At 54.7% G+C, this 57,671-nt stretch carries 50 protein-coding genes and 1 tRNA gene (1 of these 51 running past the window's edge); 27 read left to right on the plus strand and 24 right to left on the minus strand.

From position 1 onward, the window contains the following. Nucleotides 1-169 precede the first annotated feature (169 nt). Genes AAC019_RS09185 through AAC019_RS09195 form a run of 3 tightly spaced genes read right to left on the minus strand, consistent with a single transcriptional unit; the run spans nt 170 to nt 3,260 of the window. Nucleotides 170-1,390, minus strand: a complete 1,221-nt coding sequence (locus tag AAC019_RS09185; RefSeq protein ID WP_339898463.1) for a glycosyl transferase — start codon at nt 1,388-1,390, stop codon at nt 170-172. Then, on the minus strand, nt 1,390-2,262 hold the full coding sequence (locus AAC019_RS09190; protein ID WP_339898465.1) for an HAD-IIB family hydrolase: 873 nt from the start codon (nt 2,260-2,262) through the stop codon (nt 1,390-1,392). The genes AAC019_RS09185 and AAC019_RS09190 overlap by 1 nt, the downstream gene beginning before the upstream one ends. Before the next feature lie 29 nt (nt 2,263-2,291). Beyond that, nucleotides 2,292-3,260 carry a phosphoribulokinase gene (locus tag AAC019_RS09195; RefSeq protein WP_339898466.1) on the minus strand — a complete coding sequence of 323 codons (969 nt, stop codon included), beginning with the start codon at nt 3,258-3,260 and terminating at the stop codon, nt 2,292-2,294. Nucleotides 3,261-3,638: 378 nt separating this feature from the next. On the opposite strand from AAC019_RS09195, the gene AAC019_RS09200 reads away from it, so the two are divergent. Continuing rightward, nucleotides 3,639-3,842, plus strand: a complete 204-nt coding sequence (locus tag AAC019_RS09200) for a hypothetical protein (RefSeq protein WP_339898468.1) — start codon at nt 3,639-3,641, stop codon at nt 3,840-3,842. Then, nucleotides 3,839-4,015, plus strand: a complete 177-nt coding sequence (locus AAC019_RS09205) for a hypothetical protein (protein ID WP_339898470.1) — start codon at nt 3,839-3,841, stop codon at nt 4,013-4,015. The genes AAC019_RS09200 and AAC019_RS09205 overlap by 4 nt, the downstream gene beginning before the upstream one ends. A 66-nt stretch (nt 4,016-4,081) precedes the next feature. On the opposite strand, the gene proB is transcribed toward AAC019_RS09205, so the two are convergent. From proB to rplU, 4 genes are all read right to left on the minus strand, one after another. Then, nucleotides 4,082-5,203 carry a glutamate 5-kinase gene (gene proB, locus AAC019_RS09210; RefSeq protein WP_339898471.1) on the minus strand — a complete coding sequence of 374 codons (1,122 nt, stop codon included), beginning with the start codon at nt 5,201-5,203 and terminating at the stop codon, nt 4,082-4,084. Between the two features lie 36 nt (nt 5,204-5,239). Beyond that, a complete protein-coding gene (gene cgtA / locus AAC019_RS09215; RefSeq protein WP_339898473.1) occupies nt 5,240-6,457 on the minus strand; it encodes an Obg family GTPase CgtA in 1,218 nt (405 codons plus the stop codon). 162 nt (nt 6,458-6,619) lie between these two features. Further along, nucleotides 6,620-6,877, minus strand: a complete 258-nt coding sequence (gene rpmA / locus AAC019_RS09220) for a 50S ribosomal protein L27 (RefSeq protein WP_041522800.1) — start codon at nt 6,875-6,877, stop codon at nt 6,620-6,622. Nucleotides 6,878-6,892: 15 nt separating this feature from the next. After that, nucleotides 6,893-7,204 (minus strand): 50S ribosomal protein L21, encoded by a 312-nt coding sequence (rplU, locus tag AAC019_RS09225; RefSeq protein ID WP_339898475.1) that lies wholly within the window; start codon nt 7,202-7,204, stop codon nt 6,893-6,895. Between the two features lie 271 nt (nt 7,205-7,475). Here rplU and leuS point away from each other — a divergent pair, with 271 nt between their 5' ends. The 6 genes from leuS to AAC019_RS09255 all read left to right on the plus strand — a co-directional run bounded on the left by leuS (nt 7,476) and on the right by AAC019_RS09255 (nt 14,445). Then, nucleotides 7,476-9,938: a leucine--tRNA ligase gene (gene leuS, locus AAC019_RS09230; RefSeq protein WP_339898476.1), complete on the plus strand. Its 2,463-nt coding sequence runs from the start codon at nt 7,476-7,478 to the stop codon at nt 9,936-9,938. 12 nt (nt 9,939-9,950) lie between these two features. After that, nucleotides 9,951-10,466: an LPS assembly lipoprotein LptE gene (lptE, locus tag AAC019_RS09235; protein ID WP_339898477.1), complete on the plus strand. Its 516-nt coding sequence runs from the start codon at nt 9,951-9,953 to the stop codon at nt 10,464-10,466. Then, the gene (gene holA / locus AAC019_RS09240; RefSeq protein WP_339898479.1) at nt 10,447-11,496 is read left to right on the plus strand and encodes a DNA polymerase III subunit delta; all 1,050 of its coding nucleotides are present in this window, start codon (nt 10,447-10,449) and stop codon (nt 11,494-11,496) included. The genes lptE and holA overlap by 20 nt, the downstream gene beginning before the upstream one ends. A 29-nt stretch (nt 11,497-11,525) precedes the next feature. Continuing rightward, a complete protein-coding gene (locus AAC019_RS09245) occupies nt 11,526-12,275 on the plus strand; it encodes a GDSL-type esterase/lipase family protein (RefSeq protein WP_339898481.1) in 750 nt (249 codons plus the stop codon). Nucleotides 12,276-12,277: 2 nt separating this feature from the next. Further along, nucleotides 12,278-13,369, plus strand: coding sequence for a GDSL-type esterase/lipase family protein (locus tag AAC019_RS09250; RefSeq protein ID WP_339898482.1), 1,092 nt, complete (start codon nt 12,278-12,280; stop codon nt 13,367-13,369). 221 nt (nt 13,370-13,590) lie between these two features. After that, on the plus strand, nt 13,591-14,445 hold the full coding sequence (locus AAC019_RS09255) for a DUF3014 domain-containing protein (RefSeq protein ID WP_339898483.1): 855 nt from the start codon (nt 13,591-13,593) through the stop codon (nt 14,443-14,445). Nucleotides 14,446-14,714: 269 nt separating this feature from the next. On the opposite strand, the gene AAC019_RS09260 is transcribed toward AAC019_RS09255, so the two are convergent. The 7 genes from AAC019_RS09260 to AAC019_RS09290 form a co-directional block, all read right to left on the minus strand. Beyond that, nucleotides 14,715-15,071 (minus strand): hypothetical protein, encoded by a 357-nt coding sequence (locus AAC019_RS09260; RefSeq protein ID WP_339898484.1) that lies wholly within the window; start codon nt 15,069-15,071, stop codon nt 14,715-14,717. A gap of 980 nt (nt 15,072-16,051) precedes the next feature. Continuing rightward, complete coding sequence (locus AAC019_RS09265; protein WP_339898485.1) at nt 16,052-16,888, minus strand: GIY-YIG nuclease family protein; 837 nt, start codon at nt 16,886-16,888, stop codon at nt 16,052-16,054. 18 nt (nt 16,889-16,906) lie between these two features. Continuing rightward, nucleotides 16,907-17,359, minus strand: coding sequence for a hypothetical protein (locus tag AAC019_RS09270; protein WP_339898486.1), 453 nt, complete (start codon nt 17,357-17,359; stop codon nt 16,907-16,909). Nucleotides 17,360-17,390: 31 nt separating this feature from the next. Further along, a complete protein-coding gene (locus AAC019_RS09275) occupies nt 17,391-17,870 on the minus strand; it encodes a hypothetical protein (protein WP_339898488.1) in 480 nt (159 codons plus the stop codon). Nucleotides 17,871-19,703: 1,833 nt separating this feature from the next. After that, on the minus strand, nt 19,704-20,207 hold the full coding sequence (locus AAC019_RS09280) for a hypothetical protein (RefSeq protein WP_339898490.1): 504 nt from the start codon (nt 20,205-20,207) through the stop codon (nt 19,704-19,706). Next, nucleotides 20,204-22,795: an MMPL family transporter gene (locus AAC019_RS09285; RefSeq protein ID WP_339898492.1), complete on the minus strand. Its 2,592-nt coding sequence runs from the start codon at nt 22,793-22,795 to the stop codon at nt 20,204-20,206. Before AAC019_RS09285 ends, AAC019_RS09280 begins: the two co-directional genes overlap by 4 nt. Before the next feature lie 112 nt (nt 22,796-22,907). Then, the gene (locus AAC019_RS09290) at nt 22,908-23,213 is read right to left on the minus strand and encodes a SelT/SelW/SelH family protein (RefSeq protein ID WP_339898493.1); all 306 of its coding nucleotides are present in this window, start codon (nt 23,211-23,213) and stop codon (nt 22,908-22,910) included. Between the two features lie 138 nt (nt 23,214-23,351). Here AAC019_RS09290 and AAC019_RS09295 point away from each other — a divergent pair, with 138 nt between their 5' ends. Both AAC019_RS09295 and ppa read left to right on the plus strand, forming a co-directional pair. Continuing rightward, on the plus strand, nt 23,352-24,182 hold the full coding sequence (locus AAC019_RS09295; protein ID WP_339898494.1) for an FHA domain-containing protein: 831 nt from the start codon (nt 23,352-23,354) through the stop codon (nt 24,180-24,182). An 83-nt stretch (nt 24,183-24,265) separates the two neighbouring features. After that, the gene (gene ppa, locus AAC019_RS09300; RefSeq protein WP_339898495.1) at nt 24,266-24,796 is read left to right on the plus strand and encodes an inorganic diphosphatase; all 531 of its coding nucleotides are present in this window, start codon (nt 24,266-24,268) and stop codon (nt 24,794-24,796) included. A gap of 93 nt (nt 24,797-24,889) precedes the next feature. Here the strand turns inward: ppa and AAC019_RS09305 are convergent, their stop codons facing one another. Beyond that, a complete protein-coding gene (locus tag AAC019_RS09305; protein ID WP_339898496.1) occupies nt 24,890-25,597 on the minus strand; it encodes a hypothetical protein in 708 nt (235 codons plus the stop codon). 291 nt (nt 25,598-25,888) lie between these two features. Between AAC019_RS09305 and AAC019_RS09310 the strand changes: the two genes are divergently transcribed. Further along, on the plus strand, nt 25,889-26,113 hold the full coding sequence (locus AAC019_RS09310; RefSeq protein WP_339898497.1) for a hypothetical protein: 225 nt from the start codon (nt 25,889-25,891) through the stop codon (nt 26,111-26,113). Between the two features lie 9 nt (nt 26,114-26,122). On the opposite strand, the gene cysE is transcribed toward AAC019_RS09310, so the two are convergent. The 4 genes from cysE to AAC019_RS09330 are packed head-to-tail and all read right to left on the minus strand — an operon-like array spanning nt 26,123 to nt 29,855. Then, the gene (gene cysE, locus AAC019_RS09315) at nt 26,123-26,968 is read right to left on the minus strand and encodes a serine O-acetyltransferase (protein ID WP_339898499.1); all 846 of its coding nucleotides are present in this window, start codon (nt 26,966-26,968) and stop codon (nt 26,123-26,125) included. A gap of 59 nt (nt 26,969-27,027) precedes the next feature. Continuing rightward, nucleotides 27,028-27,723: an HAD-IA family hydrolase gene (locus AAC019_RS09320; protein WP_339898501.1), complete on the minus strand. Its 696-nt coding sequence runs from the start codon at nt 27,721-27,723 to the stop codon at nt 27,028-27,030. 54 nt (nt 27,724-27,777) lie between these two features. Continuing rightward, nucleotides 27,778-29,172, minus strand: a complete 1,395-nt coding sequence (locus AAC019_RS09325) for an MFS transporter (RefSeq protein WP_339898503.1) — start codon at nt 29,170-29,172, stop codon at nt 27,778-27,780. 8 nt (nt 29,173-29,180) lie between these two features. Further along, the gene (locus AAC019_RS09330; RefSeq protein ID WP_339898504.1) at nt 29,181-29,855 is read right to left on the minus strand and encodes a M15 family metallopeptidase; all 675 of its coding nucleotides are present in this window, start codon (nt 29,853-29,855) and stop codon (nt 29,181-29,183) included. Nucleotides 29,856-30,181: 326 nt separating this feature from the next. On the opposite strand from AAC019_RS09330, the gene AAC019_RS09335 reads away from it, so the two are divergent. The 5 genes from AAC019_RS09335 (at nt 30,182) to AAC019_RS09355 (ending at nt 34,169) form a co-directional block, all read left to right on the plus strand. Then, nucleotides 30,182-30,460 carry a TfoX/Sxy family protein gene (locus AAC019_RS09335; RefSeq protein WP_339898505.1) on the plus strand — a complete coding sequence of 93 codons (279 nt, stop codon included), beginning with the start codon at nt 30,182-30,184 and terminating at the stop codon, nt 30,458-30,460. Nucleotides 30,461-30,645: 185 nt separating this feature from the next. Then, nucleotides 30,646-31,428, plus strand: coding sequence for a cyclic nucleotide-binding domain-containing protein (locus AAC019_RS09340; protein ID WP_339898506.1), 783 nt, complete (start codon nt 30,646-30,648; stop codon nt 31,426-31,428). A 440-nt stretch (nt 31,429-31,868) separates the two neighbouring features. Then, nucleotides 31,869-32,759: a protease HtpX gene (gene htpX, locus AAC019_RS09345; protein ID WP_339898570.1), complete on the plus strand. Its 891-nt coding sequence runs from the start codon at nt 31,869-31,871 to the stop codon at nt 32,757-32,759. After that, complete coding sequence (locus tag AAC019_RS09350; RefSeq protein ID WP_339898507.1) at nt 32,725-33,828, plus strand: trypsin-like peptidase domain-containing protein; 1,104 nt, start codon at nt 32,725-32,727, stop codon at nt 33,826-33,828. Before htpX ends, AAC019_RS09350 begins: the two co-directional genes overlap by 35 nt. A 5-nt stretch (nt 33,829-33,833) precedes the next feature. Continuing rightward, nucleotides 33,834-34,169 (plus strand): Rieske 2Fe-2S domain-containing protein, encoded by a 336-nt coding sequence (locus AAC019_RS09355; RefSeq protein ID WP_339898508.1) that lies wholly within the window; start codon nt 33,834-33,836, stop codon nt 34,167-34,169. Here the strand turns inward: AAC019_RS09355 and sfsA are convergent. Further along, nucleotides 34,159-34,878 carry a DNA/RNA nuclease SfsA gene (gene sfsA, locus AAC019_RS09360; protein ID WP_339898509.1) on the minus strand — a complete coding sequence of 240 codons (720 nt, stop codon included), beginning with the start codon at nt 34,876-34,878 and terminating at the stop codon, nt 34,159-34,161. The two genes, AAC019_RS09355 and sfsA, sit on opposite strands and share 11 nt — an antisense overlap. A 273-nt stretch (nt 34,879-35,151) precedes the next feature. On the opposite strand from sfsA, the gene dksA reads away from it, so the two are divergent. The 9 genes from dksA to panB all read left to right on the plus strand — a co-directional run bounded on the left by dksA (nt 35,152) and on the right by panB (nt 45,378). Further along, on the plus strand, nt 35,152-35,595 hold the full coding sequence (gene dksA / locus AAC019_RS09365) for an RNA polymerase-binding protein DksA (protein ID WP_041522780.1): 444 nt from the start codon (nt 35,152-35,154) through the stop codon (nt 35,593-35,595). Nucleotides 35,596-35,678: 83 nt separating this feature from the next. Beyond that, nucleotides 35,679-36,578, plus strand: a complete 900-nt coding sequence (gluQRS, locus tag AAC019_RS09370; protein ID WP_339898510.1) for a tRNA glutamyl-Q(34) synthetase GluQRS — start codon at nt 35,679-35,681, stop codon at nt 36,576-36,578. Nucleotides 36,579-36,592: 14 nt separating this feature from the next. Continuing rightward, nucleotides 36,593-36,763 (plus strand): hypothetical protein, encoded by a 171-nt coding sequence (locus AAC019_RS09375; protein WP_339898511.1) that lies wholly within the window; start codon nt 36,593-36,595, stop codon nt 36,761-36,763. After that, entirely contained in the window at nt 36,760-39,795 is a 3,036-nt protein-coding gene (locus AAC019_RS09380; protein ID WP_339898512.1) for an ATP-binding protein, read from the plus strand. Before AAC019_RS09375 ends, AAC019_RS09380 begins: the two co-directional genes overlap by 4 nt. A 7-nt stretch (nt 39,796-39,802) precedes the next feature. Next, nucleotides 39,803-41,209, plus strand: coding sequence for a sigma-54 dependent transcriptional regulator (locus tag AAC019_RS09385; protein ID WP_339898514.1), 1,407 nt, complete (start codon nt 39,803-39,805; stop codon nt 41,207-41,209). A gap of 779 nt (nt 41,210-41,988) precedes the next feature. Then, entirely contained in the window at nt 41,989-43,320 is a 1,332-nt protein-coding gene (pcnB, locus tag AAC019_RS09390) for a polynucleotide adenylyltransferase PcnB (RefSeq protein WP_339898516.1), read from the plus strand. A gap of 4 nt (nt 43,321-43,324) precedes the next feature. Beyond that, nucleotides 43,325-43,828: a 2-amino-4-hydroxy-6-hydroxymethyldihydropteridine diphosphokinase gene (gene folK / locus AAC019_RS09395; RefSeq protein ID WP_339898518.1), complete on the plus strand. Its 504-nt coding sequence runs from the start codon at nt 43,325-43,327 to the stop codon at nt 43,826-43,828. Between the two features lie 31 nt (nt 43,829-43,859). Continuing rightward, nucleotides 43,860-44,546 (plus strand): deoxynucleoside kinase, encoded by a 687-nt coding sequence (locus tag AAC019_RS09400; protein ID WP_339898520.1) that lies wholly within the window; start codon nt 43,860-43,862, stop codon nt 44,544-44,546. Between the two features lie 10 nt (nt 44,547-44,556). Further along, nucleotides 44,557-45,378: a 3-methyl-2-oxobutanoate hydroxymethyltransferase gene (panB, locus tag AAC019_RS09405; protein ID WP_339898521.1), complete on the plus strand. Its 822-nt coding sequence runs from the start codon at nt 44,557-44,559 to the stop codon at nt 45,376-45,378. On the opposite strand, the gene AAC019_RS09410 is transcribed toward panB, so the two are convergent. Both AAC019_RS09410 and AAC019_RS09415 read right to left on the minus strand, forming a co-directional pair. Next, the gene (locus tag AAC019_RS09410; protein WP_339898522.1) at nt 45,375-46,778 is read right to left on the minus strand and encodes a hypothetical protein; all 1,404 of its coding nucleotides are present in this window, start codon (nt 46,776-46,778) and stop codon (nt 45,375-45,377) included. The two genes, panB and AAC019_RS09410, sit on opposite strands and share 4 nt — an antisense overlap. Before the next feature lie 44 nt (nt 46,779-46,822). Continuing rightward, nucleotides 46,823-46,899, minus strand: a tRNA-Pro gene (locus AAC019_RS09415). Nucleotides 46,900-47,798: 899 nt separating this feature from the next. On the opposite strand from AAC019_RS09415, the gene AAC019_RS09420 reads away from it, so the two are divergent. Beyond that, on the plus strand, nt 47,799-51,821 hold the full coding sequence (locus AAC019_RS09420) for a CBM35 domain-containing protein (RefSeq protein WP_339898523.1): 4,023 nt from the start codon (nt 47,799-47,801) through the stop codon (nt 51,819-51,821). Between the two features lie 212 nt (nt 51,822-52,033). On the opposite strand, the gene AAC019_RS09425 is transcribed toward AAC019_RS09420, so the two are convergent. Then, nucleotides 52,034-53,224 (minus strand): endonuclease/exonuclease/phosphatase family protein, encoded by a 1,191-nt coding sequence (locus tag AAC019_RS09425; protein ID WP_339898524.1) that lies wholly within the window; start codon nt 53,222-53,224, stop codon nt 52,034-52,036. A 307-nt stretch (nt 53,225-53,531) separates the two neighbouring features. Between AAC019_RS09425 and AAC019_RS09430 the strand changes: the two genes are divergently transcribed. Then, nucleotides 53,532-56,675 carry a carboxypeptidase regulatory-like domain-containing protein gene (locus AAC019_RS09430; protein ID WP_339898525.1) on the plus strand — a complete coding sequence of 1,048 codons (3,144 nt, stop codon included), beginning with the start codon at nt 53,532-53,534 and terminating at the stop codon, nt 56,673-56,675. A gap of 75 nt (nt 56,676-56,750) precedes the next feature. Here the strand turns inward: AAC019_RS09430 and AAC019_RS09435 are convergent, their stop codons facing one another. Continuing rightward, nucleotides 56,751-57,671, minus strand: the 3' portion of a protein-coding gene (locus tag AAC019_RS09435) for a glycosyl hydrolase family 18 protein (protein ID WP_339898527.1). The gene runs 741 nt beyond the window's last position; the window shows 921 of its 1,662 coding nt (coding positions 742-1,662); its start codon lies beyond the right edge, outside the window; it ends in the stop codon at nt 56,751-56,753.

Raw genomic sequence — 57,671 nt, forward strand, 5'->3', positions numbered from 1 at the left:
TGACGGGTGACGGGTGACGGGTGACGGGTGACGGGTGACGGGTGACGGGTGACGGAATTTTATTCGTCCACCACTCCCCGTCAACCGCTCCTCACTTTCTACTCGCATCCGACATCAGGCGCCCGGCCCAATCAGGTTTCCCATTGTCCATCCACCGTACCCCGCGAGATCAACCAATCTCCTTCGTATCTTTTTCCACCGCCTCCAGCAAACGTGTATAAACGTCAGGCACAGCACTTAACACACGCGACCAATTCGCCATAAACGGTTTTTCGGTTGGATCATTTAAAAACTGCTCGCCGGCGCGCATAATGCACTGGGTAAACTGCTCGACAGTTTCTTCCTCTTTGTTGCGATCAAGCGTCATGCCGTTAATCACCGCATCATTGTGGTAGCGGTCGATTAAATCCAACGCTAAGCGGTAGTAGCTGGCTTTTAAGGTGCGAAACACCTCGGGGGTAAACACTACGCCTTTAATGGCGAGCTTGCGAAAGAACGACTTAGAAATATCGGTGCTCATTTTTGACAGGCCGCCATCCGGATTCTCGGCCGACAAATCCTGATGCTTATGATCGTAAGCATCGGCAATATCCACCTGACACACACGCTCATCGGAGTAACGGCGGTTTACCTCAGACAACACACCAATCTCTAAGCCCCAATCACTGGGAATACGGATCGAGCTGACCACATCCATACTCATCGAGAACTCACCGGCCAGGGCGTAGCGGAAGCTGTCGATAAAATCTAAGTAATCGTTGTGACCACAGACTTTTTGCAAGGCGCGCACCAGCGGCGATACCAGCAAGCGACTCACCCGGCCATTTAACTTGCCGCCGGCGGCGCGGTAGTAATAGCCCTTACAGAACATGTAATTAAAGGTGGGGTGCGCGATGGGGTAAAACAGTTTGGCAACGATGTCGCGTTTGTAAGTAACTATATCGCAATCGTGCAGGGCCACGGCGCGGGCGCGACCTTTGGCCAGCGCATACCCCAGACAATACCAAACGTTACGGCCTTTACCCAACTGTTGAGGGGCCAGGCCCACTTCGTCCAGCACCTTATCGACCGCTTTTAAGCGGGGGCCATCGTTCCACAATATAGAGTGCTTTTGCGGTAAACGGGCAAAGAATTTTTTGGCTTTTTTGTACTGCTCTTCATCGGCGCGATCGAGCCCAATAATAATCTCATCTAAAAATGGCACTTTGGACAACTCATCGACAATGTTTTCCATGGCCGGGCCTTCTAACTCCGAGTACAGGCAAGGCAACACTAGGCACATAGGTTTTTGCTTACTCCACTCAAGCAACTCGGCCTCTAACTCTTCAATGGGACGGTCACCTAAATTGTGCAGTGTTCCGATACGACCATTCTGAAAAAAATCGCTCATTACGCTTCCTCGCCATTACGCAGCTTTTGCAGGGCTGCTTCAACTCCAACGCGCCAACCGCTCGCGCCCTCTTGTGGTGCACGAATCTCGCCCAAGAGCTTATCATCGTGCATGTAGGTTCCATCTTTGTGCGGCATCACCACCGCCTGATCCACCTCTTTGAGCATCACCAGGTCATTAGGGCTATCGCCCAAGGCAATACTCTTTACTTTCGCCCCATAATGGGACTCATAGGTGTTCAGCAAATAACGTACCGCATCCGATTTATCGCAATGGGCCATCACATGATAAAAACGCCCGCCTTTAACAACCCGCAAATCATGCACGCCTAATTGTTGGGCAAACTCGTCAAGGGCCGCACCAGAGTCGTGCCACAGCAGCGGTTCGGTGGCAAAGCGCTGCTTGGCCTGAGCGGCTCCCTCCTCGCTTAAACCGGTGCACTCAATCACCTGGGTAACTGTCATATCGGCAAAGCCGGTAAAATTAAATCTCGGCTTTAAGCCGGCCAGCAGCGCGGTGATTTGTTGTCGATCGGCCCCCTGCACAAATTGCCAGGCACCGTCGCTAAAACTAAAGCCATCGCTAGCCAGTCCCATGTGCTTTACCCATGTATCGGGCAGCACAATCAAGCTGCCATTTTCACAGACGTAAGGGTCGGTAATCGCTAGCTCGCGGCACAGCTGGGCCATCTCGGCCCGGGTTTTACTAGAGACCAAAATCAGCGGGATATTCTGCTCTCGCAGCGTCTTAATAGCTGGCAAGGCCGCCTCATAAGAGTAATCGTCGTGATTTAATAAGGTGCCGTCTAAATCGGTAAAGACTAACGTGCTAACGTTAGCCGGGGCGAATGCGTCTACAACGGGTGAACTCAAAACCATCTCCTAACGCGTCGAGCACGATTTTATGGGCTAATACGAGTGTCGATTTTAGCGATGCTGTGGTCGGCCTGCAGGCTGAGTAAAATATCCGCGCGCGCTGGCATCTCCTGGAGCATCCAGCGGGTTAAACGCTCGTAGTGAGCAATAAACCGCTCGATCTGGGTGGGGTTCATAACCCGCGAGTGTGCAAGCTCATCGGGGCTTAAGGTGTCGCGTAGTTTTTGTTCCTGCAACTGCCTCCACTCAAGCACCTGATCAAACGAGAGCGCCTTTAACATCACCAGCATAGTCAGTTTATCGAACAGCTGTTGATACTCTCGCAGCTGCTGGTTAACAAATTCACGCCACACTCCACTGCTATCGTCTTCGGCCTCTAAGGGGTTGACCGGCTGGGCTAAATCACTGCTACGCTGCGCCCGTGCGCCAACGCACCAGCCTTCAAAAATAATTACCTGGGGGCGCCCCACAACAATATCCCACTGCTCGGGGGGGCAGCGGTCGTCCACCGCTTTGTTAAACCGCGGGATCATGGTTTGGGTGCCCGGTTGCGCACCGGCCAACTGGGCAAACACATCCAATGCCAGCGCTAAATCGTGAGTGCCGGGAACACCTCGGGTCGCCAGCAAAGGGTGTATCTGCTGCGCAAGCTTCTGCCGGCTGGCGTGCGAGAGATACAAATCGTCGATGGATATCTGACACACCGACAGATCAAATTGCTGTTGCAACAAATGTTGCAAAATATGCGCGGCGGTAGACTTACCGGTGCCCTGCGCGCCATTGATACCCACCACCACGGGAGCGTAAGGGCTCGCTTCAACCCTCGCGGCGCAGTAACTCGCCAGAGGTGCGTAACTATGAACCAATTGCTCGGCAACACCAGTTGGCAAGGCAAGTTCTCGCGCAACAAAATCTATCATCGGGTGGTCGCTGCCCGGCACGCGACCTAATTCGAGAAATGATTTGGGCCACAACGACTCAGGATGTTCGGACATAGCACTTCCTTTTTGATTGCCCTCGCGCTTTATGACAAGGGTAACAATGACAAAGCACAAAGCTTGCCAAACAGAATAATCCATCAGCGTGACAGGGGGGTGACCAGGCCAACGTGGGCCCGGTTAAGCGATTAGCGTATTTAGGTTAGCCTTTTAATCACCCATTGGCTGAGCCACGCGCCAATCACCCCAGAGGCGACAATTGGCTATACAGTGTAAATCGGTTAGCGGTAAAAAGGTTTGTTGGGCGCGTGCGGCCGGCGACGTAGCGCTACTACTACGGCGACGACGCCTATCACTTTAAAGAAGACAATTTAGACATTAATACCGTGGGTAACTATGAGCGTTTTTAGACGGACAAGTGAGAGCTGCGCGCGAGTGAATAAAACCGACCGCTACGATCAACCGGTGGGCGAGTGGGAGCTTCATGACTTTTGCACGCAACCTAAACCCGACCCGCACGACTCAGCCAACGCCCGCCTGCCCGGCTCAGAGCAAGATCCGACGGTATTTTTAACCACCGAGCCGAGCTTTATTAAAGATCATGGCGACGTCTTTAACGACAAAGGATCGCCCATATGAATGCTATTGTCTCCTGCACCATATTCCAGCAATCAGGTATCCTGGCGGAGCCCTGCAGCGAGAACAACACTTTCTCGTTTAATAGATGTTTTAAGTTCTATCTGGACAATTTTAACGATCTGAACGCCGATGACGATGAGGCCGAGCAGATGCCTACCCCAAACCGGCTGTAGTGCCCACAAAAAAGCCCGCGAGCGGTTTGCTCACGGGCTTTTTATAACCGGCCGCTGCGGGTGCGGCTAACTCAGTACCATGTTATCGCGGTGGATTAACTCTTCATCCCCTTGATAGCCAAGTAAAGCCGCAATCTGGCTGCTCGGCTCGCCGATAATTTTGCGCGCATCGTCCACCGAATAATTAACCAGACCACGGGCGATTTCGCGCCCGGCACTGTTAACACACACCACCATATCACCGCGGCGGAATTTACCCTGAACACTTTTTACGCCCACCGGTAACAAGCTTCTGCCCTGTCCGGACAATACCTTTACCGCGCCGTCATCCAGCACTAAAGTGCCGCGGGTTTGTAAGTGCCCGGCCAACCAACGCTTGCGCGCCGCTTGCGGCTCTTGGTCGGCCCATAAAAAGGTACCGATGTTATCGCCGGCCGCTAACCGTTTAAGCGCGTTATCTTGCCGGCCACCCACAATCACAGTATCGGCGCCAGAGCGCGCCGCCACGCGAGCCGCGCGCACTTTGGTGATCATGCCGCCACGGCCCAGGCTGCCGCCGTCACCGGCCATTGCATCGAGTGATTGATCGGCTGCGGCCACCTCTGAGATTAATTGTGCCGCAGGGTTACTGCGTGGATCGGCATCAAACATACCGTCCTGATCAGTCAAAATAACCAGCAAGTCGGCGTCAATTAAGTTGGCAACCAGAGCGCCTAAGGTGTCGTTATCACCAAAACGAATTTCATCGGTTACCACCGTATCGTTTTCGTTGACCACCGACACCACGTCTAACTCTAATAAGGTAATTAACGTGGAGCGGGCATTGAGGTAACGCTCGCGCGACGAAAGATCGTCGTGATCGAGCAACACCTGGGCGGTGTGCAAACCAAAGCGGGCAAACTCGGCCTCGTAGTTTTGAATCAGCCCCATCTGGCCCACCGCAGCGGCCGCCTGCAAGCGGTGCAACTCGGTGGGCCGCTCGGTCCAACCCAGGCGGGTCATACCGGCCGCCACCGCACCGGAGGAAACCAGCACCAGCTCGATACCCTGCTTTTTAAGCTCGGCCATTTGCTCGGCCCAGTGGGCGATACCGGCGTAGTTTAAACCTTTACCGTCATTGGTCAGCAGCGCGCTGCCAATTTTAATCACCCAGCGGCGGGCCGTTTTTATTTGATCGCGTCGACTCATGAATCCTTACACTCAACGTTTACAATGCTGCGCCGATCAGGGGACGTACACCACTTCGACGTCATCATCGTCGTCGTCGTAAAAGTCGTCGTCATCGTCACTACTGTTCTCGCCAGCTTTGGCCGCTTTGCGGGCCGCCCGGTGTTGCTCGCGCAAGGTGTCGATACGCTCGCGTACCTCGGCCTGCATGCGATCTTGAAAATCGTACTCGGCTTGCTTCAGCTCCGGGTCGTCGCGCTCGCTTTGCCACTGGGCTTCCAGATGCTTCATCAGCGCCGAGGTTAATGCCTCTGTACCGAGCGAGCTGGCCGCCGCAATTGTATACACCGGCCCCTGCCAATCTAACGCGTTGATAATCTCCTGGCAGCGCTGCTCGCGCTCGTCATCGGGCAGCAAATCAATTTTATTAAGCACCAACCAGCGCTCACGCTGTGCCAGCGACGGGCTAAAGGTGGTAATCTCCCGCGAGATCGCCTGCACATTGGCCACCGGATCAGAGCCATCGGGCGGCAATACATCCACCAAATGCAGCAACACACGGCAGCGGGTTAAATGCTTTAAAAAGCGAATCCCTAAGCCGGCGCCATCGGCGGCGCCCTCAATCACACCTGGAATATCCGCCACCACAAAGCTGCGGTGCGCCTGAACTTTTACCACCCCAAGGTTAGGTACCAGGGTGGTAAAGGGGTAATCGGCCACTTTTGGCGTAGCCGAGCTGACCGAGCGAATAAAGGTACTTTTGCCAGCGTTAGGTAGCCCGAGCAGGCCCACATCGGCCAGTACTTTCATCTCGAGCTTAATTTCGCGAACCTCGCCTTCGCTGCCCGGCGACGTTTGTCGTGGCGCGCGGTTAGTACTGGATTTAAAACGCGCGTTACCCAAACCGTGAAAGCCACCCTGGGCGACTTTAAGCTCCTGGCCTATTTCGGTTAAGTCGCCCAGCGTCTCGCCGGTATCCACATCAATTACCGTGGTACCCACCGGCACCGGCAGGGTTAAATCCTCGCCGCTTTTGCCACGGCAGTCCTTACCCCGGCCCGATTCACCACTCTGGGCCCGAAAGCGCCGCTGGTAGCGGTAGTCAATCAGGGTGTTTAGGTTTTCATCAGCTTTTAAGAAAATGCTGCCGCCATCGCCGCCGTCACCGCCATCGGGGCCGCCTTTCGCGATAAACTTTTCGCGGCGAAAGCTTAGGCATCCGTTTCCGCCCTTACCCGCCTCGACAACAATGGGTGCTTCATCGACAAATTTCACAGCAACTCCCGCGCTATTGGCTTATACGCCCCGTGGCGTAAAACATTATTCTAACAAATAAAGAGATCTAACAAACAAAAAGAGCCCCATCGCGTACGACGGGGCTCTTTTCAGTTCGGCGCCGGGGTAAAACCCCTTAACCGAGTCTCAGGTGCGAACGTTTTAAGCGCTTACAACGCTAACAAAACGACGGTTGTGCTCACCTTTAACGTCAAATTTAATTTGACCGTCTGCCTTGGCAAACAAAGTGTGATCTTTACCGATACCTACGTTGGCGCCGGCGTGGAACTTGGTGCCACGTTGACGAACGATGATGCTACCTGCAGAAACTGTTTGGCCGCCGAAACATTTAACGCCAAGGCGTTTACTTTCCGAATCGCGACCGTTGCGAGTACTACCGCCTGCTTTTTTATGAGCCATGAGTCAACTCCTGGATTAACCTGTGATACCGGTGATTTTTACTTCAGTAAACCACTGACGGTGGCCCTGACGCTTCATAGAGTGCTTACGACGACGGAACTTGATGATTTTCACCTTATCCGCACGGCCGTGGCTGACTACCTCGGCAGTCACTTTGGCACCATCGACAACCGGACCGCCAATTTTGACGTCGTCACCGTTGGCAACCAGATAAACTTTATCGAATTCGATTTTCTCGCCAGTGGCGACTTCGATTTTTTCGAGCTTCAGGGTTTCACCTTCCACTACGCGATGCTGCTTACCACCGCTTTCAAAAATAGCGTACATATATGCTCCAATCGTCTTGGACGGCACGAAGTTACGCAGCTTTGCCACGTATTTAAAGGACTTGCGCCGTATCATCAGCTTTAGGGGCGGCGATTTTAGGCGAAACCGCCCCCCATGGCAAGGCCTATCAACAATTATTTAGTGTATATTATGGGTCTCTGGCGCGTCCGAGCCGCCCCTTGGTGTTATGGCCTGCGAGACCCTATAATGCCGAGTCTTTTATGATCGTATACTTATCATCAACCCACAAACGCAGGGAATTTTGGCCCCAATGCAAGAGCAATATCACCCCTCCGAGGTAGAATCTAACGCCCAACAACACTGGGAAGAACAGCAAAGCTTTGCGGTACGCGAAGACACCAGCCGCGAGAAATTCTACTGCCTGGCCATGTTCCCCTACCCCAGCGGCAAGCTACACATGGGGCATGTGCGCAATTATACCATCTCGGACGTGATCGCCCGCTTCCAGCGTATGCAGGGCAAAAACGTGCTGCATCCCATGGGTTGGGACGCCTTTGGCCTACCGGCGGAAAACGCCGCCATCAAAAACAACACCGCGCCGGCCAAGTGGACTTACTCTAACGTCGATTATATGAAGGGCCAGCTTAAGCAGCTGGGCTTTGGCTTTGACTGGTCCCGCGAGCTGGCCACCTGCCAGAGCGACTATTACCGCTGGGAGCAGTGGTTTTTTACCCGCCTGTACGAAAAAGGCCTGGTGTATAAAAAGAACTCAGCGGTTAACTGGTGCCCCACAGACCAAACCGTGCTGGCCAACGAACAGGTTGAAGACGGCTGCTGCTGGCGCTGCGGCACCACCGTACAGCGCCGTGAGCTGGCCCAGTGGTTTATTAAAATCACCGCCTACGCCGACGAGCTGCTCAAAGACCTCGACAAGCTGCCGCACTGGCCCGAGCAAGTAAAAACCATGCAGCGCAACTGGATTGGTAAAAGTCGCGGCATTGATATGCGCTTTAATCTGGCGCAGCCGGTGGGCGAGCACACCGGCTTTGACGTTTACACCACCCGCCCCGACACCATTATGGGCGTAACCTACGTCAGCCTCGCCGCCGAGCATCCCATTGCCGCCGAGCTTGCCGCCAACAACCCCGCTCTGGCTACTTTTATTGCCGAGTGTAAAGAGCAATCTGTGGCCGAGGCCGATATGGCCGCCATGGACAAAAAAGGCATGGATACCGGCTTAAAAGCCCTGCACCCCATTACCGGCGACCAGGTCTCGGTGTGGGTGGCCAACTATGTGCTGATGGATTACGGCTCGGGTGCAGTGATGGCTGTACCCGCCCACGATCAGCGCGACTATGAGTTTGCCAAAACCTACAACTTACCCATTCAGCAAGTTATTGCGCCCCAAGACGGCAGCGCGATCGACCTAAGCAAAGAGGCCTTTGTCGACAAAGGCGTACTGGTTAACTCGGGCGAATACGACGGGCTGGACTTTAAAGCCGCCTTTGATGCCATTGCCCAAACCCTAAAAGCCGCGCAAAAAGGCCAGGTGCAAACCAACTACCGCCTGCGCGACTGGGGCGTCTCACGCCAGCGTTATTGGGGCACGCCAATCCCAATGCTCAACCTGCCGGACGGCGGCGAAATTCCGGTGCCGGCCAGCAAGCTTCCTGTATTACTGCCTGAAGATGTGGTCATGGACGGCGTACAGTCGCCCATTAAAGCCGACCCCGAGTGGCGCAAAACCGAGATCGACGGCCAGAGCGCCGAGCGCGAAACCGACACCTTTGATACCTTTATGGAGTCGTCCTGGTACTACGCCCGCTACACCTGCCCCAACTACACCGAGGGCATGCTCGACTCAGACGCCGCCAACTACTGGCTGCCGGTCGATCAGTATGTGGGTGGCATCGAGCACGCCATCTTGCACCTTTTATACGCGCGCTTCTTTCACAAGCTGATGCGTGACGAGGGCCTGGTCGACTGCGACGAGCCGTTCGAGAAGTTACTGTGCCAGGGCATGGTGCTTAAAGACGGCACCAAAATGAGTAAATCCAAAGGCAACACCGTCGACCCGGCCGAGCTCATCGAGCAGTACGGCGCCGATACGGTACGCTTGTTCTCGATGTTTGCCGCGCCACCTGAGCAGAGCATGGAGTGGAGCGACTCGGGCGTTGAGGGCGCGCACCGCTTTTTACGCCGCCTGTGGAAGAGCCTGCACGGCCACTTAGCCGCTGGCACACCCGACACCCTGGACGCCGACAACCTAAACGACGCCCAGCGCGATTTGCGCCGTAAAACCCACGAGACCATCAGCAAAGTCAGCGACGACTACGGCCGCCGACAAACCTTTAACACCGCCATCGCCGCGGTGATGGAGCTGATGAACGACGTCAGCAAGCTGGCCGACCGCAGCACGGGCCAGGGCCTAGCGGTAGAGCGCGAGGCCCTGAGCGCCGCTATTTTGCTGCTGGCGCCCATCGTGCCCCATATTAGCCACTCACTGTGGCAAGCGCTGGGCCACAGCGACATTCCGCTGGACGCCCCCTGGCCGAGCGTCGATGAGGCCGCGCTCAAGCGCAGCAGCATCGAAATTGTGGTTCAGGTCAACGGTAAAGTGCGCGATAAAGTGCAAGCTCCGGTGGATGCCGAGCGCGCCGATGTCGAGGCGCTGGCGCTGGCGCAACAAAATGTGCAGCGCTTTATTGAGGGCGCCACGGTGCGCAAGGTAATTGTCGTGCCCAACAAACTCGTCAACATCGTTGCCAATTAAAAGGAATTGCCCATGAAAGCGCTGATTTTAAGCCTGTCACTGCTACTGCTTACCAGTGCCTGCGGCTGGCATTTGCGCGGCAGTTTAAATCCGCCGCTGGATATCGAGCGGATTTACGTGGCCAGCACAGAAGAGCACACCGAGCTGCTGCGTGAGCTGGAGCGCTCGCTTGCCAGCCAGGATATCGCCATCGTTGCCCGCAACGAAAACCCCGAGTACATACTGGCGCTGGGTGACGAAACCACCCGCCGCCGTACCGTGGGTATTGGCGCCGACACGCTTGCCAGCGCTTACTCGCTCACGCTTATGGTGCGCTACCAAATTTTAACCGCCGACAATATCCCGCTGGGCGAACAAGAGCAGGCGCGGGTCACCCGCACCTACGATGCCACCGACTCCACTGGCCTGGAACGTGAAGAAGAAATCCTGAAAGGCGAAATGCGGATAGAGCTGGTGCAACAGATGATGCGCCGCGCTTACATTTTACTGCAGGACAACAACGGCGCCGATGGCGAAACTACGCAGTGAACAACTCAGCCGCGCGCTGAACGGCACGCTGGCCCCGATTTACCTGGTTAGCGGCGACGAGCCGCTACTGGTACAAGAGGCCTGCGATGCCATTCGCCACGCCGCACGCGCTCAGGATTTTACCGAGCGCGAGCTGCACCACGTAGACCCAAGCTTCGACTGGGGGATACTGCACGCCAGCGCCAACAGCTTATCGCTGTTTGCCAGCAAAAAAATCATTGAACTGCGCATCCCCAACGGCAAGCCCGGCGACAAAGGCGCCCGGGCGCTCACCGAATACGCCAGCGCCCCACCGGACGACACCCTGCTGCTGATTGTAACGGGCAAGCTGGACGGCAGCGCGCAGCGCAGTAAGTGGTACAAAGCCCTCGAATCGGCCGGTGCCCACTTAGCTATTTGGCCGGTGGATGCCGCACAGCTGCCGCGCTGGGTGGGCGCGCGCCTACAAAGTGCCGGGCTCAGTGCCGATAGCGGTGCCATCGACCTGCTGGTATCGCGTATCGAGGGTAACCTGTTGGCCGCGGTGCAAGAGATCGAAAAGCTCAAGCTGCTCACCGACGACGGCGTTATCAGCAGCCAGCTGATGGCATCCGTGGTCGCCGACAGCGCCCGCTACGATATTTTTACCCTGGCCGATAAAGCCCTGGCCGGAGACGCGCGCGGCGCCGTTAAAAGCCTGCACGGGCTGCGCTCTGAGGGCACCGAAGCACCCGCCGTACTGTGGGCGCTGACCCGGGACATTCGCCAACTGCTGCAATGCGCGCAGCTGATTGCCCAGGGCCGGCACAAAGACTGGGCCATGAAGCAGGCCGGCGTCTGGGCCAAACGCCAGGCGATTATGGGCACCGCCCTTAATCGCTTAAGCGGCGGCCAACTCCAGTTATTATTGCGTCAGGCCAATGGCGTAGATCGCGCCATTAAAGGCATGCGCAACGCCAACCCGTGGGACGAGCTACTCGACTTAGTCCTGAGCTTTTCCGGTGTGGTAAGCTTAAAACCCGCCAATGTACGCCTTGGCCTAAAACTCTAAAAGCAACTATCCAACAAAGACCTCATGCCATGAAGACATCACTAAAAAGCCTATTAACCGCCGCCCTACTTACCGGTGTAACCGGTTACTCGGCTATTGGTAACGCCCTGCCCGCCACCGAGCCCGTGCCGCGCACCAAACAATTTGAGTGGATGAGCCTATCCACCTGGTACCAAAAGCACGCCGACGACGTCAAAGTCGCCGAGGCCGGAGAAGCGCGCGTGGTTTTTTTGGGCGACTCGATTACCGACAACTGGGACAAAGCCCAGTCGACCTGGGACGCCACTTTTGGTCCCTATCAGGCGGCCAACTTTGGCATCGGCGGCGACCTAACCCAAAACCTTTTGTGGCGTTTGGATCACGGCGCCATAGAGGCGCTCGACCCCGAGGTTGTGGTGATTTTGATCGGGGTAAACAATTTTTTGCACAACAACACCAGCGCCCAGGACACCTTTACCGGCGTACAGGCCGTGATTAACCGCGTATTAAACGGCTACCCCAACGCCCACATCGTATTGCAGGGCATCTTTCCCTACGGCGAAATGCCCGATACACCCGAGCGCCAGCGGGTAAAAGCAACCAACACCCTCATCAAAACCCTGGCCGATAACGACAGAATCGATTACTACGACTTTGGCCCGCTCTTTTTAGAAGCCGACGGGCGAATCAGCGCCGAGATAATGGCCGATCGCCTGCATCCCTCGGTACGGGGCTATGAAATATGGGCCGAGGCGCTTGGCCCGGTAGTGTCTGAATTACTCGAAGACGGGGCCAAGTAACGGTGAAAGCACGTTTTATTTTACTACTGGCCACACTGGCGGGCGCTGGCTGCGCCTCACACGCAGGCCCCGACAACAAAACCCTTAACATCGCGGCGCAGGACCCTCAGGTTCGCTGGAGCGGCCGAACCGCGGCGACCGAAGGCTCTGGCGTACGCTTTGGCTACCCCAGCGTTAGCGCCAACCTCAGCATCAGTGGCGGCACCCTCATGGTGATGGCGCACAGCACCAAGGCCGGAACCCACCTGGGCGTTAGCGTCGATGACCAGCCCCGGCGCCGCTTCGAGCTCGCCACCGAGCCGCGCCTGTACCCGCTGGTCACCGACGACGGCCAGGCCCATAGCGTTCGGCTAAGCCACCTCGGCGAAACCTGGCGCGGCATCGTCACCATCGACCACTTTGAGCTTACCAACGGCCAGTTACTGGCCCCACCCAAGGCCCAGGCGCGCAAACTACTGGTGATTGGCGACTCAGTAACCTGCGGGGAGGGCGTGCACCGCCCCGCCGACAACAACTGCGAAGCTGGCGCCAGCTGGCCCGACCCGGACAACTCCTACGGCATGCTGCTGGGGCGCGAACTCAACGCCGAAACCCAACTGGTGTGCTACGGCGGGCGCGGTTTAACCCGCAGCTGGAACGGCCGCACCGATGAGGCCCAGGCGCCGCAGTTTTTTTACCAGGCCGTCGCCGATAGCGACGCGCCAGCGGCCGACTTAACGGCGTTTGTGCCCGATGTAATTTTAATTTCGCTCGGCACCAACGACTTCAGCCTGGGCATAGGCCCGCTGCCACAGCGCGAGCACTTTGTGTCCACTTACGTCGACTTTACCCAGCGCCTGCTGGCGCTCTACCCAAACGCCGAAATAGCCCTTACAGAGGGCGCCATCGTCAATGATAACGACGACCCCGAGCGCCCGCAAAAAACCGTGCTGCGCGACTATATTGCCACCACCGTACAGCGGCTAGACAACCCCCGTGTGCGGCAAGTACTGTCGCAATACCACCCAGGGGATAAGTGCGATGCCCACCCCACGGGCGCGCAACATCGGGCCATGGCGCGCGAGCTGCAACCTCTTATCGGGCCGCTGTTTTAAGCGGCCCTGATGCACCATTTTTGCGCCATTAGACACTTAGAAACAAAATGCGCCAAAAAGTCGAACCATCACATTAATTCACCTTCTAATACTTGTAATACTGACGCGCGTAACGCAAAGTTAAGTCAGCCTCTTGGTTTTTATCGCGGCATAAGCGGTTGCGCTTTTTGCCTTAAACGATAAAAACCAAACAACAATGTTGTAATAATCAGGTGGGACATATGAGTGAGAGCAAGGCACCCAATAACACAGTCGTGTTAGTGATCGCGGTTATCGTTATAGTGCTGCTGGGCGGCTTTATTTACTGGTACAAAACCTCCGCCCCCGAGCCCGAGCTAACCCCGGCGCCGCCGGTGGCCGCCCCCGAGCCTGTCGCCCCGGCGCCCGAGCCCAAACCGGCGCCCGTGCCCGAGCCGGAACCCGAGCCAGAAGTTGAGCCCGAGCCAGTGGCCGAGGTAGCACCACCAGAGCCCGAAGTCGAACTGCCACCACTGGACAGCAGTGATGAGTTCGTCAACGAGCAACTAACCCCAGAAGTTGAAGCGCCGCTCTTGGGTTTGATCGTTCCCGATGAAGTTGTGCGCAAAACCGTGCGCGCCGTCATCGGCGTAGCCGACAACCGCCTGGTCAACCAGTACCGCCCGGTTATGTCGCCCCTGCCAACCATGAAGGTAATCGAAACCACCAGCGGCCCCGACGCCGAGTACCGCTTAACCGAAGACAACTACCAGCGCTACGAGCGCCACTTAAAACTGATGGAATCCATCGAGCCGGCCACACTCGCCAGCATGTACCAAGAGATGGCCCCCATCTTTAACGAAGCCTACGCCGAGCAAGGCCTTGAAGGCGACTTTAAAGAAGTCGCGCTAAACGCCATCGACAACATGCTCGCCACCCCCGAGGTAAACAAACCGCTAACGCTACAGCGCCCAGCGGTCATGTACACCTTCGCCGACCCCAAACTCGAAGCCCTACCCGACCCGCAAAAACTCATGCTGCGCATGGGGCCCGAGAATCGCAAGCGGGTTAAAGCGTATTTGGAGGAGTTGAAGGTGGAGTTGGAGAAGGTTGATTAATGGGGGACGGAGAATGGTTAACGGGTAACGAAAGGGCCAGATCAGGGTTTTGATCTGGCCCTTTTTTTGTTAGCGCTGGCGACGGTTTTTATACCCAAGCGTGGCGAGCTGACCGTAAATGGTGATTCACATCAAAGATTGTATTGAGCCGTACCTGGGTATTTAAATGTTGATGACATTCGACTGCTGGCCGGTAAACACACCTCGATTTTGGCTAACACAAGTGTATGAACACTACCCAGCCATCAAACTCCCACTTTAAATATCCATCATCTAAATCGCATTGATATTGAATCATCCGCAGAGGGTTCATTAGGGAGAGAGATAATGACCTCCTCGACTCCAGACTCATCACCAGAAATATAGAACGTTATCATTTTATAAGGACTTGAGGTTGGAGTGGCACTAACAGATGTTAGCTTTGCCACTCTAACGTTGCTTATCTCACCGTACTTTTCCTTAACCCGGGAGCTTGAACGCAAAAATTGTTCTGCTTCCTCCACATACTGCTCATTTGCCATCACAATTCTTGCAACTATCTCAAATACTACGGCTGACACTAATAATATCGACACCACTACCAGAAATTTATTAAGCCGTTTTTTACAGTTTACCAATTTGTGCACACCCTATACTCACTCCCACTGATGCGGCATTTCAAGAACACCCTCCAATTTGACAATGCCACAACCCTAAATCCAAGTAAATTTAAGGGGTTGCTGCACCACGCGCTCAAGAAGGAGCCATGACCCAGTCACGTAAGCGCCTGATCTCTCAAGGACATCCTCTTCTACCACTGCGTTTCCCGTTGTGTTAGGCGCGCATTTTTGTGCGGTTCTGGTAAAGGCTATGATTTTGAGCATCGCCGAGGCTAGACCTTCCACCGGCTCAAACAATTGGCGGCGGTTTTCACTAACGATGCAGCTGCCTATTCGGTGATGTCCGACCACTGTCATTTTGGCATTACGCGCTGACCGCGAGCCGGCCAAAGCCTTAACACGGACTGCTATGCATTTGCTCACTTATCATAAAGCGAACCTCCGCAATACCGAAAAACTAACAAGCACCCAGATGGTAAACGCAACGAGCAGCGACAACCTCAAAAGCGAAAACTTCCCCGCATCTGCACATGCAGCGCAGTCGCCGCCTCGCTTTAACGGCGTACCACAAGAAACGCACAAGCCCGAGTTAACCCGACAGTTGCGCCGGAGCATTAAAAATAGCCCGACCGGCAACACCAAAACCCACGGCAAAAGAATTATGTACTGCCAGCTCATATTCATAACCTAGAAAATCACAGTTAATTCAAAAGACTACGTAAAATTCACCACGGCAATATCACACCCCATGGATATGGATGAGCAGTGTTCCTCAAACGGTTAACATTAATGAACAAGAAGTAATTTTCGACAACTCCTCGTCCGGGAAAAGAAATCCTGATTCTTGATAACCCAGACTGTATTCGATTTATTCACACGGAACAAGCCTGACCTAAGTGGCTAATTTTACGAAACATTATCAAAAAAGAGCATCGGGGTTTTGATCTGGTCTCCTAAAATCGCTAACACCGAGCGAGCGCTAGTGTGAGTCCGTGTACTTAGCTTTGTTAAGTTTCATTTGCCTCTTGTTCCTTCAGCGATACACCTTTGCTGTTTCTCCATGCAGTCAGCCCATTCGTAGCACCACCTCTCACTACTGTGGCTGCTGTGCTAGGACTACCAAACTCAATATCTTTAGCAAATACAAAGTGATCATTTTCTTGCAGGAGAAGACCCTTTACGATGAGCTGCTCTCGTTTCTTGCGTGAATTTACAGCCGATGGACGATGTTCCAAAACTGCCTGCGAACCTGAAAAAATAATAAACCCGTTTGCAGTTCTTTTGCCTGTTGCCGTAAACCCCTTAATTTTGCAGTAAAGAAGATCTTTAGATTCACTTACTTGGTCGAGTTTTTCATTAAAATCAGATATACCCAAGACTGGTAGTAGCTGAAGACATTTTTCAAGAAATACATCCATTTCTGCGGCATCGGACTCTGGGAGTCGCGCCCCGCTACCAACCGAATTCATAACTATAGAATTACTATTTGTGTTGGCCTTATCAATTAAAACACCCTCTAGATAGCGTATATGAGCCTTGGTTAAATTTTCATCTTTTGAGACAAATACCGTGACCGCATTCCAGAAATCTTTTGTAGCATGCCCTTTTAATCGAGTTGAAACATTCTCTGCTTCGCCTACATAAATAGTTCCGTCTCCAGATTCTGGATCAACGCCGGTTAATAAATAGAACCCAGGGCTGTTTAGTTCATCTCGTCTTAATAGATCCGACATTTCAGTTCGTGGAGCCGCTATGGCTTTACCTGACCAATTGGACACCTCAGCTGTACGCAAGCCACTTGGACTTCCGTGGACGAGAAATAATTTTATTGTTGCAGCTTGCAATGAAGTCTCCTTTGAAAATTAACGCCTCAAAGCATCGGACACAAAAATGCGATTAGCATTTTTGTGTCCGATGCTTTGACTTGTTAACTGAATTTTTAGTATAAACCACATTAAGTTAGCATTGCATAACGCGAAAAACAGAATTGGTAGAAGATACGTTGTGCCACTGAAGGCTTGACCAAAGGTGAGCATTATTCCTGCAACTAAGGCTGTTGAAAAAACGGCACCTAAATTAAAGCCAAACCAGCTTACTAACCCAATATGCATGAACCACAGATAAATAGGCAAGCCGAAAAGTAAGGTAAAACCATATGAGTACAAGAATGATGCAGAGAACAGTATTGCGGTGCTTTGAAGGAAGCCTAAGATACCATCTTGAAACCCAGTAGCAATGGAAATGAACAACACAAAGAAAAGCACAAGAAGAGGGCTTGCGAGCGGCCCTAAAAGGAAAGCAGTCTTTGTATTCATTCCCATTCCATCCCTAATTAAGCTCACGCTCTTATTCAACCGCGCCCGCTTGCCGGCGTCGGTTGGAATTGATTGTTACGAGGTGTTGATAAACCACATCCAAATCCTCTATAACGAAAGGATCGGGCGATATAGGCGTCCAGCCATGCCCACCATAATAGAAAGAAATACGTGTTTGATACTCTTGGTTAAGCATAAAGCACGTTTCTACTTGATGGCCACCCTCTACTTTGTCCGGCTGTAACTGCGCGAAAGCGATCGGATTACCTGTTTCTCTTTGGACTTGATGTAAAAAGACCTCTGGGATATTCGCATCAGGCTGATCTTCGAGGTGCTCTGGAAGGTCGATAACTAGCCACACGCATTCATAGTCTTCGTGCCCTGAACCCAGTTTAAAAGAAAGCCCCGCCTCTTTAGCCTCTTCAACTGAAAGGGCTTTCGGCATAGGCGTCGAGAAAGCAATGTTTGCCATCAGCATTAAAGCGAGCAGCCATAGGGATTCTCTATTCATCTAGGTATTCTCGTAACAGCTTATTAGTGTGCGAATTGAAAAATCCGCCCGGGCAACCTATCTTTTGTGGAACACCCTTTAGCAGCAAGACACACCCCACTGATTTTAAAATGAAAAAAGCCACCAAGCCGCTTATCTTAAAAGTCAAAGTAAGCCGGCATTATTTGTCGCTGGCAACCTAACTCATTAACAATGAACACCGCACCCGCAACGTAAGCCTTTGTTTTTAATTAAATTAAAAACCAGTGCGAGCTATTTTTGCCATTTAAAAGTAAGCCTGACCGCAATAAACTCGCGGTTGCGCGTTTTGGTGATAAAGGAGAAAGGGATAAAGGAACTTAAAGCAAACTTCCATTTAAACACTGCTCTCCGTCTTAATACTTGCCGATATTATGCAATCATTGTTTTTCACTGATACTAACCGATAATGATTTTTATGCCAAGCCGGGAATACGAACATGACGGTGAAAGCCCAATGGCGACTCAGGGCACACAAGGCAGCAGTCAACCGATGCAGTCGTATAGCACCAAAACACTTCGTAGCTAACAAAGCCACTGGATACCGGCTCAAGGCCGGTATGACGAAGTAGAGCGATAAAGGTAGCCGTTGTCGATCAAGCCATCTACGAAGTACCGCCTTTAGATCCCCTGCAGCCAGCCGAGCGCAGGCCTATTTTAGTGGGTAAGTACGCATGGACGCGTACGCAAGCTATCGTCACGCCATGGACGGCGTGTCGATGCGGCCCGCTAAAATCGGCCGGAGCGAGGGGACCCGTTAGGGCTGAGATGCCGGGGTGGCCTCTTTTGGTTACTTTTCTGGCCAAACAGAAAAGTCACTCGCCCGCCCGGCGACAGAGGGCACATAAGGCAGTAGTCAACCAATGCAGTCGTATAGCACCGAATCACTTCGTAGCTAACAAAGCCTCTGGATACCGGCTCAAGGCCGGCATGACGAAGTAGAGCAGTTGAGGTAGTCATTGTCGATCAAGCCACCTACGAAGTACCGCCTTTAGATCCCCTGCAGCCAGCCGAGCGCAGGCCTATTTTAGTGGGTAAGTACGCATGGACGCGTACGCAAGCTATCGTCACGCCATGGACGGCGTGTCGATGCGGCCCGCTAAAATCGGCCGGAGCGAGGGGACCCGTTAGGGCTGAGATGCCGGGGTGGCCTCTTTTGGTTACTTTTCTGGCCAAACAGAAAAGTCACTCGCCCGCCCGGCGACTGAGGGCACACAAGGCAGTAGTCAACCAATGCAATCGTATAGCACCAAAACACTTCGTAGCTAACAAAGCCACTGGATACCGGCTCAAGGCCGGTATGACGAAGTAGAGCGATAAAGGTAGCCGTTGTCGATCAAGCCATCTACGAAGTACCGCCTTTAGATCCCCTGCAGCCAGCCGAGCGCAGGCCTATTTTAGTGGGTAAGTACGCATGGACGCGTACGCAAGCTATCGTCACGCCATGGACGGCGTGTCGATGCGGCCCGCTAAAATCGGCCGGAGCGAGGGGACCCGTTAGGGCTGAGCTGCCGGGGTGGGCTTTCTTTTCGTTAGTTTGCTTTGCCCAAACAAAGAAAAGTAACTCGCCACGCCCGGCGACACGGGCATACAAAAAAGCCCGCGTTAGCGGCATTAACGTTAACGAACCAAAAAGCGCAGTAAATACGGAGGACGCGGCTCCCAGCCAAAAGTAAATTGACGAAAAATATCGGTGGCGCTTGTTATAAGCTCACAACACCCATGCTTGGCGAGGGAGTTTTCTTTACGTTAAAACCTACAAAACACTAATATTTTTCGACAACTCTGCCTTACTCAAATGCACAAACCAAACTATTAGCGGCCGCACTGTGCCGAAGACACATCGTTTTTGATCCTGCCAGTTTGATGGGAGCTTTCAACAAAATGATTATATGAAATCACAGAATCAACCAATTGTTTATAGTTTGACACAACGTCTTCCGTTATATTTTCTACTACATAAGGACCTTCTTTATGGTACTTAAGGTAAGCTCTAATAGATGATATAAGAGAGACTTCGTCGCCGATCACATTGATCAAAAGCCGATCTTCTGTCTCATCTCTCGATATCGAAGAGCAATTTATAGTTTTATCATTTGCCAAAAGAACTTTCTCCTCTAAAGAAGCTAGTCCATTTATGTCCATTTTCTTTACAGCTTGAGCGCTCAACTGCAAAGCTTCGTAGTATTGTGTAAACTCTGAGGCGCAATCGAGACTCTTTGCCCACTGAGATATTTCACACTCGCTGGCGATCGAAGAAAGCGGTAACAACGTCAGGCTTATAAAAAAAGCCCGCCTTAGCGGCGAAATCACGCTCACCGCCCCCCATCCCCCACTCCCGGCCCAAACGGCTTAGTCAACAAAATCAACTTAGGCAACAAAGTTAACGAGCCGAGAATCGCGGCAAACATGGCGAGCGCGGTTAGCAAGCCAAAGTAAATAGACGGAATGAAATTTGAGAACGCCAATATCGAGAAGCCGACAATAATAATCACCGCGGTGTAATACATCGCCCGGCCAATCGAGGCGTGGGAGCGGTGCATGGCCTCGACATAGTCGCCGCAGCGGCGCAGCTCATCGCGAAAGCGGTATAAATAGTGAATCGCGTGATCGACGCCCACCCCGACGGTAATAGCGGCAATGGTGATTGTCATCATATCCAGCGGTACGCCCCACAAACCCATACCACCCAGCACGACACCGGCGGCCAGTAAGTTTGGCAACAGCGAGATAATGGCGATTGTGAGCGAGCGGAACAGCACCAAAAACATAAACATGATGCCCAAGAACACCGCGCCTAAGGTAACAATTTGCGAGCGAAACAGGCTTTGCAGCATGTTGTTGTACAGCACCAGCATGCCGGTAAAGTGCACTTGCTCGGGCGCAAAGCCTACCTCGTTAATGGCGTAAGCGCGGATTTTTTCTACCAGCTCGACGCGCTTTAAATCTTTGCTGGTTTCTTTTACCCGCAAGGTAATACGGGTTTGCTGATTGGCATCAGAGATATAAGGGTCGACCAAAAAGCCGCGAATATCATCGGACAACATATTGCGCATCACGCCCAGCTCAAAGTTGTTAAGCCGGCCGCCGTTAATGTCTTGTGCGACTTCGTACATGATGGCAAGTGATTGCACTTTGCCCACTTCGGGTAACGATTCCAGGTAGCTGTGCAGCTGTTCAATCGAGTCGAGCGATACGGTGGTAAACCACTCGCTTTGCCCGCTCGCGGCCTCGCCTGCGGAGCCTTCGCCAAAGGGGTCTTCGCCAAACGGGTCATCGCCGTAAGACTCAGCGGCCGGCGCTTCGGCAAACGGATCGCCCTCGCCAAACGGGTCGTCACTGGCTGCGGCCTCGCTGCTGGTCACGGCGCTATCGTTTGCGGCAGGCTCCTTCGCTTTAGGGGCGTCGATAATAATATCCAGGCTGACCGTGCCGCCCAACTGCTGATCGATAACTGACATGCCCTGATAAATTTCGGTATCCGAGTGAAAATAATCGATAAACCGGTTCTCGACTTTTAACAGAGAGATACCATAGCCACTGATGAGCGCGGCCACTAAAGCGATGGCGATTACCCAGCGCCCGTGAAACTCCGCCATACGCGAAAAGCGCATAGTGGTGGCAGCCGTGTTATCGCCACTGTCGCGAGGCTTACCTTTAGCGAGCAGCATAAGGCCAGCCGGTAATAGTAAAAATGCCAGCACCAACGCTAGGCTAAGCCCCATGGTCATCATCCAACCAAAATCGATAACCGGCCGAATATCGCTGACCACCAACGAGACAAACGCAACAATTGTGGTCAGGGCGGTATAGAGGCAGGGCTTAACCATCTGGCACGCTGTGGTGGTGACCAAATCGGCCTGAGACCACTCGGGGTTGGCCGCATGCAACTCCCGGTAGCGCACCACCAAGTGGATGGTGATCGCCAGCGTCATAATCAGCAGCAGCGCGACAAAGTTAGAGGAGATGACCGTAAGCCGCCAGTCTACCCAGCTTAGCAGCCCCAACATAATCACCACGGCCATTAAGCACACCGACAACGGCAGCACCACAAAGCGCAGCTGACGAAAAATAATAGCCAACATCAAAATCACAAACACCACAATGGCGGTGCCAAAAACCACCAAGTCACTGCGGATAAATTCGATCATATCGTTGGTGATCATACTGACGCCGCCGAGGAATACCTCGGCTTTATCGTCGTACCCGCTAAGGATGCCGCGAATCGCTTCGACCCGCGCATGGTCGCGTGCGGTTAACTCGGTGCGATAGGCCAAGAATTCGGCACTGACCTGCTCTAGCCGCTCAGCCTCGGCATCGGTTAAGGCTTGCTCGCGCATTTTAGCCCGCAGCGCATCGCGCTCGCGCACCAGCTCGATGTAGCGGTTATTGACCTTTAAATTAAGCTGGATCGCGGTGGTTGAACTATCGGGCGAGAGCAGCGTATCGCGGTATATGGGGCTGGTTAAAAACTCCTCGCGCGCCTGCTCGCGGTCAACCCCCGGTGTCATCAAGGTTCGGGTGGATTCTTTTTGCTCGGCTAGGCTGCGCACCGGGCTATACAGCAAGGGCACATCCAGAATGGAGTTAATATTTTTAACGCCCTCTACCGCGGCCAACTCATCGCGCAGTGACTGCAGCGTTTGCAACGACTCGTCGGATAACATGGGCGCCTTGGGGCTGTAGGTCACCACCAAAAAGTCGCCGCTTTGATAGCGTTTGTTAATTTCGCGAAAATAATCCAGCGAGTTATCGCTCTCCAGTGTTAATGAATCCGCCGAGGCATCGAGCTTAAAATTAGGCAAACCGAGCGCCGCAAAAATTGTGAGTGCCAACAACGCGACGATAACCAGCAACGGGCGTTGGGTAATAAGATAGCGATAGGCCGCAAAAAGCTTAGCTGACATAATCCCTTGATAACTCCTGTAGGTGCAGCGGTGTATGCCACTGCTAAAAATAATTAAGCGGTTGCCAACAAATCGCGATTACCGCTTTTGATGTCGATTTTTGGCGCGCCGGCTAGCGGTCGGAATGACCCAAATCGCGCTCGGGGCATATTAGGTCCCGCAGGCGCTGCTTAAGCTCTTTGGCCTCGGGGAATCCGCCATCGCGCTGGCGCTCCCACACCAAGGTGTCGCCCAGCCAAATGGCAAACACACCGCCATCGCCCGGGTGCAAACTCACCTCGTCGAGCTCATCGGGAAAGCTGCTGAGCAGCTCTTGCGCGAGCCACGCGGCCCGCAGCATCCAGCGACACAGGTTACAGTAGTGAATAACTACCCGGGTTTGCGCCACCGGGGGCGCACTAAAATCGTCAAACGGCATACTCTTTACCCGTATCGCGTTAAATTCCCCGACACTGCGCACAACCGGCTAAAAATGGTACTATCGCCTGTATCTGCACAGCGTTGGCGCTGACACTTTGTCACCCAACAGCGGACCGAGACACTGTGGTAGGGAATCATGCTGAAATTACAGCGTAAGGACAAGCCCCAAGATCCCATTCTGGTGGTGGAAAAACTCTATAGCATCGGCAGCGCCAATGATAACAACCTGGTGCTCGATGAGCCCGGCATTGATTCAATTCACGCGCGCTTAGTGGCGAGCGATGGTCACGTTACCTTAAAAGACAACACCAGCGCCCGCGGTTGTTTTGTCAACGGCCAGCGCGTTACCCAAAAACTGCTGCAGGCCGGCGATACCTTACGCCTGGCTGACGTGGAGTTTGATGTACACGACTTTGTGGTTGACCCACAGGCACCCGAGAAAACCAACCAGTGCTGGCAACTGGTTGCCGATGGCAGCTGGCTAACCGGGCAGACCTTTATTATCCCCCCCGATACGCGCTGCGTGCTAGGGCGCAGCAGTGAGTGCGACATAACCATTGCCGGCTCGCATTTATCTCGCCGCCATGTCGAGCTAACGGTGGTGGGCAGCTCGCTACGGGTACACGACCTTAACTCTGCCAACGGCACCTATCTTAACGACGAGTGGGTGGAGGATGATCTCGCGCACAATGGCGACCACCTGCGTATTGACGTGTACAGCTTTCGTATCGTCAGCCCCGATAACGATTTAAAGCGCACCCGTATCCGCACGCCGATACCCGACATTGTTAAACCCATAGAGCGCAAAAGCACCCCCAGTACCCCAAAGCGCTGGAAGACCAAACCCACCTCGCCGGGCAATCGCGACGAGCCCGCCCCGGTAAGCGTTACCTCCTGGGGGTTGTGGCTGGGGGTCAGCGCGCTGGTGGTGATACTGGCGATAGCCGGCTACCTCTACCTGAGCTAGGGGAATATGCTAGAATCGCGCACCGAATTATCCGACTCTTTGAGTAGACACCTTATTTAGTAAACTACTGTGGAAACTTGGCTATGAGCTTTGAAAAAGTCCCCGCCGGCAAAAACCTGCCGGACGACATGAATGTCATCATCGAAATCCCCATGAACGGCGAGCCGATCAAATACGAAGTTGATAAAGACAGCGATGCTATCTTTGTCGACCGCGTGCTTAGCACCTCCATGCACTACCCCTGCAACTACGGCTATGTTCCTCACACCCTGTGCGGTGATGGCGACCCGGTTGACGTGCTGGTACTGATGACCCACGCCTTAATGCCAGGCTCGGTCATTCGCTGTCGCCCGGTCGGCGTGTTAAAAATGACCGACGAATCGGGTGAAGACGCCAAAGTACTCGCCGTACCCGTCGACAAAATCACCCCGCTGTACAGCAAGGTTAAAAGAGTCGCCGACGTGCCTGAAATCACCCTTAAGTCGATCGAGCACTTCTTTGAGCGCTACAAAGACCTCGAGCCCAACAAGTGGGTAAAAATCGACGGCTGGGAAGACGTAGAAGCGGCCCGCACCGAGATCAAAGATTCGGTAGAGCGCTACAACAAAGGCTAACATTAGCCTGCGCGGCCGGCCTTTTACCGGCGGCCAATAAAAAAGCCGGCCCCGCAAAGGGCCGGCTTTTTTGTGCCTAAAAGACCGTCGGGGTCAATCGGCCAGGTGCAGTGCGCTGGTATCGGGGCTAAGCGGCCTGCGGGTATCCGGAATTTGCCCAAGCTCACTGCCCACCGGTGCTAAATCGGCCTCCAGATCCGCCACCATCAGCGGCAGGGGCGCCTCGTGCTCGTCCGGTTTTAGCAGGTCATCCCCCACTTCCGACAGCCCCCAATCGGCTACCTCGACCGGGGCGCTGGCGGGTGCTTCGCGCTCGTTGGCGGTTAACACGTCGGCGCCAACCGGCGCTACATCAAACTCGGGCACCGCCACTGGCGCAACGGCGCCCGCGGCCACCTCAGCGTGCTCGACCAATCGCCCACCGGCGGGGCTTACGCTTAGGCCCGAGGTATCAATCTCTACCGGCACAACGGCGGTACGCTCGGTAACGCGCAATAAACTCGCCCCGACCGGCGCCAATGTAAAACCTCGGGTTGGCGCTGCCCGCGGGGTAGCCTGGCTGCCCGCCGGCACCAGGGTGACGTCGGCGCCGGCCTTAGTCAGTACGGCCTGGTACTTTTTTGCCGTGGCGCCATCGAGGTTGCGCTTTAGCGGTACCGGGCGGCCGCTAAATAAGCTGTCTACACGGGCGCTGTCGACTTTAAAAAGTTGCCCCAGGCGCGCCTTTACCTCATCGAGCTTATGGCCTAAAACAATGTCTCCGCGAAAAACAATATCAAACTTTTTCTCGGCTTCAGCCATAACACACCTCCGGTTCTAGAGCCTGTCTTATTCGTCCTTCGCGCATATTAACACAAGCCCACGCTAACGCTTGAAGCGCGAAGCCGCGCCAGTGTTGGCTAAGAATTAAACTACCCGCCGCCACGACGTTTTTGTGAGAAATCGTTATGGAACATAACTGGAGCCACCGCCTCTTAACTCCCATACTGAAGTTTCGTCGCCGCTTCCGGGAGGCACGCCAGCGACTGGCGGCAATGCCCACGTCGCCAGCCCCCTGCGAATCGGCCCCGATAAAGGATACGGGTGATAATAATGCAACGAACTGCCTTAACGAACTTGCCACCTGACTCGGCCAAATTCTCGGTACTGCACCGGGTAGAGACCGATATTGCCAGCCTCAACCGTAAAATTTGTCAATTGCAGCGCGAGCCTCGCGGCAACGATCAGCTGTTGGCGGCCTACCAGTTGATGCTTAAAACCCGCACCGAGGTGCTGGCCTGCTTGCTCGAAACCCTGGAGCGAGATCAGCCCCATTAATCACTGGCGCTAACGCTTAGCCGCGCCCACCGGTGGCTTATCGAGTGCGGCCTCGCCCAGTGGCGAGTCGTCCATGCCATGGGTCATCTCGCGGCCCGGTTCATCGCGGCCGCGCTCACCGATAATCCGGGCGGGCACACCTACCGCCGTTTGATGAGCCGGCACGTCCTCAAGCACCACACTGCCGGCGCCCACTCGCGCGCACTCGCCCACCTGTATATTGCCCAGTATTTTGGCGCCCGCGCTAATGAGCACACAGTTGCCTATTTTAGGGTGTCGGTCACCTTTGGTATTGCCACTGCCCCCCAAAGTGACCGAGTGCAACATAGAGACGTTATCGCCCACCACCGCAGTTTCACCAATCACAACCCCGGTGGCGTGATCGATCATAATACCGCTGCCAATGCGCGCGGCCGGGTGGATATCGACATGAAACGTCTGCGAGATTTGATTTTGCAAATACAGGGCTAACGAGCGGCGCTCCTGGCGCCACAGCCAATTGGCAAAGCGGTAAGCCTGCAAGCCGTGAAAGCCTTTAAAATACAGCAGCGGCATCACAAACTGGTTGCAGGCCGGGTCGCGCTCGCAATAGGCCTCGATATCGCGACACAGCGCACTCTCAATGCTGTCATCAAGTTGCAGCGCCTGTAAAAACACTTCGCGTATCGACATCGCCGGCACAGCCTGACTGTCAAGCAAGGTCGCCAGATGGTAGCTAACCGCATCGGCCAGCGTATCGTGATTTAAAATACTGGCATGGTAAAAGCTGGCCAAGGCGGGCTCTTGAGCCGCCAGCTCAGTGGCCTCGCGGCGAATATGCTGCCAAATATCCTGGGGGGAAAGCGCTGTGCTCAACCAAGCCTCCGTACGCAATAAGCTTTAAGGGCTACAAACCCTGTCGAGCGCTTATGCTCTCACAATAGCTTGGGTAATTCATCCATTTGGCGAAACAAGCGGGCGCCCTCGGCCAGCATTAACGCATCGGTATTGTCACGTGCGAGCAATGGCTCGTAAGGGCAGTAACCCAGCAATGACATACCCGCAAGACGTGCCGCGCGAGCACCGCTGGGAGAATCCTCCACAACAACGGCCGCCGAGGGTTTAGCGCCCATGGCGCGGGCGGCGTGTAAAAATAAATCGGGCGCGGGTTTACCCTGATCGACATCGGTAGCGCTAAAACGATTAGCCCGGGGAAAGTAATCCAGCAGGCCAGTACTGCCCAGGGTCATTTGCATTTTTTCGTGCCGGCCGTTGGAGGCGACACAAAAAGCAATGCCCTCACCGCGCAGCCAATCAAGCACTGTGCGTATACCGGCAATGGGCTTCACACCAGACTCAAATGCCACCAGAGTTTCCTGCTGTACTTTGCCCCAAAACTCTTCGGCAAATGCCTCGCGCTCGGCCACCGGCCAGCTTTGATAGGGCTCGCTGTCGGCCAGTAATGCGGCCACTTGCTCGGCGCAAACGGCTATCGATTTACCGCGAAACAAGCTCAGCACCTCGGCCACATTAATGTTAATGCCCAGCGGTTGTAAGCAGTCGCGCAACACCTCGGCACTGACGGTTTCCGTGTCAACCAACACGCCATCACAATCAAAAATCACCAGCATTTATCGGCCTTTACGGTAACGTGCATTTAGCCCGGTGCGCAGCTTTGCCAGAGGCTACTCGCCCGCCTCTTGCGGCGTTTTAGCCCGGGCAAAAAAACGCGCGTTAAGGCGTTTCAAAAACACTGGCTCGCGCACCAGGATCACGATAATTATGCAGCAGTGCAGCGCCATGGTAAGCATAAAAAAGTGTGGAATTGTAAAGTCCAGCGCCCCCAAAACCACCACGGCAAAAATAGCAGCGACCACCATAAATAACGCGTTTAAAACATTGTTGGCGGCAATAACCTGAGCGCGAAACTCAGGCCTGGCATTCGCCTGCATCAAAGCTTGCAGCGGCACCGTGTAAAGCCCGGCCGAGCTGCCAAGCGCCAACACCGCGGCCGCCACTGCCCAAAAGCCTGGTTTGCCGGCTAATTGCATAACACTCAACAGCGAATCGCCTTCCTGCATGGGGCTAAAACTATTGCCCGCCAGCGCCAGAGCAACCCCCGCCACACCGACCAAAAACGCACCCAGCGGCACCAGCGCCGGCTCAATTTTATGGCGACTGAGTTTTTCGCACAAAAGCGCACCCGCAATCACACCCAGCAAAAACAACACCAGCAGGCACGTCACCGCCGAGGCACTGCCACCGAGCACCTCGCGGGTAAAGTTGGGCAATTGGGTAAGATAAACCGAGCCCAAAAACCAGTACCAGGAAACCCCGATAAGGCACCAAAACACCGTTTTATTTTGCCGCGCGTAGCCCATGGTACGAGCCATTTGGCGCAGCGGGTTTGGCTCTATCGCCGGCGCGTCAGGCAGCGCCGGCGCAGGCGGAATAGCGCGGCTAAATCGCCAGCCCGCCCAGGCAATTAAAATCCCCCCGGCGGCCACCAGCCATTGCCCGGAGCTCCACTGCATGGCCAGCGTGCCGGCAATTAAACCGAGAAACACCGCCAGCGATGTCCCGGTATGAAACAGCGCATTGGCGCCGGTCAGCTCTTCGCTATTCATATGTTGCGGCAAAATGGCGTACTTAAGCGGACTAAAACAGGCCGACTGTATCCCGGTGGCAAAAATGACGGCCAGCAACATGGCCGAGCTGCCGCGAATAATTGCCACAGCGGCGCACACCATAACTGCGAGCTCCACCAGTTTGATGACTCGTGTTACCCGCGCTTTATCGAGCCGGTCGGCGTACTGGCCGGCGCTGGGGGCAAACAAAAAAAACGGAATAATCAGCGCCGCCGCCACCAGGTTATTGAGCATGTCGATACTCAGCCCCCAGCGCTCTACCCCACCGTAGGTAAAAAGCATCATGAGGGCGCTTTTATAAAAGTTGTCGTTAAAGGCGCCGCCAAACTGCGTCCAAAACAACGGGTAAAAGCGCCGCTCGCGCAGCAATTGAAATTGACTGCGGGTGGCCGGCTCGACAAGACTTGCTGAGCTAACGGTAGGCTTCTCCATGAAAGACCCTAGACGCGCACGTAGCGCTGAAAAATAGTGTTGATGTTATCGAGCACAGCAGATTTTAACGCAATGTCGGTGACCGCCAACTGCCGGGCCAAACGCTCTGGGCTCAGGCTTTGGCTCAAGGTGTCGGCCACCGGTGCGTAGCTCAAGTGCCAGGGCTCGGGAGCTACGCCTCCGGTATCGCGGGCGTAGGGGCGAAAAAAGCCACAGCTGGGCAAGTACTCGTCCAACCAGCGGTGCAACCCGGCGAATACTCCCCCCTGACAGCACTCCGCAGGGGTCAGTTGCACGCTGTAGCCTGCAGGCTGGGCCGCGCTATCGTAAACGTCCATGTCACTGCCCCAGTGATGGCGCGAGCCCCCCGGCAGCGCCGAGTAGCGCAAGATCGCCCACAACTTGTCGGTATCGCTAAGGCTCGCCATTGCAACCGGCTCACCACGATCGTCCAGCACCGGGCGCTGGCCAGAGGCCTTGGCATTAAAAATAGCTAACTGACGCGAAAAGCTACGGTAGCCACTGGCGATCTGCAACGCAAAACCCTCGGCCTGCGCCGCTTTTACCAGCGCCTGGTAAGGAGCAATAACATCCGCGTGCAGACAGACACTGCCCGCTAGCGGCCGCAGCGCACTCTCGTCCAACCCTAGCGCAGCTCGCGCGTTTGTCTCTTTTGTATCCATAGAACACATCATTCCGAAAACGCAGTTTGCGGTAAACCGCTGCAGCCTGTGTCGCGTATGAACCATTAGGCCCCACCTTGCAGGTAGAAGCCACACTGATTGGTAACACAGCGGCGGCATAATCAAGCGGTACATCTAAAGCAGAACAGCTGCCGTAAAAGCCCCAAAAATCAGTGATTTATACGCCTAGCGTGGCTTAATTCGCAAGTTTACTGGCTAAAGTTTGCACTTGTTAGCCATTTATGTAATATAACCATAAGCTATAAATATACATACGGAACCAGCCACAAAATATAACGATAATGTGACAATGGAGCGAAGTAAACATGGCGGCGCAGCACAGTGAGTTGCTTGAGTTAAAAAATTTGGGGATGGCCTCGGTCAACATTCTGCGGGCTATTGGGGTTAACAGCTACGAAGATCTAAAACATATGGGCGCCGTAAACGCCTATCGCCGGATTAAAGACCGGGATATTAACGTTTCAAAAGTCATGCTGTACGCGCTGCATGGCGCCCTGCTCGATATTCACTGGAACGATTTGCCAGCCGACCTAAAAGCCCGCTTAGTGAGCGAGGCCGAGGGCGATCAAGTCGCCAGCGCCTAAGTTGACGGCCCGTTGAGCTAAGGCACCAGCCGGTCGCTGCGCACTGCGCAGCCGATCAAGCAGTAACACCGGGCTGGCGCCTGTTACGCCGTAGACTTAGCCGAAGCTTCCATAGTATTCTCAAACATTACCCTATGTGCCGGCCTTACGCTGGCTGTCAACGCTGCCGAGCCGCTAGATTTAACATGCACTTACCTACTAATCACACCGAGTCACTCGCCGAACTCAGCCAGCGCATTCGCGATATCGCCTCTGACATATTTGCCACCCTTACCCCACACACTGGCGAGATCACCTTAGCCGCCAGCGACGATTTATTTGCCGAGCAAAAAAACTCGCAGGTATTTCTGCTGCGTGCCGGTCAGGTGCAGTGCCAAATGGCCGCCAAAACCATCGTCTGTTGCGAGCCCGGTGACCTGCTTGGACTGCCGCGCACGCTCAGCTTACCCAGTGCGGTATTTAGCGCGAGCGAAGACATTACCGTACAGCCCATTGAGCGCGATGAACTGATTAAGCACGTCTGCTCGGACGCCAACCGGCAAAAGTTGTGGAGCTATTATTTAATCGCCAGATTAAGCTGGTACCAGCAGGCCCTGGCCCTTGAGATTCGCAAAGAGTTTCACCCCAATGCCGGCTTTTTACACTTTAGCGGCGGCGATACGATTATTCGTCAGGGGGATGAGGCGGATTTGGTTTACACCCTGCTTGAGGGCCATGCCGAGGCCGTGTGTGACGGCGTCACCGTGGGCCAAATTAACCGCGACGAAATTTTTGGTGCGCTGGCTGTTTTTACCGGTCAGCGACGCATGGCCGACGTAGTCGCCACCACCGACTGCACGGTACTGACGGTTCGCAAAGAGGAATTTATCGAGCTGGTGGAGCATCAACCCCACATTTGTATTGGCTTGATCGAAGAAATGGCCGACAAAATTAAAGGCCTGAACAGCCAGCTGCGCGATCAGCACTAGCCGCAGCGGCGCTCTAGTTAGCTTACCCCGGCGGCGCTAAAAAGCCGCCCCCTCATTTGGCCATAGAGATAACCGCTCTGCCCCCCCCCTGCCCCACCCGGGCGAAAACACAGTACAAAAGGCCGTTGAGCGTGCGCAATTCGAGCAAAGTCACACTTTTTATACATTTGTCATTGACAAAGTAACTGATAATTATTATCGTTACGGTTATCGGGTAGCGATTTATTGCTCCCGCTGATCATTCAATTCTCCTGCAAGTCAATTGTCTGATCTTCTCCTCTGGCCCTTAGGGGCCAATGGGTACTTAGGTACCCTGGCTAATCACGGTTGCTTAGGCCGCCCTTTGGGCGGCCATTTTTCTCTCGCCCCTATTGAAATTTTACCCGCCAACACGCATATAGTATGTCACCTGCTACGGTTCACCAGGAGACACTACCGTGATGCGCATTGGTTTATTTATTCTGACAAATTTAGGGGTACTGGCACTCGCCAGTGTCACGCTTAACTTACTCGGTGTGGGCCAAATTCTTAACGAGTCCGGCACCGGTCTCGATTTAACCAACCTACTTATCTTTTGCGCCGTCTTTGGTTTTGCCGGCTCGTTTATCTCGCTGTTTTTATCCAAGTTTATGGCCAAGCGCGGTACCGGCACCAAAATCATCACTAATCCACGCACCCCCGACGAAAAATGGTTAGTCCAAACCGTGGCCGACTTAGCCGAGCGCGCCGGTATTGGTATGCCCGAGGTGGGTATCTTTCCCGCCAACCAAGCCAACGCCTTTGCCACCGGCTGGAACCGCAATAAGTCACTGGTCGCCGTGAGCGCCGGGTTACTGCAGCGCTTTGATCGCGAAGAAGCGCGCGCGGTATTGGCCCACGAGATCGGCCACGTCGCCAATGGCGACATGGTCACCCTGACACTGATTCAGGGGGTGGTGAACACCTTTGTCATGTTTTTTGCCCGCATTATTGGCTACACCGTTGACCGGGTGGTGTTTAAAACCGAGCGCGGCGTGGGCATCGGCTATTACATCGTCACCTTCGTGGCCGAAATACTGCTGGCGTTTATTGCCTCGATGATTGTGATGGCCTTTTCACGCCACCGCGAATATCGCGCCGACCACGCAGGCGCGACCCTGGCCAGCCGTGAGGGAATGATTCGCGCACTGGAGCGTCTAAAGGCCGAAACCCAGGCTGGCGCCCCAACGCCTATGCCCAAAAGCATGCAGGCCTTTGGTATCTCTGAAGGTTGGCATAAAACCGCCGGCAAGCTGTTTGCCAGTCACCCACCGTTAGATGAGCGTATCGCTGCCCTTAAAAACCATGCCTAAAACGCTAGTTCAACTCACCGCCCTGCTACTTAGTTTTATCGGCGCTGCATCTTGCAGCGCCGAGCCGGCGCCCACCGCCACACCAGCCCCGCCGTTTGCCACCGATGACGAGCGCAACACCATCGAGGTATTCGAGTTTGCCAGCCCCAGCGTGGTTTACGTCAACCGCTACCAAGTCGTGCGCGATCGCCGCTCGCTCGATTTGCTGTCGATTCCTCAGGGTGCCGGCACCGGCTTTGTCTGGAGCGAGGCCGGTTACATCGTCACGAACTACCATGTGGTGGAGGGCGCACAGCGGCTTTCTATCACCCTGCCCGATCAAACCAGCTGGCCCGCCACCGTAGCGGGGCTCGCCCCCGACAAAGACCTGGCGGTGCTTAAGGTTGAAGCCCCCAAAGATAAACTTCAGGCACTGCCCATGGGCGACTCAGCCAATTTGTCGGTTGGCCGTAAAGTGCTGGCGATTGGCAACCCGTTTGGTCTGGATGCCACCTTAACCACCGGTGTGGTGAGTGCCTTGGGGCGCGAAATTCAGGCCCCCAACCAGCGCAAAATCCACAACGTGATTCAAACCGATGCGGCGATTAACCCCGGTAACTCGGGCGGCCCACTGCTTAATTCGGCCGGTGAGTTGATTGGCGTTAACACCATGATTTTTAGCCCCAGTGGTGCCAGTGCGGGTATTGGCTTTGCCATCCCGGTTAATATCGTCAAACAAATTGTGCCGCAACTGATTGAATACGGCCGCTTAGTGCGGCCCGAGTTTGGTATCGAGTTTGCGCCCGACCGCTGGGCGCGCCGCGCCGGGGTTGAAGGGGTGGCCATTTTACACGCCGCCGCCGGCAAACCCGCCGCCAGGGCGGGCCTGCAAGGGGCCAGGCGCGGCGCCTGGGGCACCATCGAGCTGGGCGACATTATTATCGCGCTGGACGATACCCCCACCCGCAATTACGATGAGTTTCTCGCACTGCTCGAAACCCACAAGCCGGGGGACACACTAGAGGTGCACTTTGTACGCGACGGCGAGCTGCGCCAAACCCGCGTAACCCTTAGCCAACCGGAGCTGTAATAACCGTGGCCGACCATTACCTGTGCCAGCTTAGTGAGCTGGCCGACAATACCAGCCGCGGCTTTGACCTGCCAGAGGCAGATATCAGCGTGTTTGCCGTGCGCCGGGGCGAGCGCGTTTATATCTACCGCAACCTGTGCCCCCATGTACACATCCCGCTGGAATGGGTCGAGCACGAGTTTTTAACGGCCGATAACAGCTTGATTCAGTGCGCCAACCACGGCGCCCTGTTTACCATTGAATCCGGTCAGTGCATTGCCGGGCCCTGCAGCGGGCAAGCGCTGCAGGCTATTGAGCCGGTTATTCGCGATGGCGCGCTCTACGCGGTGATTAACGTTTAAGCTGCACGTCAATACGCCGGGTGAGGGTGATGTCGCTGTGCTCGGGCTGAATCTCAGCGCGATAGGCCAGCACCTCAACGCCCCGCGCCACCGCATCGTAAAATGCCTCGCTGTAGGCCGGGTCGATATGCTCCGCGGCCGCAACGCGCTCGATGCCGGTGTGCTGCACACAAAACAACAGTACCGCCCGCGCGCCCGACTCGGCCATTAACGCCAGCTCGCGCAAATGTTTACTTCCGCGGCTGCTGACCGCATCGGGGAAGTACCCCTGCCCTGCAGCGCCCTCTTTAAGGGTGACGTTTTTTACCTCGACGTAGCAGTCGGGCCCATCGCCGGTTAATAAAAAGTCGATGCGGGAGTTTTCATCGCCGTATTTCACCTCGGCTTTGCAGGCTCCGTAACCGGTAAGCTCCACAATGGCGCCCGCGGCAATGGCCTCGGCCACCAGCGCATTGGCCCGGTTGGTATTAATACCGGCTAAATCCCCCGCCGGGGTGGTGGCGACCTCCCAGGTATTGGGGTACTTGCGGGTTTTGCTGTCGGAGTGAGAAAACCAGCAATACTCGCCGGGCGCCAGACATTCGCGCATTGAGCCGGTATTGGGGCAGTGGATGGTCAGTTCGCTACCGTCGCTCAGCTCAACATCGGCAAGAAAGCGTTTATAACGGCGAAGCAAACGCCCACGCTGCCAATTTTTAGCATCCTTCATAACCACCTCACATCGCGAAAATGCGACATTATAGGCGACCGTAAGCCTAAGTCGCGCCCATCCGGTTAATATCTAACCAATTTTGCAAAAAAAACTGGCACAGCTTTTTGTAATCTGGTAGCTTCGCTTTCCTTCCGCCATAGTGGGCCAAATAGCCACTGTGAGCGAAGCGGAGATCCGCGGTGTCGGTAGACCGACCCCCGTAACCTTGACACTGGTCTGGCGCTGTAAATGCACCAGAATCAGCCCCAGGAGAGACAGAGGCGTTGCACTATGCCCAATGATTCAGCCAAAGCCGAAAGCTATACGCTGCGCACATTTTCGCCCTACAAAGAAAAGAAGGGCGAAGAGTACATGAACCCCGCGCAGCTGGAGCATTTTCAGAACCTGCTACTGTCGTGGCGCCGGGAACTTATGGAAGAAGTTGACCGCACCATGAGCCACATGAAAGATGAGGCCGCCAACTTCCCCGACCCCGCCGACCGCGCCAGCCAGGAAGAAGAGTTCAGCCTAGAGCTGCGCACTCGCGACCGCGAGCGCAAACTCATCAAAAAGATTGACAGCACGCTCGAGCTGATCGAAAACGAAGACTACGGTTTTTGCGACGCCTGCGGTGTCGAGATTGGCATTCGCCGCCTTGAGGCTCGCCCTACCGCGACCTTGTGCGTCGATTGCAAAACCCTCGATGAGATCAAAGAAAAGCAAATCGGCGGCTAATCTCGCCTGAGCGGGCGCCACCAGCGTGGCGCCCGTTTGCTACTCCCGATTAAAGCCACCACTAGCCGGCACCCTGCCACCTCATGCCTTATATCGGCCGCTTCGCCCCATCGCCCTCCGGGCCACTTCACTTCGGTTCGCTGGTGAGCGCACTGGCAAGCTATCTCGACGCACGTCACCATCAAGGCCACTGGCTGATGCGAATGGACGACATTGACCCACCCCGGGAAATGCCCGGTGCCGCCGACGACATTCTGCGCACACTGGAGCAACACGGGCTTGAGTGGGACGGCGAGGTATTGTGGCAAAGCTCGCGCTCAGAGGCCTACCACGAGGCACTCACCGAGCTGCAACAAGCCGACCTGGTTTACCCGTGCAACTGCACCCGGCGCGACATCAACGCCAGCGGCGGTATCTACAATGGCCACTGTCGCCATCACCCACCGGACAACAATGGCCCGCAGGCCCTGCGGCTTAAGCTGTACCAGTTACCCGAGCCGTTTAGCCAACTGGCCGATACGCTGGCATTTACCGATTTACTGCAAGGGGCACAGGCGCAAAACCTGGCACAAGATGTGGGCGATGCGGTGGTGCTGCGCAAAGACGGGCTATTTGCCTATCAGCTGGCGGTGGTGATTGACGACATTGCCCAGGGCATCACCCACGTGATTCGCGGCGCCGACTTACTACCGGTTACGGCCCGGCAGATACGCTTTTTTGAATTGCGCGGCGCCACGGCACCACACTACGGCCACGTGCCGGTGGCTACCGGCGAGAACGGCCTAAAACTCAGCAAACAAAACCACGCACCGGCACTGAATAAAACCCAAATTGGCGAAAACCTCTGGCAGGCACTGGCCTTTCTGAGGCAAAATCCCCCCAAGGCACTCGGCTGCGAATCACCCGCCACGATACTTGCCTGGGCTACCCAGCACTGGCAAATCTCAGCACTTACCGGTATCGCCGCCCAGCCAACGCCCTGAATAATGGATACTCTATGAATAACCAGCGTCTGGTGATTTTGCTGCTGCTGATTGCCTATATATTCTCGCCCACCCTATTCACCTGGATTGTGAACCCGGAAGGCGCCTGGTATCGCCCGTATATCATGTGGATTTTGGTCATCGCCATCGCTTACGCTATACAGGCTCGCAAGAAACCCTCATGACTTTTGAACTCGTTCACGTCGCGCTTATCGGGCTCGGCTACCTGCTGCTGATTTTTGGTATTGCCACCATTACCGAGCGCGGCTGGCTGCCCCGCGCCATCACCGAGCACCCGGTTACCTATATTTTGTCGCTGGGGATTTTTGCCAGCGCCTGGGCTTTTTACGGCGTTATCGACTTGGCGTTTCAGTTTGGCTATGGCGCGCTGGCGTACTACCTGGGTACCGGCGCCCTGTTTTTGTTTGCCCCGGTGGCGCTCGAGCCGATCACCGAGCTGGCCCGCCGCCACCAAGTGCACTCGCTGGCCGACTTACTGGTGTTTCGCTACCACAGCCACGGCATAGGCGCCCTGACAACCCTGTGTATGCTGCTGGGGATATTGCCGCTGATGGCCCTACAGATTCAGGCGATTGCCGACACCATGCATATCATGACGGTCAGCCGCGACCCGGCACTACCCATTGTCGGCACCGGGCTGACCTTTAAAGATCTCATGGCCCTCGCCTACTGCGGTATGTTGGCGCTGTTTACTATTTTGTTTGGCTCCAACCGCGAGCGTCACCGCGGCCTGATTACCGCCATGGCGTTTGAGTCGCTGCTTAAAGTGTTTGCCCTGTGCGCCATCGGTTTACTGGCTGTGTACGGCGTATTCGATGGCTTTAGCGGCCTCGATGAATGGCTTGAGCGCAACCCCGAGAACCTCGCCCTGCTGCACTCGCCCATTCGCGACGGCGCAGCCCACACTCTGCTGCTGGTGTTTGTGGCCACCGCCGTCACCATGCCGCACATCTTTCATATGGGCGTGGCCGAAAACCCCATTTTGCGTAACACGCGCACGGTCACCTGGGCGTTTCCGCTGTTTTTGCTGTTTTTGGCGCTGCCGATCTTTCCCATACTGTGGGCGGGGTTTGAGTTATCGGTGCCACTGCCGGCGCAGTACTTTACCCTGGGCGTCCCCATTTTGGCCGGCTCCCACTCGTTAACAGTACTGGCCTTTGTCGGCGGCCTGTCGGCCTCCACCGGCGCCATGGTGGTGATTACACTGGCGCTCTCGACCATGGTGATGAACCACTGGATTCTGCCGTTTTTACGCCTGCGCCGCCGGCAGGATATTTACAGCCAGCTGGTCTGGCTGCGCCGCATTGTGGTCGCCGCCCTGTTTTTAGGGGCCTACCTGTTTTACTGGATGCTGGACAACCGCCAAAGCCTGTTTCATCTGGCGCTGGCGGCTTTTATCGAAACCCTGCAGTTTTTGCCCGGTATATTCGCCATCGTCTTCTGGACCCGGGGCAACCGCCGCGGCCTGATTGTCGGTTTAACCGCCGGCACCCTCGTCTGGGGTGTCGGTTTGTTGATGCCATTAATTACCGGCATCAACACCATAACCGTGCCCTTTGGCGATGGCGAGCTGGGCGTGGGCATGGAGCACTGGAGCCAAATTACCCTCTACTCTCTGGGGCTCAACACGCTGCTGTTTGTGGGTGTCTCACTGCTGACGCGGCAGACCGAGGAGGAATCCTACAGCGCCGAGCTGTGTGCCGCCGACGAGCTGTCCCACCCGGTGCGCCAGGCGCTGGATGTGCACTCGGCCGATGAGTTTAAAACCCGGCTGGCTAAACCGCTGGGCAAGGTAACCGCCAGCCGCGAGGTGGATATCGCCCTGAAACAGCTCGGTCTGAATGTCGCCGAGCGGCGCCCTTACGCCCTGCGCCGTCTGCGCGATCAGCTGGAGGCCAACCTGTCCGGCCTGATGGGGATTCACGTGGCCGGTGAGATTATGGACAACCACCTCCCCTACAAGCTGGCCGAGGCACGCGACACAGTCGACATTAACCTGATCGAAAACCGCCTGTCACAGTACCGCAGCCACTTAACGGGGATGGCCGCCGAGCTCAACAACCTGCGCCTATACCACCGTAAAACCCTGCAAGAGCTGCCCATGGCGGTGTGCTCGCTGGGGCGCGATAAAGAAGTCCTGATGTGGAACCGGGCCATGGCGAGCCTGACCCATATCCCCTCCGAGGTGGTGATCGGTTCACATCTGGACGACCTGGCGCAACCCTGGTGTGAACTGCTGCTGAACTTTAGTGAGGGCGAGGACGCCCACCTGTACCGCCACGAAATCAGCCTGGAGGGCCGGCCGCACTGGATCAGCCTGCACAAAGCCGCGATTGAGGGGCCCGCCACCGGCCGCCGTGTGCAACCGGCCGCGTTCCGCAAAAGCGAGTATGATCAGGTTATTCTGCTTGAAGACGTCACCGAAACTCAGCTGCTCGAGCAAGAGCTGATCCACTCCGAGCGCCTGGCCTCGGTAGGCCGGCTGGCGGCTGGGGTGGCCCATGAGATCGGCAACCCCATTACGGGTATTGCCTGCCTTAGCCAAAACTTACGCTACGAGTCGGATAACCCCGAGATCCTTGAAACGGCTGAGCAAATTTTGAGCCAAACCGACCGCGTCAGCAAAATTGTACAATCATTGGTGAGTTACTCCCACAGCGGACAGAACAAAAAAAGCGCGTTTGAGGCCGTGGTACTGCGCGAGTGCGCCAGCGAGGCTATCGGGCTGTTATCACTGCAAAAAGAAAAAACCCAGGTGCACTTTGACAACCTGATTGCCAACAACGCCATTGTCGCCGGCGATACCCAGCAGATGATTCAGGTATTTATCAACCTACTGTCTAACGCCCGGGATGCCAGCGAACCGGAAGGACGTGTTATCCTAGACAGCGACGAAGATGAAGACAACATCACAATTACCGTTACGGACCAGGGTGAGGGCATCTCGCCCGAGCACATCGATCAGATTCTGGAGCCATTTTTTACCACCAAAGATCCGGGCGAAGGCACCGGGCTTGGGCTGGCAATGGTGTACAGCATTATCGATGACCACGGCGGTACTTTGGACGTGATCAGCCCGGTCGATACCGCGACCAATCGCGGAGCTCAACTGGTTATCAAACTGCCGCGTCACCTGGAGTCCATGCTGCCGATTGACAACATGATTCGCGGTGACGCGACCGACAAGGCCGATTGAAGTAACTATGACTAAGATTCTGGTTGTTGAAGACGAAGCAATTATCCGCACAGCGCTGCGCAAGCTACTCGAGCGCAACAAGTACGAGGTCAGCGAAGCCCCTTCGGTACGCGAGGCCACCAGCAAGTTCCAGCTCACTGATTTTGAGCTGATCATCTCGGACTTGCGCCTGCCCGGCGCCCCCGGCACCGACCTCATCAAACTCGCCGGGGACATCCCGGTGCTGATCATGACCAGCTACGCCAGCTTGCGCTCGGCGGTGGATTCCATGCGAATGGGGGCGGTGGACTATATCGCCAAACCCTTTGATCACGACGAGATGGTCACAGCCGTTAAACGTGTGATCGGCAAATCCAGCGCCGCCAAACGCGATCTGGTACCGAGCACCGACAGCAGCAAAGTTACCGGCATGATCGGCTCCAGCGAGGTCATGAAGAAACTCTACAGCCGTATTGCCAAAGTCGCCCCCACCGATGCCACCGTACTGATTCACGGCGAAACCGGTACCGGTAAAGAGCTGGTCGCCCGCTCACTGCACGAGCAGAGCCGACGCCACAAAGAGCTGATGATCTCGGTCAATTGCGCCGCCATTCCCGAAACCCTGATCGAGTCCGAGCTGTTTGGTCACGAGAAAGGCGCCTTTACCGGCGCGGCCAGCACCCGTGAGGGCCTGGTAGCCGCCGCCGATGGTGGCACGCTGTTTCTGGACGAAATTGGCGAGCTACCGCTAGAGGCTCAGGCACGCCTACTGCGCGTACTGCAGGAGGGAGAAGTGCGCCCACTGGGCTCAGTAGAGTCGCGTAAAGTCGACGTCCGACTGGTTGCCGCTACCCACCGGGATTTACGAATGCTGGCGCAAGAGGGCAAGTTTCGCGAAGATCTGTACTTTCGCATCCATGTCATTCAGTTAGAGCTGCCACCATTACGCGAGCGTGGCCGCGACATCTTACAACTCGCCGAAGCGCTACTCACCCGTTACTGCCACCAGTTTAACAAGCCAATACTCAAGCTCTCACCCGAAGCCATTCAGGCCATTACCACCTACACCTGGCCCGGTAACGTGCGCGAGCTGGAAAACGCCATGCAGCGGGCGGTGATCTTGTGTGAGGATGAGCGCGAAATCAGCCACGAGCTGCTGGCCATCGACCTCGATTTGGTAAGGCTGGACGAAGAAGACGACAACCCCTACATGCAGGCGGGTAACAGCCTGTCCCGTAACCGGCCTTCGCACCAGGATCCACCCGAAGACTTATCACTGGAAGATTACTTCCAGCACTTTGTACTCGAGCACCAGGACACCATGAGCGAGACCGAGCTGGCGAAAAAGCTGGGGGTAAGCCGTAAATGTCTGTGGGAACGTCGCCAGAGATTTGGCATCCCCAGACGCAAATCCGGCACCACGGCCACTAAATAGCCCGCTTAACTCTGCCAAATCGCCTGTACCCACACGCCGCACCTGCGGCGTGTGTCGTTTCTGCCCCATCGATTGCGGCTAGTCTCAGTCAAAAAAGTGATTTATACGCCAGAATAATTCATTGAATGCCAATTTGTTACCGGCGGCCTCAGGGCTGTTACCCCACTCAACTGTTACCCCCACCACACAGCCGTAACAATAACAGCGTAAAGCTGTAACCGTTAGAAATAACAAAAACGAATATACCCATACATGAAAATGTTAAATCGTTGTTTTTGTTGTAATTTTTACAACTGGCACAGCAAGTGCTTTATACCGTGTACATAACAACAAGAAACAATAAAAAAGCGACACACACTAATAACAACAACAAACAATAAGAAACGTAGAACCGCTTATAAAAACAATAAACAATTACAAAATGAATAAGTTCAATAATAACAACAAGAAATAATAAGAAAGGGTAAAAACATAATAAGAACAATAGACAATAAGAAAAGAAACAAACTTAAAAATAACAACAAACAATAATGATAAGTAATAATAAAAAAATAACGATAATAAAATATAAAGCGGAACGACTGACTAGGCACCAAATGGATAGCAACTGATTTGGAATGGGCAGGGACGCAGATTAAACAACTTGTGCCGCCCATCCCACGGGAAAGCTTATGCTTTCCCGTTTTGCTTTCTGGCCTACCCCGCAAGCCCGTGATAGACTTGGGCTATATTAAATTTCAGCCGCCTGCCGGCTCAAACTCCAAAGTGCAGATTACTCCATGCTGAAAAGGCTGTTCAAACTCATTACCCCTCGCTCCAACTCCAACACCCCCAAGCAGCCAATTGTCATCCCCCGGGATCAACACAGCGTCTCCCGCAAGCTGGTCAGCCACGCCGCCATTAAAGTCATGAAGCAGTTAGGCGACCACGGCTACGAGGCCTATTTAGTCGGCGGTGGCGTACGGGATTTACTGTTGGGGCAGCAGCCAAAAGACTTTGACGTGGCCACCAACGCCAAGCCCGAGCAAATAAAGGGGTTGTTTCGCAGTGCACGCATCATCGGCCGCCGCTTTAAAATCGTCCACGTGCGCTTCGGCCGTGAGATTATCGAGGTAACCACCTTTCGCGGACACCACGAGGCCGCCCGCAGTGAGCACGGTATGGTGCTGCGCGACAATGTGTACGGCTCGGTGCAATCTGACGCCGTACGCCGTGACTTTACCGTCAACGCCCTCTATTACTCGCTCGACGGTTTTGCGGTACACGACTTTACCGGCGGCATTCACGATTTAGAAAAACGCACCCTGCGCATGATCGGCGACCCCACCACGCGCTATCAGGAAGATCCTGTGCGTATGTTGCGGGCGATCCGCTTTGCCGCCAAGCTGGGCTTTACCCTGGCCCCGGAGACGGCCGCCCCGATCCCTAAACTGGCCAACCTGCTCAGCAATGTGCCCCCGGCGCGCCTGTTTGAAGAAGTGCTAAAGCTGTTTCTGGCCGGCTCCGCCACGGCCACCTTCCATCTGCTGCGTGAATACAAGCTGTTTGGGCAGCTGTTTCCCATGGTCGAAGCGCACCTGCAAACGGGCGACCCAATTGCCCTGGCAATGGTTGAGCAGTGCATGTGCAACACCGATAAGCGCATTCGCGCGGGCAAATCCATTACCCCGGCGTTTATTTTTGCCGCCCTGCTGTGGCCGCCGCAGCAAGCCTTACTGGGGCAACTTATGGGCACTATGCCCAAAGGTCAGGCCTTTAACGAAGCCTGCCAGCAAGTTATTAGCGCGCAACTGGCGCGCATTGCCATCCCCAAACGTTTCTTGATCCCGATGCGAGAAATTTGGGACATGCAGCACCGGCTTACCTTGCGCGGTGGTCAGCGGGCCTACACCATGCTCGAGCACCCGCGCTTTCGCGCCGCTTATGACTTTGTGCTACTGCGCGAAGAGGCCGGCGAGCAACTCGATGGACTGGGCAACTGGTGGACGCAGTTTCAAACTGCCGACGAAGCCTTGCGCGCCAAGCTGATAGACAACATTAAACCCAGCGGCCCGCGAAAATCACGCCGGCGCCGTAACAACCGTAAAAGCCCGGCCCCGAAACCGGATTGACGCCGTGAGTGATTGGTCCAGCCACTGTTGCTATATAGGCCTTGGCAGTAACCTCGACGAGCCGTTAGAGCAGGTAACACGCGCACTACAAGAGCTTGCCGCACTCGAGAATACCGAGCTGGTGCGCGCTTCATCACTGTATCGCTCGCGCCCTGTGGGCCCTGGCGAGCAGCCCGACTACATTAACGCCGTCGCTCAGCTCGCCACCAGGCTCGCCCCCGAGCCGCTGCTGGACGCACTACAGTCACTGGAGCAAGCCCACCAGCGCGAGCGTCTGGAGCGCTGGGGCCCGCGTACTCTGGATTTGGACATACTGCTGTACGACAACGTCCGGCTTAACACTCAGCGCTTACGTGTGCCGCACCCGTACCTGCCCGAGCGCAACTTTGTATTGCTCCCGCTACTGGAAATTGCCCCGGAGCTGTCGCTGCCCGATGGCACCTCTATCGCCTCATTGGCACAGCGCTGCGGCAACGAAGGTTTGATAAAGCTCCCGCCGCAGCGCTAAACTGCGCGAAGCATTCACTGAGGACTCTAATGTGGTAGACGCTGTGTTCGAAAAGCTGGCACTGGACTTATCCTCTGTCAAGCTGCCCAACTACATTGCCATCGAGGGCCCCATTGGCGTAGGCAAAACCACCTTGGCGCGCAACCTGGCGCAATTGTTCAATTACGACTTACTGCTCGAGCAGCCCGAAGAGAACCCCTTCTTGGCGCGGTTTTATCAAGAGCCAAAATCCGTTGCCCTACAAACGCAACTGTTTTTTCTGTTTCAGCGCGCCGGACAAATCCAGCAGCTGCGGCAGGATGATATGTTCAGCTCCCATCGCATTGCCGACTTTATGCTGGAAAAAGACCAGCTGTTTGCTCAGGTAACACTGGACGACGACGAGCTGGCTATTTATCAGCAGGTTTACGAGAAGCTCACCCTCGATGCGCCTCGCCCCGATCTGGTGATCTACCTGCAAGCGCCCTTAGACGTGCTTCAAGCCCGTGTAAAGCAGCGCGGTGTCGAGTTTGAGCAACACATCAGCGACGAATACTTAAAAGTATTAAACGAAGCTTACACCAGCTTTTTTCACTACTACGACAGCGCGCCATTGCTTATTGTTAACGCTCAGGATTTAAACCTCGCGCAAAATCGCGACCACTTTCAGCATTTGGTTGAGTACATCACCACCATTAAAAGTGGCCGCCACTACTACAACCCCACGCCCGTTTTATAGAGTCGATACCATGCCCTACTCACAAGCAAACGATTCCGCTCTGGAAAAAAAGGTCACCATCAATACCTTGCACGCTTTGCGCGGCCAGGAAAAATTCGTCATGGTCTCGCTGTACGATGCTCCCATGGCCGCCATGGCTCAGCAATGCGGTATCGAGGCGGTGCTAATTGGCGACTCACTGGGGATGACGGTACTGGGCTACGACAGTGTCATTCCCGTGACTATGGAGCAAATGATCTACCACATCGAGGCGGTCGCGCGCGGCAACCAAAAATCCCTGATTATTGGCGACCTGCCCTTTATGACCTACGCCAGCCCCGAACAGGCGCTGGCCAATGCCACCCGGGTTATGCAAGCCGGCGCGCACATGGTGAAAATCGAGGGCGGCCAGTGGCTGGTTGATACCGTAAAAATGCTTACCGACCGGGGCATCCCGGTGTGCGCGCACCTGGGCTTAACGCCGCAATCGGTGCATAAATTTGGCGGGTTTCGGGTGCAGGGGCGCGACGCCGATAAAGCCGAGCAAATGATCGCCGACGCCCGGGCGCTGGCCGACGCAGGTGCTGCCCTACTGGTGTTAGAGTGCGTACCGGTAGCGCTGGGCAAAGCCATTACCGAGGCCGTTAGCATCCCCACCGTAGGAATTGGCGCCGGCGCAGATACCGACGCTCAGGTGCTGGTCATTAACGACATTCTGGGCTTAACACCGCAGCCACCTAAGTTCTCCAAAAACTTTTTACTCGAAACCGGCGACATTGCCGGCGCGCTAAAAAAATACCGCGACGACGTAAAGAACGGTACCTTCCCAGAGCCCAGCCACAGCTTTAATTAAGCCCCGTGATACTCGCGCTGGATAAACGCCCGCAGCTGACGGGCTTTATCCGGCTGTGCTAACGGCCCCTCAAAAAGTTCTGCCAAATACCGGTACGCAGTCGCGACACCCGTGTCACCGCGATAGTGCTTATGAGCATTTAACAGCAACGCCGCCCGCTGCCGGGGCGTTAACTGCTTAGCCAATTGTGGCCACAGCGTTAACGTAGTGGCAAGTTTGGAGGGGCGGAATGTCGGCACGTTAGCCAGCGTGCCCAACAGCACCCGCGCCGCCTCTTGTTTATTATTTTTAGCTAATAAAAACTCCAGAAAAAAATCCGAATGGGCGCTCAGCGCGCGGCGGGCATCGGGCGAATCGAGCTGCAGTAATAACTGATGGTACTGACGCTGCACCGCCAGCTCATTCTGATACTTATTCGCCAACTCGCGCATTTGCTCGCACGCTCGCTCCAGCTCACCGTGCTGCTGCAGCACAAACACCGCCCCCAGCCCTTGAGCGCGAACGAACTCGGCCTCTGGCAGCACCGGCCGCTCGTCGGGCTCAAGCCCTATCTCGGCGCGAAACTGAAACAACGCATACCCCAGCAAGCCATAGCTAAGCAGTGAGCTGTAAGTGGTGATGCCCAAAGTCGCGGCCAGTTGCCACGGCTCGTGTAATAGCGGCACCGCAAACTGTAACGCCGCGTCTATCACTAGCCCAAGTATGATTAACAGCGCCCACAACAGCAGGTAGTAAACCCCCATACCGGCGATAACCGCACCAATCGCAAAGGGGCTGATGGCCCGTAACAGAGACTTCTCGCGTGCTAAAACCATGGTTATAGCCGGAAACGCAAACAGCATCAGCGCCAACGAGCCGTACAGAATAAACGGCTGATAACGCAGCGGGAGGTAATTGTCGGGATAATAAAAAATCAGCCCCAGCAACAATGCAGCCTGCACTACATACACCAGCACCGCCTTTAACAGCAGCTGATCGCGATCGCTTTTAATAAGGCTTAACAGACTGGGTGGCCAGCGCTTACCCTCGGCCCTTGCGGCTAGCACGGCAAAATAGTATTTAACACACACCACCTGAAACATGACGGCAAAAATTATCGCCGGCGTACCACCGCCAAGCATCAGTACGCCAAACACGGCGGTGAGTATTAATAACAAGCCATTAAGGTGGAATGGATACAACAACAGGTACGGCAGAACATGCCAAAACGGCTTGGCGAGTGATGGATCATCGGTCGCGGTTAATTCACTAAAGCATAATAAGCAGACCGGGCCACGGCGCCCCCAGAGCGGATTGTGTCCATCGGGAATACAGCGTTCACTATAATGGGCGTTGCAGTGCGAGCAAAACCACGCGGCGCGTTTTGTTTTATCAAAGTCACATCGCGCTCTAATGTCCATTATTGTATTCGTCCACTGAAGTGGGCTGGAAAGCCGCTAAAAAATGGTCGGAGCGAGAGGATTCGAACCTCCGACCCCCTCGTCCCGAACGAGGTGCGCTACCAGACTGCGCTACGCTCCGAGCTGCTGCGGCCTACCGCCCTAAAGCGGCAAATTATAACGCAACGAAAAATTCAATGTAAATCATGCCGGACACACGCACAAAAAAACCGACGCCTTGGGGGAAGCGTCGGTAAAGAAGACCATTCTAGGAGTAACATGAAGGAAAGATCCTGTCGGCAAAAGCCGAGCCGCTGGCTGAATGCGGGTTAGATTCAACCGTTGGTAACGTAAGTATTAACCAGCGCGCAAAAAATGCCAGTATCCGCGCCACGATACTTAAACCAATTGGAGATAGAGAGCTCCCGTTGCAGATGATCTGGCTATATTCATAGAGCGCTTAGTGCGCCTACATCGCCGCAATGCGGCTCTTAAGCCAAAATCGCCAAATGTCAGACCAAAAAAAGAAAGCTTTATTTTTGGTCTCACCAATACCTATTCATATAGCTTAAACCTTAAGAAGCCCTCATCAGCACTCAGATTTTTAAAACCCAAGCCAACTTAGAAAGCCTGAAACCCAACCAAAAACAATGGTTAATCCGCCAAATTCAAGATAAAGCACCTTTAACACACTTTTGTGACGGTATTGGCTTTACACAAAATAACATAACCACTATATTGCCTGACCAATTGGGCATTACCAATTGCCCATTAAAATGTCTGACCACTAAGGGAGCCAGGACGTCAGACGGATGGTTTCTCTCATAACAGGCAACACCAGAAGCACCCAAAAGCATCAGTAGTCAGTCGAGTCGTAACACAGCGGACTGTTGTAAAACAGAGGAAGTGACGACCCGTTCGAGAGTGCTTTTACCAGTCCGCCAACAACACAGGCAATGTAGCGGTTGGTTGGTAGAGGTAATACCAGTTCCAGGTTTCCAGCTGCGGCATATCCATAAAATTTAATAACAGGATTGTCCAATGAAGAACATATTTCACAAAACACTTGCCCCCTGTACTCTGGCGCTCGCCGTTGCCGGCGCGTCAGGTTCAGTTTTAGCAGCCCCTAGCGGGTTTGCGACTCTCAATGGCGGTACCACCGGCGGCGCCGGCGGTAATGTGGTGTACGCCACCAGCGGTACCGACATTCACGCCGCGCTTTGCAATCGCGCCTCTAGTGACACCCCAGTCATTATTCACGTGGAAGGCACCATCAACCACGGCAATACCAGCAAAGTCTCGGGCGATAGCTGTAACACCGCCGACGACAAAATTGAAATTAAAGATGTCAGCAATATCTCCATCATCGGCGTCGGTAGCGGTGCGCTGTTTGACGAGCTGGGTATTCACCTGCGCGGTGCCGAAAATATCATTCTGCAGAACCTTCACGTTCGCAATGTCAAAAAATCCGGCTCGCCAACCTCTAATGGCGGCGACGCTATTGGCATGGAGAGCGATGTCTATAACGTGTGGGCGGATCACCTGACCCTGGAAGCCCAGGGCGGAGAAAGCGCCGGTTACGATGCCTTGTTTGATATGAAGGCCGACACCAAGTACGTGACACTGTCCTACAGCATTTTACGTAACTCCGGCCGTGGCGGCCTGGTAGGCTCAAGCGATGGCGACACCAACAACGGCCCCGTCACCTTTCACCACAACCTGTACGAGAACATCGACTCGCGCACGCCTCTGTTGCGTGGCGCTACCGCCCACGCGTACAACAATTACTACATCGGCCTGCAAAAGTCCGGTATGAATCCGCGTATCGGTGGCGAGATTAAAGCCGAGCACAATTACTTTCAGGATTCCAAAGACCCACTGGGCACCTTTTACACCAACGATATGGGTTACTGGGATGTCAGCGGTAACATCTGGGACAATATTACCTGGACGGCGGATGACGATGACAACCACCCGGCGGGCCCCAACCCCACGTCGACCACCAGTATCAGTATTCCCTACAGCTACACGCTCGACGATGCCAGCTGTGTACCACAGATTATTCAAGGTACCGCAGGCGCGCACACAAACTTAGCCACCTCAAACGGTAGCTGCGTTATCAGCAGCAGTTCCAGTAGCTCCAGTGTGCCCAGCTCCAGCAGCTCGAGCTCTTCCGAGCAAAGCTCTTCCAGCTCAAGCAGCTCGACGGACCCGGTTGATCCCGGCACCAATTTATCCATTGGCGCCGGCTCCGACGGTTCCAGTAAAGGCTCGGGTAGCTACGGCAATGTGCGCGATGGCGACACCTCCAGCTACTGGCAGCCAAACGGCACCTCCGACGAGCGTATCTCTGTTAAATGGGACAGCGCCACCACCTTTAACACCGTGGTTATTCGCGAGCTAAACAACGCCACCAGCAGCTGGCGGTTAGTGAACGACGACACCGGCGCCCTACTCGCCTCGGGCAATGGGCTTGGTAACGAGGCGGTGATTAGCTTTGCCGATACTACCGCCACTAAAGTTAACTTACTGATCGACAGTGCCAGCAGCGCACCGCAAATTGGCGAGTTTGAAGTTTACAACGGCGCGGTGAGTAGTAGCTCGTCGTCCAGCTCAAGCGAAGCCAGCTCGTCCTCAAGCAGCTCTGTCTCTTCGACCCCGGTTGAGAACACCCTAACGCTAGAGGAAAGCAACGGCTTCTGTAATGTCGAAGGCAGCATCGACAGCAACCACGCGGGCTTTAGCGGCAGCGGCTTTGCCAACACCGAAAACGTACAAGGTGCCGGAATTGACTGGTCTGTTACGGTGCCAACCGCAGGCACGTACGAGCTTAACTGGCGCTACGCCAACGGCAGCGACAACCGCCCTGGCAGTGTACTGGTCAACGGTGCCAGCCAAACCAATGTCGACATGCCTGCCACCAGCGCCTGGAATGACTTTACCGGCACCGGCACCGTCTCGGTGTACCTCAACGCCGGCTATAACGACTTGCGCTTAGAGGCCACGGGCAGCTCAGGCCTTGCCAATATCGACAGCGTAAGCATTACCGGTAATGCGCCTCAGGCAGGCGATTGCGCAGGCGGTAATACGTCTAGCTCAAGCAGCGAAGCCAGCTCCTCAGAAGCGTCTAGTTCGTCTGAATCAAGCGCGCCTGTCGAGCCACCAGAGCTGGGCGATAACAAAGCCTCCGGCGCCGATGGCAGTAGCAAAGGTGGCGGAACCAGTTACGGCAATGTTGTCGATGGCGACAGCAGCTCTTACTGGCAGCCGGGCTCGTCCAGCAACGAGACCATTTCAGTAAAAGGTATGGCAGGCAGCTTTAACACAGTCATTGTGCGCGAGCTTAACAACGCCACCACCAGCTGGTCTCTGATCAACTACGACAACGGCGATGTACTGGCAACCGGCGGTAGCCTTGGCAGTGAAGCGGTAATCTCGGGCTTTGGTGATGTCTCGGCGAGTAAAGTTAGCCTGGAAATTCACTCGGCCAACGGCGCACCGCAAATCGCCGAGATCGAGGTCTACAACGCTAACGGCCCCGTGGAAGGCTCCAGCAGCTCATCGGAGGCTAGCTCTTCAAGCGAAGCCAGCTCATCAAGTGAAACCAGCTCTAGCAGTTCGTCGAGCTCATCGGTAACGCCACCTCCCGAGACAGACCTGTCGGACGATTGTGTCGCCATCGCCACCAATCCGAACGTCAACTGGCGCTCGACCTCGCTGCAATCCGACCAGGAAATTGTTGAGTGTTTGTCTAACTCACTCGGTCGTGCCGTAGGTTACGGCGAGAACGCTCTGGGTGGTTTTGATCCAAACGGCAACAGCAAACTGACCATCATCACTAAAAACAGTGCAACTTCAGTCGAGCAACAGCTACTGGACGCGGTTACCGGTGATGATCACAACTGGATTGTGTTTGATAAAGTCGACTTCGCTAATGAGACTGAAATTTCCATGCATCGCAACCACTGCTCTAACCCGGCGGTACTGGACGCGATTGATGGTAATGAAGCTCAGTGTAATGACTACCACCAGTGGTGTGACGACAAAGGCATTTCCGATGCGAACTGCGCGGCCGAGTTTTACAACGACCGCTTGAACGACAATGATTTGCCAATTCGCAACACCAAGATCGGCTCACACAAAACCCTCGATGGCCGCCTGTCCAATGGCTACTTCCGCTTTAACGGTTTTGCCATCGGCAGCGACATCTCGGGGCAGCCGGTACAAACCGCCGAGAGTGTGATTCTGACTCACCTGGACTTCCGCGGTGCGGGCCATACTGAAGACCACGGCCTGGACCCAGATATGATCCGCAATACCGGTGCGTCACACGACATCTGGATTCACAAAAACACCTTCGACACCACCGGTGACGCGGCGTTTGATGTGAAAGTCGGTGCCTACGACATCACCATATCGTTCAACAAACTGATCAACGTTAAGCGTGCCGCACTGCATGGCTCTAGTGATAGCCGTACCATTAACTCGCAAATCACCACCACCATGCACCACAACGCGTTTATCACCACGGACGATCAGTACAACAACTTAGGTAACACTCTGCGTCGCATACCGCTGATTCGTCGCGGCACCTCGCACATGTTTGAAAACTTCTTTATGAACTACCGCAAAGACATCTTAAGTGTACGGGTCGGCGGCACCGTTCTGTGGGAAGACAACATGGTGTTAATGAACCGCGACTTTCAGGAAAAAGATGACGTGGTGCAAGCGCTTAATGAGCGCGGAGAAGAGCTGGCACGGGATGTAGACGGCGGTAACTTCCGCTCAGAAAACACCCGCGTGTGGTTCTCGGATGCCAACTGTAATCTCGACCCATCACTGGAGTACCTGATTACCGACGCCTCTGGCAGTGTGCCCGACCTTAAGCAAAACTATTCGCAAACGTCACGGAATGCCATTAGTTATAACTACTTAGGCTCTGGGCAAGAGCTGGCCGATTACGTCAGCGCTACCGCCGGTAAAAATGGTGAGGCTCCGTTTAACTCACCGCTCGGCTACGAGCCCTGGTATGTATTGGGCTTGGGTAAGGTCGCTTGTCAGTAATCATTGCTCACTGACGGGCAGAAACTTAAACCCATCCGCCTTTGGCGGGTGGGTTTTTTATTATCGGATACTTAACAATAAGAGAAACAACTATGAATACAGTGTCGGTCATTAAGCTTTACGCCGTAAACACCGCCCGTTCAGAACCCGGCCTACCAGACAAGCTCCACCGCTGTGTTAGCTGAATGATTTTTAGCGAATAAGGATAATAATTACCATGCAACATCCACCCACACCAGCCGATGATCGGAGCTGGCCGCACGGCTCTCAACCCACGAGCGATGCGCCTCGTTTTGCGCGGGCCAGAACACACCGCTGCCCGTTACCGTCAAATCCGCCGAGGGCAAAACGTAATCAGCCCGCATGCCCCAACCCGCGGTATGATGACGACTGTAACGATTATCCGGCCGAGCCTCAGCCGCACCTGTACTAGCAGGGTTAGGGTCCGTAATGCGTGGGTGCGTCAGCAGTGCGCTAATGGCGTCTTTACGACCATCACCCTCCACCGCCGAGCTGTTTAAATCACCGGCAATGACAAAACTGGCCTGAGTATCCAGCCCGCCTTTGCGCCCCTGATCGTCGTACAAATAACCGGCCTCACCGTCGATGTAATCCAGCCACAACCGCACCTCATCATGGTTGCGCTTGCCGTTGCGATCTTCCGGGCCGTCAAACACCGGCGGTGTCGGGTGACTCGCCAGCAAATGCAGTGTGCGGCCATTTACGTTTATCGGGACATCCCAATGGCTTTTAGACGACAGCCGAAACTCAGCCCAGGCGCTAGCGGAGTAGTAGGCCGAGCCATCGGCTTTTTGCGGCACCAATGCACCGGGCATATCCTTCCATTTAAAGTACTGAAAGCTGCGCACAGCACTGTTATCGATGGGGTATCGGCTCAGCAGCAACATCCCATACTGTCCGGGATAATGACCAAAACCATAGGTATCAACAGGGGCTGTAACCGCCCCGTCGCCGTTTAAATCATACGGAAACAGCACACCGGTATTAACGGGGGCGGTGTAAAAGTACGGGTAGTTAATAACGTCGTTATCCGCCTGCGGCCGGGCCAGATAGTTAGCCTGAAACAACGCAACCGCACGCTCGGGGTCCGCGGTGTAATCAAACTCATTTAACAGGACAATGTCCGGGCGAACCTGTTGCACAATAGCCGCCACATTGGCGATCTGAGCATTCTCCCCCGAGGTCAACTCACGCATCAATAGGGTCGCCGAGTCAAGTGTAGGCGAGCTCCCCGGAGGCAAATAGTTAGTCGCCTCCATACTCACGTTGAAGGTCGCCACCCTAACGGGTTGGGACGCTTGGTGCTCGCGTTCGGCGCAGCCGCTAATCGCCATACTCAATAACACTCCCCACAGTACTCTTATTAGCCGATACTCTTGCACGTAGCCCCACCTTGACCGCATTCGATCACAAAAAGCGTGAGCCTACCCAAACATTGTGACCGATCTGTGACCTGTCACCCCTTTGTCTTTATTTTGTCACAGCGCGGTCACAGAAGTTTCGCATATTTTCGCTAGAGTCCTCGGGCCAATGTAAAAACAACTCTAATAATCTCCCACCGCAGGATAACAACCAACTCTCGTATGGCGCTCAACCGCCATAGCGGGCGGGAGCATGCACTCATAAAAAACGGGGGCATGAAACGCATTGAACAATCGACCATGGAGCAACCTAACGGGAATAAATGCCATGAACAAAACGTTAACACGGAACACCTTAGTATTATCGATAGCGGCGGTTATGGGGACCGCGCTACCGGCCATTGCACAAGAAACCAGCTCGGCCATTCAGGGCCAGGTAACAGACACCAGCGGCCAGCCACTGGATAATGCCACCATCACTATTACTCACACCCCGTCCAACAGCCAAAGCGACATAACCACGACCGACGCCGGTCGTTTTAATGCCCGCGGTTTGCGTGTTGGTGGCCCTTACACGGTAAAAGTGGTTTCGGATGAAGGCAGCCGCACTATTCAAGACGTGTACCTGTCGCTGGGCGATGCTTACCAACTTGAGATTGTAGTGGGCGAAATGGCCACCGAAGAAGTACTGGTGGTGGGTAACTTGCAAGAGCAAAACTTTGCCGCCGTAGGGCCCAACACCACGTTTAGCCTGCACGATCTAGAAACGGCCCCGGCCATCAACCGCGACTTAAAAGACGTGGTACGCCTGGACCCACGCATCTACATCGATGAAGCCTTTAATGACTCGATTCAGTGTGCCGGCGCCAACCCACGCTTTAACAGCCTGACCGTAGACGGCGTTCGCATGAACGACAACTTTGGCTTAAACAGCAACGGTTACCCCACCGAGCGCATGCCGTTCTCGTACGATGCCATCAATCAGGTTGCCGTAGAGCTGGCTCCTTTTGATGTGCAATACGGCGGCTTTAGCGCCTGTAACATTAATGCGGTTACCAAGTCGGGCGATAACGAATTTCACGGCTCGGTATTTTACGATTACACCGACGACTCAATGGGCGGCGACTCGCTTGAGGGTGACAGCATTGATATCGCCCCATTTGACGAGCAGCGCTATGGCCTAAGCCTGGGCGGCCCGATCATTCAGGACAAACTGTTCTTTTTTGCCGCTTATGAAAAACTCGAAGGCGTAGACACCTTTGATCGCGGCACCGCCGACGCCAACGTTGCCACCCCGGTAGAGGGCGTATCCGCCGCGCAAATCGCCGAAATCGAGCGCATTGCCAATGACGTCTACGGCTACAACCCAGGCACTTTTCCCTCCAGCCTACCGGTAGAAGACGAAAAATTACTGGTAAAGCTTGACTGGAACATCACCAACTCGCAGCGCGCCTCGTTTACCTACAACTACAACGATGGCTACTCAATTGCACAGTCCGATGGCGATTCTAACGAACTGGAGTTTTCCAATCACTACTACGAGCGCGGCGCCGAGCTAACCTCCTACGTTGGTCAATTATTCTCCGACTGGACCGACGCGTTCTCAACCGAAATTAAAATCGGTTATCAAGAATTGGACAACCGTCAGCTATCGCTGGCCGGCACCGACTTTGGTGAAGTACAAATCACCACCATGAACGATCACGACAACGACGGCAACCTGTCAGAAGCGACTGTTTACATGGGCGCCGATGACTCGCGTCATGCCAACAAGTTGTCTTACGAGTCGCTTAACTTAAAGCTTGCCGGTAGCTACCGCTTAGATCATCAAACGTTTACCTTCGGTTACGAGCGTGAAACCTTTGACGTGTTCAACATGTTCGTTCAGGAGTCGGAAGGCGAATACCGCTTCTCCTCCATCGAAGACTTTGAGGCCGGCACCCCGAGCGTTATTATCTACGAAAACGCGGCCGGCACTAACGTCAAAGCCGACGCCGCGGCCGAGTTTGAGTACGCTATTAACACCCTGTACCTACAAGACGAAATCTTTCTCGACGGTGGCGACCTGAAAGTGGTAGCCGGCCTGCGTTACGACTACTACGAAAGTGACGACACCCCCACTCAAAACTACGACATCCTGGGTTCTTACCTCATTGATACCCGCCAAAACCTGGATGGTCTTGACCTGATACAGCCGCGTTTAGGCTTTAACTGGGATTTGACCGATCAGTTTGAAATTCACGGTGGTGTGGGCTTGTACTCGGGCGGTAACCCCAACGTATGGATCTCTAATAACTATTCTAACGATGGCGTAACGCAAATCGAGGTGCAAGATGACTCAGGCGACTCAATTCTCAATATGCCCTTTACCGGCGAAGGCCGCCCGATCTACGATATCCCGCAAGGTCTGTACGATCAGGTGGCAAACAAACAAGGCGCTAACGGCGGTGTTAATTTACAGGATCCGGACTTTGAGCTTCCCTCCGTCTGGAAGTACGCTTTTGGTACCAGCTACGAGTTCTCGGGCAACTTAGTCCTGTCGGGTGACATTCTTTACAGCCAATACGAAAATTCCGCCTTTATCTCGGACATCTCTCGCGTGCAGACCGGTACCGCGCTTGACGGTCGTCCTATTTACGGCAGCGTCGATGGTCGCAGTCAGGACTTTATGTTGACCAACGTTGACGACGGAGGCGAAGCACTGACCATTTCCGTGGGCGCCAGTAAGTATTTTGACTTTGGTTTAGAGCTGGCCGCCGGTTACGCCTACAGCGACGCTGAAGACGTTAACCCTATGACCAGCTCGGTCGCCTTCTCTAACTATACCAACTTAGCCACCAGCGATCCGGAAAACCCCGGGCCGGCCACCTCTAACTATAATATCCCCCATCGCTTTACCACCAAAGTCGCCTACGAGCACGCCTTCTTTGGTGATTACGATACCCGCATCACCCTGTTTGGCTCTGCCAACGAGGGTCGGCCTTACAGCTACACGTTTAGTGACGGTTTTATGTTCGGTGATTCCACCGGGTTTATCGCACGTCACTTGCTGTATGTCCCCACCGGCACTGATGATCCAAACGTGGTATTCGATCCAGGCTTTGACAGCGACGCCTTTTTTGAATTTGCCGATAGCGAAGGCCTTGATCGCGGTCAAGTGATGGAGCGCAACGAGCTAAACAGCGACTGGTGGATTAAGTTTGACCTGAAAGTCGAGCAAGAGCTGCCTGGCATTATGGAAGAGCACCGCTCGTCGATTTATATGGTTGTCGAGAACCTGGGTAACCTGATCAACGACGACTGGGGTGTGCAGTACGAAACCAGCTTCCCTCGTTCGCAAGCGGCCGTTAACGCTTCAATGGACGATCAGGGCCGCTACGTGTTTGAAGAGTTTCGTGACCCAGCTGGCCCAACCCGCGTGGGTGGTGCCTCTTTGTGGGAGCTGCGCGTAGGTTTCCGCTACGACTTCTAAGCACAAGCGTCAATGCACCATTTTAGGTGTTTAACACAAAAAAGGCCGGATCATTGATCCGGCCTTTTTTTCGCGTTATAAGCTATCAAGGTACTGACGATGCTCGGTGGAAAACTCAAAATTATTAAACTTATCCCAGTTAATCGACCAGGTCATCACTCCGCGTAAATCGCTCCACCCAGTACCCGTGTGGGGCTGATAGGTGCCGCAACCTTGCAGTTTGATGAGACAATTGAGCGCCGAGTGCACGTCACTCACCGAGGTAAACCCGCCACCGGCATTGTTATTGGCCGGCAGACCCAGTAGCACCTGATCTTCGCGTAAGGGCGGAAAGAAGTCATTGGTGCCGGCAATGGTAAACCCGGTCAACAGCATATCGATCATGGCCACGTGAAAGTCAGCCACACCCATCGTGTGATACTGATCATCCAACCCCGTAATCGGGCCGGAGTTATAATTTTGCACTTGCAGCCAATCCAACTGGTCACGCATGGCATAGATTACCGGCAAGTACGCCCCTGCCCGTGTATCACAACCGGCACAGGTGCCACCGTAAAAGCTATAACCTAACTGTACAAAGAAAGTCTCTGGTGCCATGGTTAGCATAAAATCACTACCGTAGTGAGCGGTCAAATCTTGCAGCGCACCAATCAGGTTAGTCACTACTGGCGTGGTCGGGTTACGGAAATCATCATCGCCACTTTGCAGATAAAGCGAGTGCCCTTCAAAGTCCACATCCAGCCCATCAAAGCCGTACTCATCAATAATACTAATCATTGAGTTAACAAAATTAGTGCGCGCCGAGGCGCTTTCTAGCTGCACCTGGCCATTGGCGCCACCAATACTAATAATGACTTTTTTACCGGCGGCTTGTTTAGCCGCGACCCCGGCCCTAAACGCTTGCTCATCAAACGCCGGGTCAAGTACAAAGCCAATCTCCCCCGGTGCATTACCGGTAGGCTCGGCAAACGAGACATTGATCGCATCAAAGGCGTC

The organism is uncultured Gilvimarinus sp., from assembly GCF_963975215.1.
Classification (GTDB): Bacteria; Pseudomonadota; Gammaproteobacteria; order Pseudomonadales; family Cellvibrionaceae; genus Gilvimarinus.

Excerpts from the sequence above, each read along its gene's own strand:
- AAC019_RS09185 (WP_339898463.1), bottom strand. The coding sequence starts at position 1,390 with ATGAGCGATTTTTTTCAGAATGGTCGTATCGGAACACTGCACAATTTA.
- AAC019_RS09195 (WP_339898466.1), bottom strand. The coding sequence starts at position 3,260 with ATGTCCGAACATCCTGAGTCGTTGTGGCCCAAATCATTTCTCGAATTA.
- AAC019_RS09205 (WP_339898470.1), top strand. The coding sequence starts at position 3,839 with ATGAATGCTATTGTCTCCTGCACCATATTCCAGCAATCAGGTATCCTG.
- proB (WP_339898471.1), bottom strand. The coding sequence starts at position 5,203 with ATGAGTCGACGCGATCAAATAAAAACGGCCCGCCGCTGGGTGATTAAA.
- rpmA (WP_041522800.1), bottom strand. The coding sequence starts at position 6,877 with ATGGCTCATAAAAAAGCAGGCGGTAGTACTCGCAACGGTCGCGATTCG.
- rplU (WP_339898475.1), bottom strand. The coding sequence starts at position 7,204 with ATGTACGCTATTTTTGAAAGCGGTGGTAAGCAGCATCGCGTAGTGGAA.
- leuS (WP_339898476.1), top strand. The coding sequence starts at position 7,476 with ATGCAAGAGCAATATCACCCCTCCGAGGTAGAATCTAACGCCCAACAA.
- lptE (WP_339898477.1), top strand. The coding sequence starts at position 9,951 with ATGAAAGCGCTGATTTTAAGCCTGTCACTGCTACTGCTTACCAGTGCC.
- holA (WP_339898479.1), top strand. The coding sequence starts at position 10,447 with ATGGCGAAACTACGCAGTGAACAACTCAGCCGCGCGCTGAACGGCACG.
- AAC019_RS09245 (WP_339898481.1), top strand. The coding sequence starts at position 11,526 with ATGAAGACATCACTAAAAAGCCTATTAACCGCCGCCCTACTTACCGGT.
- AAC019_RS09255 (WP_339898483.1), top strand. The coding sequence starts at position 13,591 with ATGAGTGAGAGCAAGGCACCCAATAACACAGTCGTGTTAGTGATCGCG.
- AAC019_RS09270 (WP_339898486.1), bottom strand. The coding sequence starts at position 17,359 with ATGAATACAAAGACTGCTTTCCTTTTAGGGCCGCTCGCAAGCCCTCTT.
- AAC019_RS09275 (WP_339898488.1), bottom strand. The coding sequence starts at position 17,870 with ATGAATAGAGAATCCCTATGGCTGCTCGCTTTAATGCTGATGGCAAAC.
- AAC019_RS09285 (WP_339898492.1), bottom strand. The coding sequence starts at position 22,795 with ATGTCAGCTAAGCTTTTTGCGGCCTATCGCTATCTTATTACCCAACGC.
- AAC019_RS09290 (WP_339898493.1), bottom strand. The coding sequence starts at position 23,213 with ATGCCGTTTGACGATTTTAGTGCGCCCCCGGTGGCGCAAACCCGGGTA.
- AAC019_RS09295 (WP_339898494.1), top strand. The coding sequence starts at position 23,352 with ATGCTGAAATTACAGCGTAAGGACAAGCCCCAAGATCCCATTCTGGTG.
- ppa (WP_339898495.1), top strand. The coding sequence starts at position 24,266 with ATGAGCTTTGAAAAAGTCCCCGCCGGCAAAAACCTGCCGGACGACATG.
- AAC019_RS09305 (WP_339898496.1), bottom strand. The coding sequence starts at position 25,597 with ATGGCTGAAGCCGAGAAAAAGTTTGATATTGTTTTTCGCGGAGACATT.
- AAC019_RS09310 (WP_339898497.1), top strand. The coding sequence starts at position 25,889 with ATGCAACGAACTGCCTTAACGAACTTGCCACCTGACTCGGCCAAATTC.
- AAC019_RS09320 (WP_339898501.1), bottom strand. The coding sequence starts at position 27,723 with ATGCTGGTGATTTTTGATTGTGATGGCGTGTTGGTTGACACGGAAACC.
- AAC019_RS09325 (WP_339898503.1), bottom strand. The coding sequence starts at position 29,172 with ATGGAGAAGCCTACCGTTAGCTCAGCAAGTCTTGTCGAGCCGGCCACC.
- AAC019_RS09330 (WP_339898504.1), bottom strand. The coding sequence starts at position 29,855 with ATGGATACAAAAGAGACAAACGCGCGAGCTGCGCTAGGGTTGGACGAG.
- AAC019_RS09335 (WP_339898505.1), top strand. The coding sequence starts at position 30,182 with ATGGCGGCGCAGCACAGTGAGTTGCTTGAGTTAAAAAATTTGGGGATG.
- AAC019_RS09340 (WP_339898506.1), top strand. The coding sequence starts at position 30,646 with ATGCACTTACCTACTAATCACACCGAGTCACTCGCCGAACTCAGCCAG.
- htpX (WP_339898570.1), top strand. The coding sequence starts at position 31,869 with ATGCGCATTGGTTTATTTATTCTGACAAATTTAGGGGTACTGGCACTC.
- AAC019_RS09350 (WP_339898507.1), top strand. The coding sequence starts at position 32,725 with ATGAGCGTATCGCTGCCCTTAAAAACCATGCCTAAAACGCTAGTTCAA.
- sfsA (WP_339898509.1), bottom strand. The coding sequence starts at position 34,878 with ATGAAGGATGCTAAAAATTGGCAGCGTGGGCGTTTGCTTCGCCGTTAT.
- dksA (WP_041522780.1), top strand. The coding sequence starts at position 35,152 with ATGCCCAATGATTCAGCCAAAGCCGAAAGCTATACGCTGCGCACATTT.
- gluQRS (WP_339898510.1), top strand. The coding sequence starts at position 35,679 with ATGCCTTATATCGGCCGCTTCGCCCCATCGCCCTCCGGGCCACTTCAC.
- AAC019_RS09375 (WP_339898511.1), top strand. The coding sequence starts at position 36,593 with ATGAATAACCAGCGTCTGGTGATTTTGCTGCTGCTGATTGCCTATATA.
- AAC019_RS09380 (WP_339898512.1), top strand. The coding sequence starts at position 36,760 with ATGACTTTTGAACTCGTTCACGTCGCGCTTATCGGGCTCGGCTACCTG.
- AAC019_RS09385 (WP_339898514.1), top strand. The coding sequence starts at position 39,803 with ATGACTAAGATTCTGGTTGTTGAAGACGAAGCAATTATCCGCACAGCG.
- pcnB (WP_339898516.1), top strand. The coding sequence starts at position 41,989 with ATGCTGAAAAGGCTGTTCAAACTCATTACCCCTCGCTCCAACTCCAAC.
- panB (WP_339898521.1), top strand. The coding sequence starts at position 44,557 with ATGCCCTACTCACAAGCAAACGATTCCGCTCTGGAAAAAAAGGTCACC.
- AAC019_RS09410 (WP_339898522.1), bottom strand. The coding sequence starts at position 46,778 with ATGGACATTAGAGCGCGATGTGACTTTGATAAAACAAAACGCGCCGCG.
- AAC019_RS09420 (WP_339898523.1), top strand. The coding sequence starts at position 47,799 with ATGAAGAACATATTTCACAAAACACTTGCCCCCTGTACTCTGGCGCTC.
- AAC019_RS09430 (WP_339898525.1), top strand. The coding sequence starts at position 53,532 with ATGAACAAAACGTTAACACGGAACACCTTAGTATTATCGATAGCGGCG.